Below are 57,671 nucleotides of genomic sequence, written 5' to 3'. Positions count from 1 at the left end.
AGTGCGGATTGTTCAGCAAGCAATCCTATTCCGCGGAATCCTACCATTCATAGCAGTTGTTAAACTCCGGCCGGTGAGCCATCGCGGCTGGATATTCCAGGTGAGATGGTCATGGAGATCGATGAAACCGGGCAGAATGATCCACGGCACCTTGACCGGAGAGTCGGCCGCGCCGACGCGCTGCGGCGAGCCTCGTCGCTCGGAACGACGCGCACCGCGCCTGGCAAGTCCGCGCCGAGCGCCGCCAAGAGATCGAAGTCGCTCCGTGGCCACCCCACCGCAAGAAAGCGACGAGTTCATTTGCATATCCATCGCGTGCCGGGACGCTGCCTCCATCAGACGAGCGATTCGGTCGTAAGGTCGCCGTTGGAGCGGATGTTCGAGTTCGGCATGAGAGGCCGCCATCGTCATTCAACATTCCGCGTTGTCGTGTTCAGCCGTGTCCGGCTGAAGACGTTAATGTCCGGGACCAGACACTGAGGCGCGAGTACTCCGTCGGTGGACGCGAAGCACATCGTGTTGCCCTCTTCAAGCGAGGCGGCTCGCAAATCTCTTTGGTGGCACGTGGATTGCTAGGACACCGTAAAGGATCCGCACGACCTTGACGGCCTCGCATTCGCCGGCCCAGGAGTTCAAATGAAACTTGCTCGATTGATCCAAATCGCCATGGACGCTGCGCTATTGAGTGCGGTCCTGCCTAAAGCTTTGCCGCGTCCCTCGCGGGTGCCGCTGTCGTTCTTCGCGTTGGATAACTCTCAAGACCACCAGACGCGACTAGCATTCAGCGCGCTTACTCCCGAGCAAATCCAAACCAGCGTGACACGTTTGGGCGGCTCTGTGGCGAATGCATGCAGCGGCATGCGAATGTCGGCGTCGGACCGGGAGGAAACCAAATCAAGCTCGGTCTCGAGCAATGGCCGCCTCCTTTCGAAGAGGGGAACGGACAGAAGTTGTTTAATGGCACGCTGGAGCAGATCGAGCTCGGCGCCCGACTCGGCGCTGGTCACACTCGGAGGTGGAGCACCATTTTCTCGAGCAGTATTCGCACTCCTCGGCGCCTGAAGTCTTCCTCGGTGCCGTTTCGCAACGCCCGAAGGACATTCGGCCTCGGCCACGGCATCTGTCTTCCTCGCCGAACCATAATCATCCTGCGTGTCCCCGAGCGGATGGCGACACTCGTTCTGGTCTACGGTGGTTGCCTCGAGTGGGAGCCGACAAATCCGCGCCTTTGATTGAAATGCACGACTTCGGTATCGAGCCCGAGCTGAAGAGCGCGATGTGACACGAGGAACGAAGCTGCCATCGCGCCTTGCCTTCACACGAAAGCTAGAGGAGTTTAAAAAATGCGCGCGCCGACCTATTCCGAGGCCTTGGAATTCGCGATCGACCGCTCGTACGACATTAACCTTGACATGTTGAGGTCACGGAATTTGCACCTTGACACGCACAACGATTATCTTGTCGGCACATATCCGCCTCTCAAGGCAATGGGAGACCTGAATGCCGAAAAGTTGTTGCTTCAGGTTACGTCGTCAATTGATCTCTATTTTCACATCCCCTTCTGTGATCAGTATTGTACCTTTTGCCACTTCGCCAAGGAAATCAATCCATCTTCCGGGCGAGTGGAGCGCTATCTGGCGGCTTTAGATAAAGAGATGAGTTGGTCGGACGCGGCGCTGGCCGGCAGAGCTGTTGAGACTGCTTTTTTTGGAGGCGGCACTCCCTCGTTCTTGACCAACCGTCAACTCGAAACGCTATTTGGTATGATTAGCCGGCGCTTTGATTTGTCTAAGTCGGAGGTGAGTTTCGAATTGCATCCCTCTCTTGCAAAGCAAGTGGACGCTGCAGATCGCATCTCCACACTGCTTAGAGCCGGCGTAAACCGCTTCGTATTGGGCGTTCAGAGTCTAGATCCGAGCATTTTACGCATATTGAACCGCGGGCACCACGTGGACGAGGTAGTACAACTCGTAAAGTTACTGAATGAGATGGGCGTTGAGAATCTGTCGCTTGACCTCATGTATGGGTTGCCGCAGCAAACGCTCCGGAGCTGGTACGACTCACTTATCGGCTTACTGGATATGGGAATAGAGAAGTTCAATGTATTCCCATTGATGTTTAAATCTACAGACCCCGTAGCCCGCCATTTGGCTCGAGGACGATATCAATTTGCCGGGGCTAAGGAGCGCATTATCATGCATTTTATGGCCGAGCACATTCTCACGAAACTCGGCTATCGCCATGGGCCGATTTTCTATTGGAGTAAGCAGTCGCAGCCACACTCGGTTCAACAGAGCCGCAAATACGATTCCTGGAACGACAATAATCTGGTCCCGTTTGGGGTTGCCGGATTTGGTTACATGAGCCAGTGCCAGTTCTATAACGAGGCAGATTTAGATCGCTACCTGTATAGGGTTGAGGCGGGCGAGAAGCCTGTGTGGAAGGGGGTTGTCCTGTCGCAAGATGATCTCATGCGCAGAACGGTAATGTTTGCCCTGCGAAGCAGTGGGGTGTTGCTCTCCCGCTTCGAGCGGGAGTTTGGGGTGTCCATCGAGAAATGCTTTGGCCGCGAGCTTGAACTCTTGAATGAGGCAGGACTCATCTGCATTTCAAACGGCCTGCTTTCGTTAACTGCCGCCGGCACTATCAATTCGGGCGCCGTATCGCTGCTATTTTTCTCGAACAATATACTCGAGCGGGTCGCGTACAACGACAGTAAGATAATAGACAAACGAACTGATCTGCTCGAAAAACACGATTACTCACCGGCCGCACGATACGGGTCAAGTGCCGAAATGCAAGTTGCGTTTCGATGAAGTCGCGGGCGCGCTCATTTATGGTCGCTCCTTTTTCCGTTTCCACCCCGCAAGGGTCGCCCTGCCAGGCGGAGGACATATTTTCGCATCTGACCGATAGCATTGATCGCCGGCAGCGAGAACGCCCGCTTGGGCTGGTCAGCAATTTTGTCGCCGATCAACTGCCGCACTGCATTGCGGAGATCAAATGCAGTGAACGACCAGATGAAGCGGTTAAGGCTCTTGGGCGTAGCATCAACGCGATGATTGCGGAGACGGACTATGAAGCGCAGTTGCTAAGTCTGCCGCAGTCGGACTTCGAGATCGCTAAGACAGACATCCAATATCTCGTAAATTGTGCTTATCAGATGTCTGCGTTTGCCGGCCTTCATCCCGTGGACGCCGAGCTGACGGTGGGAGAGGTACTGAGCCGCCTTGCGCGCTCAAGTTGTCAACGGCAGCCTGGCATTGAGGTCCTCTCCTATGAAGATATGATCCTTACGAATCCGTTGCAGAACGATCCACGCGTATACTGCCTCGGCGCGGCCGGGGTCGAGGAGCGAGATTTTTGCCTGGGCCATCAGATCATCGAGAGCGAATTGCAGTCAGCAATGGACGCTCTGCTTAAGTTGCGTGATGTGGCCGACGTGGATGCGGGGCAATGTCTTGCGCTATGCCTGGAGCGCCTTGAGTCAGCAAACAATGTTCTGACGCGCTTTTCTGAACATATGTCGCCGGACTTATTTGGCCAATTTCGTGTGTTTTACGGAAAGAATCCTTACAAGAATACGCTTGGTCCAAGCGGCCGCTTCTCGGCCCGTATCGTGGCGGTCTCGGTGCTACTGGTCGGTGAAGAACTCTTCCACCAGAAACCGCAATTTTATAGGGATCTGTATCGGCTGTCCGAATATTATCCGCAGAGATGCATTCGCGAGGTATTCCGCTGGCTGTCGTCAGGCAAAGGGAGTGCACCGCTCAAGCCAGGTTGGCTAAAGGGGAAAGCGGACTTTCCCAGGGTTGCGACCATTTCGCCAGTCGTGGAGCATCACGGCGGCGAAATCGGAACGCTGCGCACGTCCTGTGTTTGTGCACTGGATCGGTTTACCCGGATGCACCGTAGTACGGCCTTAAAATATACGGTTGAGCCGGGTCGTCCAGTTGTCGGAGTTGAGGTATCGGAAAGTGTTGAGGCTGTCCTTTCTCAGCGGCTGTTGACAGAGGCGCGCCGGTAAGCCGACGGTGGTCTCTGCGTGGCTAAAAGCAGACAACGATGCCAGAGGCGCAGGCGTCCGCCACCGGTCGAGAGGTAAGTCGATGTCTCAAGACGAACTGATCGTTCGTCGGTTCGAGTCCGGAGATAGCGATGATGTATGGCATCTGCACAGAAGCGCATCGCAGGATGTTGGTGTGTGTGGCCCGGAAGGGGCTTGGGAGGATGATTTACGCAATATCGGGGAAGTATACATCGCCTCGGGCGGAGACTTCGTAGTTGCGCATATTGGTCCCCGATTCGCTGCCATGGGTGGGCTGAAACCTTTTGATGATGATGTCGCAGAACTAAAACGTATGCGGGTCGACCCCGTCTTTCAGCGACGGGGGTTTGGAAGGAGGGTTCTTAGTGAATTGGAGTCTCGAGCTTTTGCTCTCGGTTTCAAGTGGATAATGCTCGACACAACAACGATCCAAGTAGGGGCCCAAAGACTTTATGAGAGCGCTGGCTATGTTCGCCGCGGGGAAGGGATGTTGCACGGATATGCAGTGATCTTTTACGAGAAGCGGCTCATTCGCCAGGATGACCCCGCATGAGCAAATGAGGTTGTGAGTAGTCCAGTGAAGCTCTACGGACGCGCAACGAGCACAGATTCAGTCACTTGCCCCTGACTAGCCCGAACGCCCAAACTCGCTCCTTGGGTGTCAATCTTGCAATACGGGGGGTCAATATTGCAGGCCGAATAACAGAGAATCGTCCCAATCCAATCATGAGACGCGCTGCATCCGCCTCTGTGATAGGCCTATCATTCTTCGCTCACCAAACCAGCGTCCGCTCCAGCTTCAGCTCACTGGCAAGCTGCGCAGCACTCCAGCCGAAGTTCTGCGATAACTCGCGCAAGCCCCTGGCTATGTCCCGATCTTGCCAGCCGGCATACAAATCCACCTCGATTCAACCGCAACATTCTGTTGCGTATGGAATCCAAAAGTCCGCTCTTGGCGCGATGCTGGGCGATGGATGCACGGGCGCGCCCAATCGCCCCCAACGGGTCAGCTTATGGTCGTCGCCCTTCCAGATCGTGATGCTACTCGGGCGTATCGACCGGTTGCGTGCCGTAGCGCTTGCAGGCTCGCAACGAAGGACCCAACTCGCACCCTCCTGGATCACGACCGAGTACCAAACCTGCATCGAGCAGTTGCGGATCGGGTCTCACCAGCTTCGTGGTGCTCACGCCCGCATTCGGATCAACTGCCATTCCGTAGTCTCGTTCAAGCAGCTCTCGCAGGCGCTCGATGCGAGCGAACCGGAATGGATGGACCGGTTTGATCATCGGGCCAGGCCCGTCGGGTCGAATGCGAACAATCGGATGATGAAAATGACGAGCGGGCGACGGGTGACGTTCATGAGTCGACCTGTCGGTTCTCCGCCGAATGCCAGTCCGCGCCGTGGAGGCGGATCATCTCCCGACGGGACCGCTCGATGAAGATGCGCTCAACGCAAAAGCCGGCGGTCACTGAAGCCGCCAGCGCAAGGCCGCAGACGAAATAGTCATTCATGAAATTCAAAAACATGTTACAGCCGGCAACTCCTATAAAAGTAAGAGCCATGACCGTATTGCGAAATGCCTTAACCATGTTGCCCCCCAGTCAATCGGCAAGGGACTTTTACCATCGCAACCATGGCGATTAGCAGCGTTTGACCCCTGTGATGCGCCGTCTTTCTGCTCGATCAGCTTGGGTCCGGCCGCGGTGTCGACGGCCGTGGGTTCCCCATTGCCCGGCGCAGCTCATCGATCGAGCCCGGCGTCGGCGCGATCCACACGATCTGGGCGTGTCGCTCGATGACCGCCTCTATCACTTCCAGCCTGGCCTATTCCGGGTGGCGACAGCACAAGCGAGAACCGGCGTTCCACACTGGCACAAAAGTTTACCAGGTTTCGGATCGCTCTTCCCCCTTATGGGGATCGATCAGAAACGCCGTCTGCGCTTGCGTGGCGGAGCCCGTTCGGCACCGTTGGCCATGCGAAACGCCTGAAGCTTGGCGCTCTGCCTCAGGCAACTTGTGCCGTCCCAGAAAGTGGCCTCCCACCCATTGGTCGATGTATCTCCGCAAATTTGGAGGCGCTTGATCCTTCACCAGCGCGAGCACCAATGCCCAATCGCTCTGACGAAAGCGCGTCAATTGTTCGAGCAGAATGCCTGTCGCCTTCAACTCGCGCAACTCGGGTGGCCGATTGCTCAACCAGATCCGATCCAAGAACGTGAGAGTGACTGAAAGATGTGACTTGAGATCGGCATTTTGACTGCCAATGTACGCGGTGACGGCGCGATAATTGGCCAGATCGTTCGATGTGTCGAGCCGCAGCACTGTGGACAGGATTTCGGCATCGACGGCGACATGGCTGTGACGGCGCCAAGCGAGCTTCACCGCGACGTCGGCAAGCCGCTCAGCCTCAACGAGTCGTTGCTCATAAGCGAAAGCGATAGCTGCCTGCAATCATACACTCGTGATCTTGGTCTCAAGGGCCGCGCCAGCCATCTAACGAAAATAGATGTCCTCTGATAGGAGAACGTAGCCCTCCGCCGCGATATGGGCCGGATCGAGAACGTCTGCACCGAACGCGTCCGCGAGCGTGGACGCGAGCTCGGATGGCGTGTCCGGAGCAACAACGGGCACAATCTCGCAGCTCTGTTCAATCTTCTTGATTTGAGCGGCAATGTAGCTCTGGCGGGCTTCGATATCCCCGCGCGTATGTTCCTGACGGATGAACGAGAGGAAATCCGGTTCTCTCCGCAACCGTATCCCGATCTGACCACTTCTGAGATGGTTTATCGCTTGCAGGTGTGGATGGATACCGTCGAGAACTAGGCACAAGCTAATCGATTTGGGTCGCCGACGATGGCGAACACGTTGGACATTGCCAAAGTGCCAGGAATTTCGGGCAACGGCTGCCGGCTCCGTTGCGATCGCGGACTGCGGCGGGTCCAAAAACACCGGCCCACCGCAGTCCACGATCGACTTCCGATCGGACGAATTAATCGTGATCGTCTCGCAGTTCTGATTGGAAGGAAGGGGACCGGCAAGACTCAGCTCTTGCTGAGCCTGATCCGATCGCAACGATCTCCCCAAGCCGGATCTGAGGCCTCTTCGAGCTCAACGACCTCCTTCAGAAACTCGGCAACGCCTTTCCGGGGCTCTTCTGAGTGACCGATCACCATATCGAGGTCCGCGGCTTCAGTCCAATCAAGTCGAAATAGCGCCGCTCGCCGGAGAACTTGGCTTAGGCCCGGGGCCGGATGCGGCCGTGTGGTCGCCTCCGCTGGTTGCGGTTTCGTAATACGCCTGCGCTTTGAGATGGTTCTGCAAGGCGACAGGCCTGTAGGGGGCGAAGCTCGTGAAGTTACGCACCGACTTCATCGCCAGCCGTTCATAGACGGTGGGGTGAAGTTGTGCCGTATCGGGCACCTCCCGAACCGCTTTTGCCCACTTGAAGGCCGTGCCGCCCATACCCACCATGCATTCATCATGCATCATCCCGCCAGCCGACGGATATAGTCTTAGTAGTTCCTTGTCGACCAAGGCGCGGCCAGCATTCGGAATCCTTTCGGTGATGAATTCCACCATCCAGGCCAGCGTGATATCCGAGAGACGAGATTCGTTCTCGGGATAGCTTCCGCCGATATCGGCGTGATTGCCGGCGAACCAGATCTGGTCGAATTGCTCCGGCTCACGCTGCCTGTCCGGCCACTTTACGGTACCGCTTCCTCCCCAGGGTACCCGCTTGAAGTCCCTTCGGCCTTCATCGATTGATTGCAGATGCCGCGCGTATTGGATGTCTGATGGGAAATGCCGATCGTAAGCCCAGTCGGGAAAGAAGCGTTGCCAGCCGATTGCGGCCACGGCGTCCCAAATACCGATGAAATAGGCGGAAGCCCCGCTCACGCGCCCGACCTCTGAACTGTAGACGTCGCGAAACTGGGCTGCTCTCTTTTCCGCCTTCGCGCCGTCCCTGGGCATTCCAAGCCAATAGATGGAGGACACCGCATCCGTGGCGACCCTCCTCAACGAAGTCGGATCGAGACTGATCGGCTGGCCGTTCCGCTCCTTCGTCGGAATACCGCACAACTCGAGCACGTGTGCGAGACACCTGGCCGTGTAGGCGCCGCGGCTAAAACCGAATAGGTAGATGCGGTCTTTCGGCTCCCAGACGCCCACGATTGCGACGTAACTATCGATTATCTTCTTCGTAATGCCGAATCCGAACATCTGCTGAACCGTCTCTTTCACCCCGTCCCAGCTGTTGTTATGCCCGGGCATCGGCGTGCCAATACCGGGAATGTAGAGGGCTAACTGCTTGTTCGGGTCGATGATCGATTCAGGTCCGGTGCGTGTTGCCCGATAGAGTTTGTAGACGTTCGTGCGGCTCTCGTCCGGCAGGAGACCGCCTTCGTTGCCCGTGCCATCCGCGAACACCAGGATGTTCTTAGCCATTTCGTTTCCCTTTATCACGTGACGAGAGGTTCGAGGGATGCATCCGCAACGATGATGCCGGTCGCATCGGTGAAGATGGCAGCGACGTCCCTGGCCTTCTGACGGTATGCATCGTAGGTGCTTTGGCCAACGAGCGGGATCGCCTCTGCCGGGCTCATCACCTGCCCCTGCTTGGCGGCCGCCGCGGCAGCCTTTAGCTTCTGCTCATCGGAACGGAGGCCGGAAATAGCGGTATTGAGATCGGAAATGTTGGTCGGCGTCACCAGCTTGCCGCCGATGTAGACGAGTTGGCTAAGTCCAACAATGCCCAGGATCGTGTCGGGAACAACGAACGTCGAAAGCTGATTTACGCCTGCCGCGATCAAGCCTCCGATCAAGACCAGCCCGAAAATGAAGCTCTGGTACCGATATACATCAAAGACGCCATCCGTGGAGAAGAAGTCACGCCAGGTCGCCTTTGACGGGTCGACAATCGTCTTGGCCATCGGAAGCCAATTGCGCCGCAGTAGCCACGCCCTGTTTTCCGCCGACAGTGTGTTACGTTGGCTATCAGTGCCCTTGGCTATAGTGGAGCCGATGCCGCTGATGCCCAGCAGCGTCAGGATCGATCCCGAGAGGTCGACCAACGTACCTGTCTGAAGCAATAGCAGCGAGATCAGAGCAGCAACCGCAAGGGAGAAGGCCAACGTCTGAAATGTCGACAGGCTTCCTTTGCCGTCCGACCCCGCCGAGACCTGTGCGGGATTCAAAGCGCGCAGGAAGGACCCCAACGTGTGATCCTTCTTGCGCAGCGCGAAGGCTATCCAGAGATAGAGAACCAGCACCTCGAAAAGGACGGCCCCAATGCTGAACCAATACGGACTGAGGCGGACGCTTACGGACGAGACGCGCCAAGGAGACTGACCGACCGGGTTGTTGCAGGTGTAAAGATAAAGATCGACCCTACTCCAAAACCAAGCCAGATCGTCTCCCATATTCAAGGTGACGATGGTTTGGTCGGGCTCGAGCAGATGCTTCTTGACCAACGTGTCCGATTCCGACGCGCGATGCGTGACCACGTCCTGCCGCTTGAATAAGATAAGTTTCGTTTCCGTAGTCGATACCCGCGAAATAACGTACGCCATCCACGAATGGCGCGCGCACGCCGACGTCAACGCGCTGATTTGTGGGAAAGAAGTTGGTGGTCAGCACGATTGGGGCGCCTACCGGATTGCGACCAGATCGAAGTTCTATCGCGAACTCTCCGGGCTTCACGCACTGCTTCTGAGGATCGCTTGGCATGATCTGAACGCTCGCAGGGGCGCCGGCGCCCGTCGACTGCGCTTGCTTTTGGATCGAAGCATCGGGTCGCGGTTCGCCAGATGTCGACTGCGGCACCGCAGTGTTCTGCCCGTCATCTTGCGCCGGTTGAGCCTGCTGCATTCTCGCGGGAGAAGGGAGAAGCACAGCTGTTAGCGCCACGGCGCAAACAGCTAGAATGCGGGATTGAGCCATTACGTTTTCCGGTGCTAAGCAAACCACCAGATCATTACCCATGGTTGCTTAGGCCCTGCAAGCCAACTTCCATGATTCATTCCGTTTCTCCCCGAGTAAAGCAGGCGATCAAACCAGCAATCGGTCAGTCAATATCTCGAGCTCGGCATCGCCATCCCCGAGGAGCTATGAGTATGAATTCGACGTCTGGTATCATCTCATCATAGTTATCGACGAGACCGGCGGGCGCCGCGACATTTGCGTAGGCCGTGGCTGACTTCGGAATGACAAGAGCTTCGGATCAAGGCCGCCCATCCTGTTCGATAACAATTGGCGGCGGCAAATGGGACGAATATGCCGGAAATCTGCGTCATGCCCGTGTTAGCGGATTTAGATCCGGACAGGCCGCGCCGCAAAGATTCGCGATGGAATGCAGCGTGCCCCTAGGGCGGGAGCGACATTGAATGATCTTTTACCTATGTGTTCTCGCCCGGGGCTGAGCGGTGGCCTTTGGAGAGATCTGCTTGCGAGATTATCGGCCCGACCTCGGTAGAAACGCCTTCGATGAAGAAGACCGAAGACCATCATGCGATCTCGGTATTGCAGACCTTCGGCTAGATGGCGATTGGCCGACAGTGCTTAACGCATCGGCAAGAGCCCAGCGCAAGGTAAACGCATTGTGCTTACTCCGGACCGTAGCGACATAGATCTTTGTCCGTCGGAAGAGCAGGATTCTCGCTCGCTCAACAATTAAATGGAAAGTAGAACGATGGCCACTTACCGCATTGATTGTGTTCACAAGCCGAAACGTATGAGTCGGCACGAGCACATCACGGATGTCGGTGGGCCCAAGCCCGAAGGAGGAAGATGGCGGGACAACGTGGAAAACGTCGTCCGGTTTATCGAGAACAAGCAGCACAGGTTCTACACGCAAGACGGTAATTCGACCGCCTGGGTTGCCGCGCGAAAAAGCCCGTCGGGACGCAAATTCATCCAGACCCACGCGGATGGAGTCTGGACCGACAATTTGCTCGCCCTCGACGAGTGCTCGACCTAGCTCAACCGCACCCGACATACGCCTACGATTTCTCGTCGATGAGCGCGGGACAACGCAATTCCCAAGCGCGGGCCACAAAGGTGATCCTGCGCAGACGACCAGAGTCGGCGCTGTGGCCGGATTCAGCAGCATGGCCGGACCGGATCATCAAGACAACCGTAATCCATATGCTTGTGTATCGCAGTTCGATCAGCAGCGCTTCGGTCGAAGGGCAGTAGTGCTTTCTGATCACATAGCCGCCGGCAAGGGGTTCATTGGAAGCTGTGCGGAAGCCCTGTCGCTCGAGCGAGGGCGGCTGTTGTTTGTTGACGCGACGTGCCTCGCAAGCCGCGGACTCCACAGCGGCGCCTTCATTCAGCCGTCCATTGAGCAGGCTTTCACGCTGCTTCTTCGAAGATGGCTAAGAAACAACCGACTGGCACCTCCGGGTCTACGGCTTCCTGCCTGAATTGGGGATTACAAGGATCGCGGCGATACACGATCGATACGTCGCCGACTTGAATCGATATCCGGAGGGCTGCTATTTGGTTCGTTCCAGGAAGCCGTGATTTCCGAGTCTCTGTTCGGCGAACACGGATCTATCAGGAGCGCCCGGACCCAAGGTCTTCTTTCCCAAGGATTGGTCGAATACCACGTATCGTATCACCAGGCGCTATCTGAGATCATTGGCCCACGAAAGTCATGCGGGCGGGGCCTGCTTCTTGATCTGCAGCGTTTTTCGGACCCATTGAAGACGATGATGCTAGCAACACGGGATGGACGTCCTGGCGCGGATTGCCCGATCCGATACAGCTCGTGGACAATGACCCCTACTCTCCGCATCTCCTCCGACGACCATAGTCATGGCATTGCTGCCTCACATCAAAATAACCGAGCATCGGCTCGGCGCTCGGCCGCCCAGGCGAACCGATTCGAGGATGAAAAGCGCCGAGGGCTCGACAGGGTCCGACTACGCCGCGATCCAGCGTGATTTCGGGTATATGCGCCGCATTCCTTTGCCGAAAGCGAGCTAAGAGCAGCGAATATGACCTCAAGTTGTATCACGCTAGGTGATCCACGTTGCGACCTTTAAGTGACCTTTTTTGGGGCTTCAATATGAAGAGACTTCTGGGACTCTTGCTGCTCGCCCATTCCTTCTTTCTTTCCGCCGAGGCCATTGCGCAGGGGCTTCCTGCTCCCTCATACTGGAAGAATGAACGAGGTTCTGAACTTTTTGTTTGGTCCGCCAATAGCGGGGCAATACAAGGGACTTTCACAAACCATGCTCAAGGGTTTGCGTGCCAGGGCATTCCTTATCCTGCATCGGGAGCCGTTCGCCCAACTGGCTTGTATTTTGTTGTTACCTTTGCCCAGTGCAATTCCTTCACCCGGTGGGTTGGAAAACTCAACGGGTCTCAAATGCCAACCTCATGGACGCTGTTCTACGTTGACAAGAACGGCAAGCCCGGCAAGTTGAAGGGCGCCGATACATTCACGCGCGTATGGTAGTTTTCAATCTTCTTGCTCTGTCGCAACCTTAGATTGGAAACTCACTCTCGCGAGTTTTTGGCTGCGTCTCTTCGGGAAATGTAGGCTCGCCTTCGTGGAGCACTGGGCTGTCCAGGATCAGCTTCGATGCTTGACAGTCGTGCCGAACGGCCCGGGAAAAACATCAAAGGGCATCTCCCGAAATCCGAAAGGACATTCTAAATTTGCGTCCGAATCGCGGGACGATCCGTGCACTAGCGTTACTTTTCAGACCCTTGTTTTGAAGCCGAGCGCGGGCTCCGGCAGATGCCGCTAACATGTGCGGCGGTCGCGTTGCCTGAGTTTGGTTGACGATGTGAATTTTCAGCTCTCGATAGCCAGAATTCTCGCGCAGCGCGATTCGCTGGCTTCGCCGCCGGAAGTAGCCGAGGGCGCGCTCACTCTCACCGTTCCGCGAAGCTGCTTGCTATTGCCGCTTCGTGTTGCGCGGCGACAAGATAACGAGTACGGACTTGATCCCACTCTGCCCATTAGGTAGATCGCCGTCATTTGGAATTGGAGATACTTTAGTGACGACTGGTATCGTAAAGTGGTTTAACGCGACCAAGGGCTACGGTTTTATCAAGCTGGATGATGGCGGAGCCGACGTTTTCGTGCACATAGGGCGGTCGAGAAGGCCCGGCTATACCGATCTTGCAGAGGGGGCCTTGATCAGGTTCGAGATCAAGTCTGGCAGCTCAGGCAAGGTATCCGCAGAAAATCTGCGTACAGGATGATTTGCGCTATCAGCTACATGACGTCAACAATGAGCCGATTAACGTAACCTGCGCCACGACGACGGATGATCCAGATCGGCATGAAGTCGCGCTCAAAGCGGCTCGTGACGCTGAACTCCACGCGTGCAGCGGACCAAGCTATTCTACGTCCTCGTTGGACAGCTCAAGCCGCGCCCCGCAAGTCGCGACTTTCTGCGCGTACAGTTGGCTATTAGATGAGCCCGAGAACCCGGAGTAACGCTCGAATTCTGCGTTTAAGAGCAGATGTTTGACCGATTCCATCACCGTGATCGTGTGAAGTTGATTTGTAGCCCTTGGCAGCTTCAGCACCGGACCTCCCTGCAAAGAAGGTTGGCACGGGAGCGAGTGGGGTGGGATTTCAGCTCATTGACCTGAGATTGGCAGGCGAACATTTATTCCCGCTTGTTGAACTCTGCTCGCCCGGAATCGTTTGAGGATGGAGCTCCTGAGATTTGATGCGCCGAGCTGCGAGCACCATCGTCGATGCCGCACAGCAGAGACGCAGCGGTTCGTGAACCGCGGATCTCTACAGACAATCAGGCTGCATTGAGAGCCATGGCAGTACGTGAACAAGCGTCCTAAATCGCGCATCCCCTGTCTCAGTACGTTTTTCTTGAGATTTTTTTATGACACCTATTCAAGCGATCAAAGATTGGTACGTGTCCCTGGACGACGAACTTCAATCGGACATCGCATACATGTTCGTATCTCTGCCCCTCGGTGATCGCCAGTTTGCCCCCGCTGCCGCTGTTCGAAGACTGCTGCAATGGTTTGACGTGCGTAGTGCAGGCACGGAACATGAGGATGCCTTAGCTGCCGTCATGTTTCGCGCCTCATTCGAATACATATTTGCCGGCCGCTTCACGGGCGCCGGGTGGATTTTTCCGGAGCAAATGTTCAAAGACGTGATCCGCGAGGCTGCTGAAGGTAAAGAGGCAAGCAAGATTGCAACGAGCGCATTCCAGTTACTGCGGAACTTTCCGGACCGGAAAACGAAATGGAACGAGGCACGTAAGAACTGGAATGCCCTAGTCAACTCGGCGCTCAACGATGATGCGCTGAGGCAGTGGACACAAGATCAGTTCCTGGCGAGCGACTTCGGGCCGACGCAAGACTGAAAAAGCCCTTGCCCCATCACCTCCGCGCAATCCTCGGGATGGAGCACTTGCCAGCCGGGTCCCGGGAAGTCGCAATAGGACCAGACTTTTCGAAAGATCATGCCGATCAGCATGCCGATAGTCTGAGACCAGCCAGCGCGATCATTAGAACGGCAACTTCCAAAGAGAGTCCCCAAAAGAACATCGCGGCGATGACGAAATAGGTGATCTAACCAATGGCTGACCTCCCCCGAAATAGGGGACGATGCAGCATCACAACCACAACGTTTAGCGGCGGTTGCGGGCGCTCAGGCGCCGCATGTCTGCTCAGAACTGGCGCCTAACGGCCGAGTGCACCCACACTCTGGTGGGCAATCAAAGCAGTGAGGCCGCCCTGCCTCAGCATCACACATGGCGGCCCCTTGCCAGTCTGCTTGCAGCCGCCGGCCCAAATCGACAGCCACAGCTGGTCCACCGGTGTTAAGCCGGATCGCCTGATATTTCCGGCCTCTTGGCGGCTGTCTTGATGAATCTCCGCTCAGCCACCACCGTTCGAACAGATCTCGTGGTCCTCATTTGTTTGTGGGCGGACAAGCGCAGGGCTTTGGGATATGCCGCGGGACCCAGCCTCCCTCCAGAAAAGCGGAATTCAGCGCAGAGCCAGGTGAGGTCGGACGAAGGGCAACAAGAGCCTCGAAGGCCAGATCTTGAGTCCGAAGCCGCCGCTTGGCTCATCTAGCAATTCTGATTCACATCAGCGCTGTTGTCTTCCTTGTCTCTCGAAAGCGTAGATCGGATTGATACCGCAATGGGCGTGTGTACCGGATGCAGTAGCCATGCACTGGCTATAGGTTGAGAACTGGCAATTGCCCGGATATCCCCAACTACGTCCCTGCAGGCAATAAACGTCTTGGCGAACCGATGGGGTGTACGAATGAACCCGCGAAGCAGCGGTCGAACGCGATCCAAAGCCGACGAGGATGGGAAGTGCTAACACTCCGATAAGGAGAAGGTAGCGCATGAGATCTCTTGCCTCCGTTAAGCTCGCTGAAGATAGAGCATCCGAATTGCGCCGTTTGATCTTAGTCAATGGAAGATAGCCGGTCCAGTCCGTCAGGACCTCGGAAACAGGCTTCAGTGTGATTGGTGCCCGCGAGCGCGACCAAACTTGAGCGGGACGCTGGATGCAAAACAAGGCGGAGCAACAAGAGGTCGGAATGGCACGGCACCTGGCCGCGGTCAGGCCATTTCCGGAAAATCGGCCGAGCTTTGGAGCAGCCTCCATGGCGGAACGCATCTTTTAAGCGCGACTGGGCACATCCGCGCGGCGGAACACTCGTGTAGTAAGTCGTCCTGGGAAGCCCGCGTGCTGCCGAGGACCTATCGCGCCGTGATAGCAGCTTTGGAAAGCGCTTCCCGACCGATCTGTTTGAGCCGCTCGGGCCTCGTCTCGCCTCTGCTGGCAGCTTCCAGAATTTTCGAGGCGACATCAACGCGAGCGCCTGTCTCGTACCGGGAAAGGCTTACGCAGACCTCATCGAGGACCGACCGTAGAAGCGCAGTTGTAGCGGCGTTCATTTGCGGATCCCAGAGTCTCAAGCAGGCGAGCCAGTATAGGTTTGGGGTAACTCCACAGCGATCGATCAGAACTCCGGGGACCTGGCCACCCTCGCCTATTGGGTTCGGTGAAGCCAACACCAATGCTCAAGCTCGGGTCGCAATGTGGGAGTAACAAAAAGTAGAGATCAGCGATAATGGAGGACGAAGCTAACAAATACGCTACAGCCAGATGTCTGTTTGAAGCTGTGGCATGCTTTACTTAAATTGAAGAGAACGCGATGGCGATGCCCCTGACGTGCGGCCAGCGCGACAACCGCTGTCGATCCCCGCCCCACCGCAATCGCGGCGATCGGGCTGGGTGCAGCCGGTATGGATTGATATTCGTGTGTATGCTTCTCTTCCAAACAGCCATTCGCTGAGATGATCAATCAAGAGCATAGAACGTCCGCCGCTTCTCTCACGACGATCGAGTATCTTGTTAGCGACCTCCTTTCTAAGCATTACGACAAGAGCTACGGATCTCGGCCGGTAGTGGGCGCGCTATCCGTAGACCCAATTTGAGCTAGCTTGAATATTCATGGATCAATTAAAAATGAATACAGCTCTGCGTGTATAGCCATTTCACTTCAAGGCTTCCGGAGCCGGGGCCGTCCCCCGCGCTTCTCTTGTGCGCGTAGGACCATAGATCCCGCCGCAATTCGCTCACTGAGCTCGGCATATCGAGCGAGTATGTCTATCAGGTCATGAAAGGCGGGGTGCGCACCTACAAACTGCTGTCTGATGGGCGGCGCCAGATTGGCGCATTTCATTTGCCGGGTGACATCTTTGGATTCGAGAACGGTGGAGTACACCGATTCACCGCGGAAGCGATCACGCAAAGCACCGTGCGCCTGATCAAGCGGCAAACTCTTGATGCGGTTCGTCCAGACTGACGCGGTTGTCTGGCGTACCTTGCTCAGTATGACTACGAATAACTTGCAGCACGCAGAAGACCACATGCTGCTGCTTGGACGTAAGACTGCTCTGGAGCGCGTTGCCGCGTTCTTGCATGAGATGGATGTGCGGCTCACAGCCGCTGACGTTGTGTCACTGCCAATGTCTCGACGAGACATCGCGGATTATCTTGGCTTGACCATCGAAACCGTTTCACGTGCGCAGTGTCGCAATTGCATAGTGATGGCGTGCTCGATTTCATCGGGAATACTCAACGCGAGATCATGATTCTGGACCGGCAGGGGCTCGCGAGTTTCGACCTGCAAAGCTAAACCGAGCTGATACGTGCAATCCCTCTCTCGCCGCGAGAGGCCGGCGCAGCAACCACGGGCCTACAGACAGGAATCGGAGCTCCAGAGATGTAAGCGTCATTGCCATCGTGTGGCGGCGACTGCCTGCGCGCCCGCTGGACCGACGCGAGAAGCTCACCTGGTCAGTCGGCCTGTTCTATTCAGCGAGAATGAGCTAAGGCATGACTCAATCGGCACTTCTCGGGAGGGAGGAGAGGAGGGAGGCTCTTTCAATGGGATTGCCAGAATGCCAGCCAACCTGTAAACGAGCCCCCGCGCCGGTCCGAGCGTCGTTCAGCGGTCGCCAGCAGCGGGGCCTGTAGCTCAATGGTTAGAGCCGGCCGCTCATAACGGTCTGGTTGCAGGTTCGAGTCCTGCCGGGCCCACCAGCGAGATCAATAATAATAATAGCATAGCAGCTTACTGTGGCGATCCATTTTTCGGCGGACCGTTTCGCGGACCGCACCTCAAGGCTCTCGCAATCGTCTACGCGACGGTGAGGGATAATACGGATGGGATCGCCTTCGGCCATAGGTGAGTTGCTGCCATTCCGCTGGGCCGTGACGCATGAATAACGACGGGCTGCGAAGCCGGACGGCAAGATAAGGCGACCTGTGAATAGTTGGGAAACTTCCCAGTCCTCGTATTGCTACCCTGCATTGTGCCATCGTGAGTGACACGCCGATTCGCGTGGAGCATTCGAACCTCCATCTCCTCTCAGCCAATGTAGGCTGGAGAACAGGACGCATCCGGCGATGACGCGGGTGATGAAGGCGCTCGGTTGACGCGCTGAGCGGGCAGCGTTTGTTGTTCGGAGAGACACATGGATTTAGATGAGGCAATTGCCATACTGCTCGATCTTCTGCGGAATGACCGGGCGCGAAATTACGGATATGACCTATACGCACGAAATGGAGCGGAGTTTGCGGCTCGACAGCGGTGTCCGCATGAGCACCACTTGGAGGGTCCACTTCGAGAACTGTCGCCGATATTCTACGACGCGGCTTGGGAGTTGTGCAGGCGCGGAATTGTTCGACCCGGGGTTCGAAGGTCGGGCGAGCAAGCGGTCGAAGAAGGCGGTTAGCCGCAGTAGCGGCGGCTCGGCGAAGAGACGCGGTAGTCTTCATAGGAAAGCTCACGAGCACGCGGCATAACGAAGAGAACTTGCTGCGCGGCGCATCACCATCCCATCCTTCATTTGGCCCGCAATATGTCATCCGCTAATTGGAAGTCACCCGGTTTTCCCTTGGCAATGGTCCTTACTCCTGCCTTGCTCAGCTCTTGCCGCTTGTTCTTGATCCGGCCGTCCTTCTCGTCCTGGCCGAAATCGTAGATCAAGAGATAAACGTGCGGGTGGATTGATAGCGCGAGTTTCGTCATCAACGGCGGAACGCAGGATAGTTCGGATCTTTATAGTCAGGTCCAGTCGCTGTAAGCAGACCAACGATAACAGCGTCAAGGCCGCGAACCTTCAGGAAGAAATAGCCTGGCTTCAAAAGCAGCCGGAAACGGTGGCGCGGGATCAGCAGATCGTTCAGCTATCCGAAAGCCTCAAGCAACTGAAGCAGTCGACCGACGCCAACACAGCGGCTACGCAGGCGACATTGAACCCGCTCTATAGCGGCCGAGGCGCGCTCGCGATCGGCTATTACAAGGTATTGCCCTGGACAATTCTATCTCCGTTCGATCAGGGCCCCTTCGATCAAGAACTCAAGAACATCGATCGACCAATCAGCCTCCGCAACAAAGCGTGCGGGAGGTCCCTCTATTTTTCACCCCAGCGAGCACCGTCCTTCATCGGCACGGGTTGCACGCCGCCGCCGGACGTCGGTTCTGACCTACGCGGTTTGCGCGGGGGGATCATAGCGACGACGACCAGGATGTTTAGGAACACCCAAATGGCAAGCAAGGTGAGAGGTGTAGGCACAATGGAAATCCTATGAAACCAGGCGTGGGGCAATTTACGGAGACGCTGAAATAGCACTAAGGCACAAAGGTGATGGTACGCCCCGCAGGACTACGGTGGTCATAGCTCGCGGTTCTTCAGCGCGGCCACGACGATCCAGGGATAGCGCTTGGTCCAGTCGTAGCCGCCCTTGGTGATGAGCCGCACGCGCTCGCCCTCGCGCTCGAGCCGCAGGCGATAGCCGTCATACTTTGATCTCGTGCAGCCAGTCGGGCCCGGCTGGGACGATCTTCCCAGAGGTTGGAATGCAGAACTCGAATGCCTTGTCCATGCTCCGGAGATAGGCATTCGAGAGGAAAACTGCGAATCCGCCTAGCCCTCGAGCTCGACGTATTTACGGAGCTTGAACACGATGTCCGGCAAGGCCTGGCGGAGGCGTGCAGCGTTCTGGGAATTGGTCGAGATCGGCGCGAACCTGATCATGGCGTTCCAATTCCGGTATCCGTAGACGGTGATCGATACTCCGGATCTCGGAAAGCCATCCGTCTTGCGAAGCTCACTAAGGACGAGGTCGCCGATCGCGACAGCGGGCAATCGTGCTCGTCTTTCGTCGGGACCGTTCACGGATGTGGGAACAGTTGGCTTGGTTGGGGGCGCTGCCGGGGCCATCGGCTCCTCCGCTGGCGGCATCTCCGGCGCCACGGGCGCCGTTGAGGGCGCGCTCATCGGCGCTGTCGGGGCGGCCTCAGCGAGCGGATGCGGTTCGGAAGCTTGCGCCTCCGCGCGCTTGCCGCTCAGAATGCCGCCAATCAGCGCCACAAGGTCTTGGTCTTTTGCCGCATCACCCATCGACGGCCTCCCGTCTTGATCGCCTGCCTAGGCCTCCATGTACGAAATAGCGAGGTTTTCGCAGATCGACGCGAAAGCCATTTTCGTCTCAGCGTCCTCGAAGCAAAAATGTGTCCCTTTATCACCTCGCTCCATCCACCAGTCCACCTTGTTGGCTCGTGAAACGCGGGATGCCTCTCCGCGCAACTGGTCTAGCAGCCTTCCGGAGGCATGTACTACGATCACGCGGTTTTCCATTTGAACGCTCATCGGGCCATTGAACGATCGGATACTGGAATACCAACTCGGCCGCCGTCTGTTCGCTTTCCAACCTTCCTAGATGGACCTGGCGTCCAGGCTTCGCAGGCGAGCCGATCGGCAGCCTTCCGGGCTTCTGCTGCACGCTCTGCCTTCGCCCGAACGGACGCTCCATAAGAACTCGTGCAGGGCAGGTTGCGTTTGCCCGCCTTCGACAACCGGCACAGAAACGGCCTCGGGCAGCCACCCGTCAGATGCCTGAACTTCCGGCCCCGATCTGGCAGGTTCTTGGAGGCGGCGCTCCAGCGCCCGGCATATGTCCGCTGCGCGCGAGGCTGACCGACGGGTGCCTTCCACTGATGTTGAGTTTTGGTGCCAAGGAAAGGTCAGGATCACCACGGCCGCGCGAGATTGATTTTGCTAGGCGGTCCGGTGATTTCTTGTACAACTTGATTTCATCAGAATGACTGAGCGCTAGGGATGCGTCACGACGCGGTCCTTTGGAAAAGAAAGGTCTATTGTCAGGCCCGCTGGGTTCCAATCCCACGCGATCACGCCCCCGAATTGGCTCTGCACCGTCGCACGGGCGAGTAGCGTACCAAAGCCCTCTACCTCTGCTTGACGATCGACCGGTGGTCCTCCGCGTTCCGTCCAGGTTACCGCAAATTGGTCAATGTTTTCGGAGCACGCGATATTGATGGAGCCACTTTGGGTCGAAAGTGCCCCGTACTTTGCGGCATTGGTTGCAAACTCGTGCAATAGCAACGCAAAACCGGTCACCCCATCGCCCGCGATTGGAATGTCGGGTCCACTGATCGCGACACGCGCCCCGTCTTTGTCGGTGCCGCCGTCATAAGGCGAGAGAATCGTCCTAATCAACGTATGAAGCAGCGTTGACTGTTGCGTTCGATGAGTGCCATCGGCTGTCAGCTTCAACGTCAGGTCGTTTGCTTTCGCGAGGGACGCCAAGCGGTCGCGCACCACAGAAGCGAGTTCTTCCGCTGTTTTCGCCGATCGGGCACTCATCGTGACCACGCCGCCAGCGACAGCAAAGAGGTTCTTGATGCGATGGTCCATCTCTCGGAAGATTAGCTGCTGCTGCTCCTCTGCTCGCTTTCGAAATGAAATGTCACGGGCTATTTTCGAAGCGCCGACGATCTTGCCGTCCTTATCTCTGATCGGGGAGATCGTCAGCGAAATGTCGATAGTGCTGCCATCCTTGCGTTGACGAACGCTTTCGTAGTGCTCGACGCGCTCGCCGCGCCGGATCCGGGCAAGAATGGCCGGCTCCTCATCCTGACGATCGGGAGGGATTAGCATCGTGACCGACTTCCCAATCGCCTCTTCAGCACTATAGCCGAACAGCCGCTCCGCGCCTTGATTCCAGCTTTTGATGATGCTGTTGAGGTCTTTCGAAACGATCGCGTCGTCGGACGATTCGACGATCGCAGCGATGGCTCGATAGCGCACCTCGCTTTCTCGAAGCCGTTGTTCAGTCTCCCGGCGCTCGGTGATGTCCACCAGCATGTTGACTGCGCCAACCAAAGCACCTGAAGCATCGAATAGGGGAGTTGGATACGGAATGAACGGCACGCGCGTGCCGTCCGGCCGTTCGGCGACCGCTTCCATGCCCCGGATCGGACGCCGCTCTTTCAGAGCCAGCGCCATCGGACATTCGGCGTGCGGCAAGGGAGTGCCGTCCGGCCAATAGAGCTTCCATGATCCGCAAAACGCGGCGGTCCCGAGCGTCGGCCGGCAGCCCCACAATTGCGCCGCCGCTTCATTGTAGAAAGTAATGCGGCCGGCGGCGTCCGTCATGTAGAGCGCTGCCGGCAGTACCTGCAAGAGTTCGTCGGATTCCCAGGCCCCTTGATGTACATTGGGCTTCTGCAGGGAAACCAGCAACGAATCAATGGCGTTTTGTTCGGCGTTACTCATCACACCCTCACGGCCGGAACACCTAAACTTGCGTAAGCTCGACCGCCGGCGTCACGTTAGCGTAGCACCTTGCGGAACCGGCGCAATTTCATTTATGGCTTCGCTGTCGACCCCAACGATCATCTCAAAAGACAATAGGCTTTGCGGTGGAACGTTCCAAACGCAGGATCGTGGGAGATCCGCATGAACTCTAGTACCTCTGGCTCGACATCGTCGTTTGGAGGCGCGCTACCCCAAAATCATCATCGACAGGAGGTGTTTCAGCCCTTCATCCTCGTAATCCGTTCAGACCACGAGTCCTATGCCTGCAACGTGGTCCTGTCGCCGCTACCGTCGGCGTCGTGTTCGCTTGAGCAATAACGCCAGCTGGAAAGCCAAACAGACTAGTCTGAGACCTTCGGAGCGCATAGGTGGGACTAAATGACTGCTATGGGTCCAGACTGTGTAAGAACGTTTTTCCTCCCCCAAAAACAGCACGCAACCGGGGACGATCCGCGTCGACACAACGGTCTGAGCATTTTTTGCTTGATCGAGTCCGGGGCCAACCCGGGCGCAAGCTCGGGCCACGCTGCGCGACCTGAACGGTCACACGATGCGCATAACAGCACGAACTCTTCACGCCTGGATTGCCAGCAGGAGCGGCTTGATCCCGACGATGTTCATTACGCGCGTGAGGTTGTAGGCGAGTACGTTCAGCGCCATTTCGGTCGCGACATTGGGCAACCGCTTCATTAGAAAGTGTGTTGCACCCATCCGCATCTTCAGTGTGGCGAACGGATGCTCGACAGTTTCGCGGCGCACACGCATGGCTTGCGGGTTCTGATCGAGCCGCGTCTGCGCGGCCTCGACGACATGTTCGTGTTCCCAGCGTCTGATGCGGCGCTCGTTGGACGTTGTGCACTGATCCTTGAGCGGGCATGTGCGGCACGCCTTCGTTAAGTAAATCCGCATTTTCTGGCCATCTTCATCAGCGGTGAAGTGGTGCGCCAGCTTCTCGCCGGCCGGGCAGCGATAGACATCGTCCTTGGCCAAATAGACAAAATCAGGTTTCCCAAAGCGGCCTGCCGACTTGGCTCCCGAGGTTTGCGGCTTGGGTAGCGTGACGGCGACCCCGGCCTGTTCGCATGCCAGGAGTTCCTCACCCTTAAAGTAGCCCCGATCCGCAACGACGTCCAAATGATCGCTGCACAGCGCGGCTTTCGCCGCCTGCGCCATCGTCGCCAGCTGCGATCGATCGGTGCCGACGTTGGTGACCTCGTGCGCGACAATCAGATGGTTCGTGGTGTCGACCGCACTTTGTACGTTGTAGGCGACCATGCCGGAGCCGCGCCCGCTCGTTGCGATCGAGCGGCAATCGGGATCGGTCAGCGATATCTGCTTGTCGGGCGAGGCGAGCAATGCCTTTTCAATCGCGGCCAGCCGTTTCACTTCTTCTTCGAGCTTCGCCAGCTTTTCCCTAAGTCGCGTCTTGGTCAGAAGCACCGTTTCCGACGGCTCTTCTCCTGCCGCAGTCTGGCGGTCGGCGTGTCCAGTTGACTCATGTAGCGCGCCACGCTCTCTTCGATCTGCTTCTGGCGGCGCTGGATCTTGCCTTGCGTGAAGTTGTTGTCCCGACTGTTCACGGCCTTAAACTTGCTGCCGTCGATGGCAACGCTGGCCTTCGTCAGCAGGCCCATCTTGCGGCACAACTCGACGAATTGCGCGCAAACCTTCTTGATCGCAGCGCCGTTATCCTTGCGGAAGTCGGCGATGGTTTTATGATCCGGCGCGAGCCGTCCGGTCAGCCACATCACCTCGAGATTGCGGCCAGCCTCGCGCTCCAGCCGCCGGCTCGACTGCACCCGGTTGAGATAGCCGTAAATGTAAAGCTTGAGCATCGGCGAAGGATGATACGCCGGCCGGCCGGTCGCCGCAGGATCAACGCCATCGAACCCGAGGCCGCGCAGACCCGCCAGCTTGAACCGGCGGGCCCACAGCGAAGTACGCACTATCCGATTTCGGCAACGCCGTTGACTATGTCGGTTACCAGCCGATCGTACTCGGTCATCTCGGCATATTCCGCTTCGCTCGTTTCCTCTCAACTGCCATGCGAGCCTTTGCCCGAACGTCGGCCGGTGTGCGGGCGGGAGTTTTGATCACAGCGCCCTGGAGTGGAACGATCTGGTTGAAGTAAATGTCATTCAGCCGATCCTCCACTTCATGAAAGCTGATCTGCTCTTTGATGGCGTCAACTTCCGCCGTATAGGCATCCAAGGCCGCCACCGCTTCGTTGAGGCGATGCTGCCTCCTCTCATCAGGGCTGCTTGTGAAGAGATGAAGATGCTCGGCCTGCCGCCCCTAAGGGTCAAGGATGGGTACCATTTCGTCGATATGTGCATCGATCCGCTCGAGAACCTGCCCAGGCACGACGTCGCGTTCTGGAAGAACTGACCACGTGTCGCGCACGGCCGCCGCGGTCTCAGCTACAGCGGTTACCACTGCCCCTTCTGGAAGACGGCTGCGGTTCGCGAAATTACGCCAGCGCTCTGGAGTCAGAGCCTTGAATGACTTTTCGCCCGTAAGGCTCAATGCTAGACCATCTTTCGGGATATAGGGAACTGTTGAGAGCACGTCGTAGATTGGCGCCAACGTAGGCGTCCGTCCGTCTCCAGGATACAGTAGCGACCAATTCTTCAGATGCATGTCGCCATTGCCCGTGATCGCGGTGAGCGCAAGACGACGGACAAATTCGATCGCGGAATCGAACGAGACGCCGCTGTTCAGCGCGGCCGCAATATTGTGATACGCCGCACCAGTATATTTCTCGGACGGATAGCGGCCGAAGACCTGTGCAAAGTCCTCCATATGCACGCGCGCTCCATCGGCACCGCGATCGAAGCGACGGACAAGAAGCACTTTGCCCGTGGACATGGTGTTAAACTCTTCCGGAATGCCGGCGAAATCCGTCTTTTCGACGAGCTCACGTGCAGGCACTTCCATCCCTAGCGCTTCCGCCAAGGCCAGGATCGCGAATTCGTTTTCCGAAAGTCCAATATGGGTGAGGGAGGGAAATTTCGCGATGTACTGCCCTTGCTCATCGTCGACGGCGAGCGTGATCCCCCCTTCTTTTCCGGTATTTTTCATGACGGAGAGCTTCATCTGGACACCGGCGAGCGAAAAGCGCGCCTTCTTCTTGCCTTCTGATTCTGGCCCGGCCGGAACGGGGACGCCGTCGCTCGGCAACGCTCGTACCGCTCCCGGTAGATTTGTCCCCAGTGCAGCCAAGAGATCGAAGTCGTTTCCAGGTCTTACTGACCCTGCGTGGTGCTTTTCCATTGCTTCGCGCAGTTTCTCTTCGGGCAGCAAGTTCGCGAAGAACGGCGGCAGCGCGCCGCGTATGGGTTTGGGATCCCGGCGGAGGCTGCCATCCGCCGAGCGAAGCGACAGGCTGAAGATCGGAGGGTCGTTCCGGCTCCGATACGCGGGCAAGAGATTGAATGCGTTGTAGTCGCCCGGCGTTCGGACGAGCGTGCCGACGGCAAGATCGTTTAATGAGATGTCGAGCGATTGGATACGTTCAGCCGCGAGGACAGGCTTATTCATGCTCCTCCTCCTCAACATCTGACGTGAACGCAGGACGGTCATCATCGCCCGTAGCTGGCTGCAGCATTGATTGAATAGCCGGTACCATCGCTTGCGGAATCAGCATCATTTCCATGCCAAGGGCGCGGGCAACGTTGACGAGTGTCGTTGCGCGGGCTGCAGCGGCACCCGTTTCAATGTCGCGATAGCGGGGCCTGCTAATGTTCGCCCGGAGGGCGATTTGCTCCTGGGATAGGCCAGCAGCCATTCGTGCTCTTCGAAAGTGCAGGCCAAGTTCCTTGAGCAGCGGGTTTGGAGCCGAAGCCATGGATATGTTCTCGGATCATTGACACCGAAATGATATGTAAACAGATCATAGATCGCGGTCAAGCGAAACGTGAACAGATCTTTCTCGTCGCCAATGATCCGTAAACATATCTTTATGGCGATGGTTCCGGCGACACTTGTCGTCTGAACTGTTGACTCTGCTGCCAGAATGCCCTTGGGGCTATGCACCTGACGCGATGAAGGAGGCAGATCTTATCGCCAAGGTTGACCGAGATTCCCATGGCGCTCGCGTGCATTGGGCACACAGGAATGGCCCGCCAGCGAACGAACCCAATCCTGGAACGCGGTGCGTCGCTTTTATGGAACGCCAATTGAAAACGGTCAGTAGATGGATCGTCGAAGTTCTTCCATGACGCGCCGTCCTAGTGGCGTCGTGCCGAGTCGTTTCCGTGAGGCGTCTTTGGCGCCGAGCAAGTACGTATCGCCAAGTCAATTCCGATGTCCGCCAACCCGCCTCTATGTCGCTGCGAAGCGTCGAACCACCTATCAGTTCGTTTTTCATTCTTCGGCATGCTTCCCATGACGGCCAATAGCCTGCGGGCGTGACCGGCCGCTGACGTGGCCACTCGCAGGGCCGCAATGCGAGCGGAGTGGTCTCGGCTACCTACCAGCACCTTTTCTTCTATTCGCGTTGATATCCAATCCTACGACGCGCAATTGACGTGTTCCTATGCAACATCAACCGGAGCATGATGGTCAAATCGGCGGCACTCGACAGGCAAAGTTCGACGACTGCGTTGATTCTCTTGACGTTCCGCCCAAGAAGCGACCAGGCGATTACACAAGAGCCTCGCTCGCTTCAATCGTGAGAGTTGACGATGGGCCACTCGAAGGAGACGCTCCGCATCATGAAGCGACCTCGGAAGAATCGTGGCATGCCGCCGCCCGCGACGTTCGATATCGATTCGCTGCCGGGCAGCTCAAATTTAACGGCATTAGAGACGGCCGCCGTGATCCGGCGGACGCCTGGAGCCCTGGAGCTATGGCGGCGCAATCCGAACCACCCGCTGAAATGGCGCTACGTCGATAGCCGCCCGCTTTACCGAGTCGATGCGGTGCGCGACTATCTGGCCGGACGCGATAAGACAACTAAGTCGTCGCAGCCGCATAATGCTCGCGAAGACGGCCAAGCAATTCGGCCTTGATGGGATCGAGCGGATTCGTCCGCTGCAGGCGCACGACCTTGCCCCCCCGTTTCGCGCCGACCAACTCCGCGATGTAGTCATGAGCAGCTTCGAACGCCATCTTGCGGATGATCCACTGTTCGTCGTGATTGTAGACCTGATCGATCCCGCGCGGTTTTTGCCCGACACACAACCGCTGGATTTCGTTGTCATAGCCGCAGCGTGACATGATAGTTCGCAAGCTGCGCCTTAAGTCATGCATTGTGAACTTGGCGACACCCGCTTCCTTGACCAGGCGGTCGACCATCTTTGTGAAGCCCGACATCTGGCCGCCGGTCTTCGGTGACGGGAAGACATAGTCCGACGTCGCACGCTGGAAATGTTCTGCGGCCGTAAGCACCTCGTCAACGAGGTGGGTACGCGGCACGTCGTGATAAAGGCCCATCTTGGTCCATGCTGCATCGAAAGTGATGCGGTCATCCATGACGTGATTTTGCCACTCGATCATGGCTGGCTCGCTGCGGCGCGGGCCACCAAGTAGGCACATTCGTGTCAATAGCCCAAACGTCCCAAGCTTGCCGGATGCGTGCCAGACTTTGATGATCTCCTCGTCGGTCAGCGCCCGGCCCTTCGTTCGGCGCCCGACCCGCTGCGCGCGCGTCTCCTTGGGCACGCGATAGCCGGCGAGCACGTTGTGCTCGACGTAACCTTCGCCGACGCACCATTCGAGGAACGTGTGCGTGTGCTTGCGCAAGTCCTTTGCTGCGCCGCGCTTGCCGGTCTTGCCGATCCTGTCCACCGCCGCCATGATTTGCCGTCGCGTGAGCTCGGCGATGGCAAGGTCGAAATGATCTTTCAGACCGCGTCGGAGTGCCGACATGGCCGGTTTCCAGTTGACGACCTGGCGCGCGGTCAGGGACATTTCGTAGGGGCCATCTTCAACGATCAGGGTCGCCAGTGTCGTGCACGGCCGTTCGGCCAGCGCTTGCCGCTTCGCCTCGCGCTTGACCTCATTGGGATCAATCCCAATGACCACCTCCCCAGCGACGACGGTGGCGGCCCTGCGCGCGGCCTTCTCATTGAATTTGGGCCATGCACCCAGCGTCTTGCGTTGGGTGCCTTTCGTCCCAGGCTTTGTGAACATGAAGACCCAGGTCCTGCCACCAGTCGCGCGCATCCTGATCGCGAGCCCCGGCTGCTCTGTGTCGTGCAGATAGTGCTGCGATTTGCCCGGCGGCAGCGTCGCCGCACGGATCGCCGCGTCAGTGAGTCTCAGGTAATTCGTCGTTCCTTCAGCTCTGAGAGATTCTTTACTCTTCTCCATCGTTTGTGCTCTCGCTCCTTGCGCCCTGAGACCGGGTCGAGGCGCGACCCTAGAATAAATGGACCACAAGCCATTGCCTCCACGTTCCTAGTTTGTGTGCCCTAAGGGAATTCCTTCGAAGGGCACAGCACGGACATACAAAATGCGGTAAGGCCAACTGAGGCCAAGGATGGTCCAATATGGCCACAAGTCTTTACCTTACAAGGACTTTTACAATAAGACTATGGCTGGATTAGGTTGGCTACAGTCCACCAATTGTGGTTCACACGGGAGAGGTCCAAGGTTCGATCCCTTGTGCGCCCACCATCCATCCTTCGGCCCCCTGTACTATCGAGAACAATTCCGGACAGTCGACGGCTGAGTTGGCGCTTGCCGGGAGCGTTCCATCAAAAAATTCGCAAAACAACCCCATGCACAGTAGACGGCACCAGCGGGATCAAGGGGTTACGATTTTTCCGAAATCGCGTTTGACCCGTCGGGCAAAACAGCGGCAGGATGCCATGGTCGGAAGAGGCGCACGGAGACTCATCGCCTGGAGCGGCCGGACGCATGGATGAGCAGGACGTCGGCTCACGGAGTGCGAACCGGCAATCCTTGTTCCGCAAGCACACGCACAGGCGGAAAAGCAACGCAATCGACGACGTCGAACAGCACGCTGATGCTGCCGTTGAATGACTGCGCGAAGGCGATCGCGTCATCACGCTTTGCGTCGGCGATTTGTGTGCCGAGCGTGCAATGAGGTCGCCAGTTTTCGGGCCGATAGTGCAGCCGACAAAAGGCTGGATCGATTGCAGCGCTGATCGAAGCGTGCCACCTGACGAGCGTCTCATCGAATTCCGGCTCCGCCCAGAGCACGAGCGGCGGACCTGCGAACCAACGAATTCGCTTGAACGCGACCAGCAATGGCCCTTCGTCCCCGACTGCGCGGAGCATGGCCTCCCACGCGGTCTTCGCGGCAATCTCGGGCGCATCATAGATCGCGAATGTAAAATGCGGCTGATAGCCGAGAGCCCTCATCGAAGGCTGGCTCTCAAACGCTGCAACTTCATCCCACAACGCTTCAATCCGCTTTGCCGAGGAATCGTCAGACCGAATGTTGATAGCCAAAGCCATGCGGTTGGTCGCTCAATGAGCCAATGGTTTTCCATCTCACCGGTGACGCCAAAACCATGCCTTTTGTGCGCTAGTGAGCCATAAGAACGGGGGTATCCGCGTGCTCCATGATATAGCTGGTCGCCCCACCGAATATCATCTGCCGTAGCCGCGTGCGGGTAAAGGCTCCTTTGATCAATAGATCGCAACCGTGTGCCCTGGCGGCATCGAGGACCGCCTCACCAGTTTCGCGCCCGTCCAGCTCAACGCTGATCAACCTGGCCGCAATGCCGTTGTATTGGAGTTGCCGAGCGATCTGACCGGCAGACGGTCCTGGCACCGCTTGGCCGCCGACAACAGTTAGGACCGATACTCTTTCGGCCAGACGAAGCAACGGCATGGCAAATGCGTTTGCTCGAGCTTGCTCGGTACTCCCATTCCAGTGGATCATGATGTTTGTGCCGACGCTTCTTCGTGCATTCGACGGCACCAGTAGAACGGGCCTGCCGCTCTCAAACAGCGCGGACTCAATCGCGCGGCGATGAGGGCCCGCAGCATCAATATCCGACCGCGCCATCACGATCAGATCGAAAGCGCGCCCATAACTTCCGACAAAGTCTTCGCCCTCAGGCGCGTTCTCCACCCAGCCGAAGCATGGCGGGTTCGATCCTGCGGTGGCTCGAGGAACATCATGCTTCAGCATGAATGCTTCGAAAAAGTTGCGCATGTCGTTCAGTTCGGCTTCGCTCTGCACTTGATACGTATCCAGGAGAATGCCGGTGGCCAATTCGGCGGCCGCATATTGAGGGATGCCGAACCGGAGTGGAAAACCTTCGATATAGGCGCCGGAACGTCGCGCGAGGTCTAAGGCCACAGCGAGCGTGGATGTCATCATCGGAATATTCTGAAGTGGGACCAAGAGCGTCTTCATTTGAATCTCCGATTTTTCTGACGATGATTGACGGAGGAAGCCTGCTTTCAAATTGGAGTAGCGCCTCCGATAGCTTTACCTTGCGAGCCGTTCCGTTTGCCACCGGCAATGGTTGCCATCATGCGGCCTGCTCAAGCCTCGTATCGATCTCCTGGCGTAGCGCCGCGAAGTCGATTGGTTTGGTCAACAGGTCGGCGGCGCCCTTCTCCAGCGCCTTGCGCTTGGTCTCGGCATCACCGTAGGCCGTGATCATGATAACAGGTACATCGGGGCGGGCCGAGCGCACGATAGGCAGCATCTCCAGTCCGCTCATTCCGGGCATGTTGATGTCGGACAGGATCAGAATCAGGGCGGCATCCCGAATCTCGGCCGCGCGCTGCAGCGCCAGCGGTGCCGAGGATACAAACTCCATCAGAAAACGACCGGCGCGCAGATCGCGCCGAAACTGCTGCCGGAACAGCGCCTCGACATCGGGCTCGTCGTCGACCACCATGATATAGACGCTCAACTTCTGCCTCCGCTCTGCAACGGTGCTGCCCGCGTACGCGGCAGCGTAATGATGAACTCGGTGTATTCGCCCGGCTCGGTATCGACCTCGATGCTGCCGCCGTGCTGTTTCACAATAATGTCGTGGCAGATTGAAAGGCCAAGGCCGGTTCCTTCGCCGGCCGGCTTGGTCGTGAAGAATGGATTGAATATCTTCTCTCTGACATCGGCCGGGATGCCGGTGCCATTGTCGCGGATGCGGATTTCGACGGCGCCGCCGAGGTCTGTGGTCGTCGCACGCAGCCTTGGCTCGAAGCCGTCGCCGACGGCGTCCCTTTGTTTGTTGGCCGCGTAGAAACCGTTTGAAACCAGATTGAGGAACACCCGCGTGATTTCCTGCGGATACAGCTCAAGCGCTCCCGCAGACGGGTCCAGTTTTCTTTCAAGCGTGATATTGAAGCCGGCTCTTTCAGCGCGGGCTCCGTGATAAGCGAGGTTGAGACTTTCTTCGAGGATAGCGTTGATGTCCGCCGCGCGGCGTTCGCCAGATCCTTCGCGGGAGTGCAGAAGCATATTCTTGACAATGGAATCGGCGCGCGTTCCGTGCTGCACGATCTTTTCCAGGTTACCTTGCAGCATGTGGATCAGCGCGCTGATGTCCTGCCTTGCCGGCTCGCCCAGGCTGGCTGAGCGCAGCGCTTCGCCGAGCTCGTCGGTGAGTTCGGAGGACAGCGCAGCAAAATTGTTGACGAAATTGAGCGGGTTCTTGATCTCGTGCGCAATGCCGGCGGTGAGTTGCCCGAGCGAGGCAAGTTTCTCGGTCTGGATCAGCCGATCCTGCGTATTTCGCAATTCTTCGAGCGATTGCGACAATTCCATGGTGCGCTCGCGCAGTTCATTCAGCAGGCGTGCATTCTCGATCGCGATCACGCCCTGGTGTGCGAAGTTGGACACGAGCTCGATCTGCTTGTCTGTGAAGGATTTCACTTCCTGGCGGAAGATCGTGATGGTGCCAATCAGCTCATCTTCCTTGAGCATGGGCACGATGACGAGGGTCCTTGCGCCGGCAAGGTCAGCGAGCGCGCGAACATTGGGGTCGCCTTCGATATAGGGCGGCTGCGTCCTGATGTCGTCGATATGAACCGTCTGGTGAGTCTTCTCGACGGTGCCGAGCCCGCTCGCGGGATGTGGGCGAATGTTCTGGTAGAGCCGGGTATCGACATAAGCTTGCGGCGCGTTGTGCAATGCGACCGTGCGAAAGCCGCCCTCCTCGTAGAGATTCATGGTGCCAAAACCGGCGCCGCAAATTCGCGTCGCATTCTCCAGCATCTTGTGGAAGACCGGAGTGAGCGCGCCCGATGAAGCGCTGATGATTTCCAGCACCTCCGACGTTGCCGTCTGCCGCTCCAGCGATTCATTCAATTGCTCGAACAGACGCACATTGCCGATCGCGATAACAGCCTGATCGGCAAAGGTCTGCAGCAAGGTGATCTGCTTGTCGTCGAATGGGCGCACCTCCATACGACGCAGCACGATCGCCCCCATGCTCTCGCCTTCGCGCAAGAGCGGCACACTCAAAACGGTCCGAACGTTGGAGCGAAGCGCATATTCGCGTCCTGTCGGGTATTGCTGCCCCTCGGGCCCGAGCAAGTCGTGCACATGAATGGTGCGACGATCGATAATCGCCCGGCCGCTAGGCGATTCGACACTGATCGATCGGCGGCTCCACACCACGGGAACCTGGCCATCGTGCGCCTGGATGACGAGATCGTCGCCATCCCTCAGAACGACCAAAGCATCATATGCCTCGCAAAGCCCACATGCGCTTTCCACGATCGCCTTGAGCACCGGTCCGACTTCGGTCGGAGAGGAGGCGATGACCCTCAAGATATTGGCGCTGCCGGTCTGGTACGTCAGCGCCTCGGATAGGTCTCGCGTCCTGGTCTGCAATTGTTCGAAGAGTCGGACATTCTCGATGGCGATCACCGCCTGATCGGCAAACGTCGCGACGAGCTCGATCTGCTTCTCGGTGAAGGGCTGCACGCGCTTGCGGGCGATCACGATCGCGCCGATCGGCTCATTCTCGCGCAGGAGGGGAACACCGAGCGCGGTGCGCTGACCAGCCATGGTGATCGACGCCTGCAGGCCGTATTCGGGATCGGCAGCGACGTCGAGGATCTGCACCGGACGGCGTTCGAGGACGGCCCGACCTGTGACCGTGCTCCGGTCGGAGGCGATCGGGTGAGCCTGCAGAAAGGCGATGTATTCCTCGGAGAACCCGACCGCTGCTCCGGCCTGATATTCATCGCCCTCGCGGCGCATGATGAATGCCATCTCCGCCTCGCACAGCCGAGCCGCCGAATCGACCAGCGTGTCGAGCACGGTTTGCAGATCGAAGGTCGAGCGGCTGATCACCTTCAGCACATCGGCGGTCGCGGTTTGCTGCTGGAGCGACTCGGCGAGATCGCGCGTCTTCGCCTGGACCTCATCGAACAGCCGCACATTCTCGATCGCGATCACGGCCTGATCAGCGAAAGTGGAGACCAGGTCGATCTGCTTGTCCGTGAACGAGTTCGCGGTCTTGCGGCCCAGGAATAGGACGCCGATCGCTTCTCCGGACCGAAGCAGGGGTACGCCCAAAAGAGTGCGGTAACCGCCGGCCCTCTGTTGCTCGGGATAGGCATAGTCGGGATCGACCAGGACATCCGGGATCTGAACAGCCTTGCCGCATAGCAGGACGCGCCCGACCAGGCTACCGCGTCCAGCACTGAGCCGAACGCCCGCCGAGACCTTGGCCCATTCGGGCGAAAAATTGTACCGAGTTGCATGATAGTACGAACCATCGGTGTCCTGCCGGACGATTGCCGCCATGTCGGCCCCGCACAGCGACGCCGCCGATTCCGTCAGCGTGTCGAGAACCGTTTGCAAATCGAACGCGGAGCGACTGATGACTTTCAACACATCGGCGGTCGCGGTCTGCTGCTGCAGCGATTCCCGCAAGTCGTCGGTACGCGCCTGCACCTCGTCGAACAGCCGCGCGTTTTCTATGGCGATGACAGCCTGGTCGGCGAAGGTCTGCAGAAGCTGCACATGATGCGGAGCGAAGGCGCCCGGCTCGGCCCGCGTGACGCTGATCATGCCGATCACCGTGCCGCCGGTCGCGAGCGGAACGAACAACATGCTGCGAAAACCGCGGGCACGCGCGATGAATTTGATGTCGTTCGTCAACGCTTCAGTATCGGGGGTCGGCACCACCTTGCCGGCCTGTGTCCTCGCCATACTCTCGAAATCGGCGATCGGACGCGGAAACATCTTCTTCAAAGCTTCATCGGCGGCAGAATTCGTCGGCGTGAACGCCGCCAAGTGGGCATTGCCGTCGATGAAGCGGAATACGGTCGTCGAAAAGCCGCCGAGCAAGGCATTTGCGCGCCTTGCGATAGCATCGAATACCGGTTTCACCTCCGATGGCGAACTGGCGATGATCTTGAGAATGTCCGCGGTGGCGGTCTCGCGATCCTGTGCGGCGCGCAATTCGGCCAGGAGCCGCGCGTTCTCCTGCTGCAAATCCGCCACAACGTCCTGAGGAAGCGCGGCCATGATGAAAATCCACGTCGCCAGCCGGTTCGCGGCCGACGTCAAAATCTAATCAAGAAAGCATCGGGAATTATTCCACCATCAGGTGCTTCCGGCCAGACATATCGTGAGTTGATTTTCAATCGACTACGCGTCAATTCGCGTTTCGCGATCGACCGAAGGGCGGTTTCACACGATGCCGCTGGAGGCCGATTTGCCCCGCGGATCCGCATGGTGCAGGCCCCCAAGGGGAATCGCGGGACCAAGTGCCGCGAGCGCCGTAGGTTGCGTCGCGAAACACCATTATCTCGAGCAGCAAGAGCCGGCCCGTGAGGCGACCGATCCGAGATTTCAGGACCAGCTCGTCGGCAAATTGACCGAACTGACGAGCGTCGAGCTGCCGGAGGCGTGACGCACGACAAGGTGAAGACGAAACGCTGCACGAGAAAGGTGCACTCCCTCTCCCGCTTGCGGGCAGGGCTATCGCATATGAATTGCACGGGGACTGTCTGCAGGCTTGCTCCGCCTCTCCCGCTTGCGGGAGAGGTGAACGAACCTCGCGGCGATCGAGCCTTCATTCGTCGTCATTGCAAGTGCGCCGAAGCAATGACGGGGCAGACTTCAGGCCGCCTTCGGCCGCCAGGCCGTGTAGAAACCGATCAGTGTCCCCATGGCGACCAGCGCGGCCGCCAGCAGCACCTGCAATTGGCCATCGTCGGTGGGACCGATGGACGACACCAGCCTGGTCACGATGACGAACAGAATGCCCACGGCGGCCGCGGCACCCACGCAGAGATAAGCGAGCTCGCGCGTCAAGCTGCGGCCGAGCAGTCCGAGCGCCGTGAAATACATCGAACAGGCGTTGGGATGAACGAACAAGGCAATGCGCGCATAGCGGCCATAGGCGTCGAACAGGGACTCGCATCGGCGCAGGGCCGCCTTCGAGGCCACCCGCTGCAGAAACGGCCTGAAGAAACGCGCCTGTCCATAGCTGAGAACGGCGCCCAGGATGATGGCGAGCCACGCCGCGACGAATACGGAGCCATCCACGGCCTTCGGACTGAGCGCCACGGACATCAGGATGAGGGCGGTGCCGGGAAAATAGCCGAAATACGGGAAGATGGCTTCCACCAGCACGCAGGCAAACATGAAGGCTGGAAACCATGCCGATCCGGTCGCGCCATGGACGATGGAGTTCAGGTCGAACAAGCTCGTCCTGTACAGAACGAGGTACATGCACATGGCCAGTCCAGCCAGCGCGTAGAACGGCAAGGCTCCCGACAAAAACCGTCTCATCCAATCATCAACTTCGTTTGGCGGAGACGACGGCCTCGCGCTGTTCCGGATCATACTTTAGGCCAATGGGATTGCTGCTGTCGATGGCGCTCTTTGCCACGCAATCCTCGCCTGGAATTGCGCGTGCTACGCGATCGACAGAATCTCGATCTCCTGCGCGCCTGATCCAACGACGTCTCCGACCGCCTTTCCCATCAGCGACCGCGCAACCGGCGCGACGAACGAGATCGACCCCGCTTTCGGATCGGCTTCGTCCTCGCCGACAATGCGGTAGGTCTGCACGCGGCCATCGTTGCGGCTGAACGTTACCGTGCTGCCGAAGGCGACGACGTCGGTCGCGGTCGGATTGGGCATGACCTGCGCCGTGCGCAGCCTTTCGGTGAGATAGCGGACGTCGCGCAAGGGCACGGCCGACTGCCGGCGCTTCTCGTTGACGTCATCGATGCGTTGCGCGGCTTCATAGGCCTCGCGCGCTTCGGCAAGCTGGGTCTGCAACGCCTTGTAGCCCGCTTCGGTCACGAGGTTCGGATGCGGCGAGATCGGGCGATCCGGCAACAGCGTCTCGGACGCGGTTTCGGCGCTCTCTTCCTTGGTAAAAGCGACGCTCAATTGAAGATCCTGTCGAGCTGTTTTGGATGGCGACGCCGCGCGCCGCCGAGTGCACTGAACTATATCTCAAGTTCGACGAAACGGCGCAGCTTGAAAACAAGGTCCGGCATGGCCTGGCGGAACCGCGTTGCATTCTGGAACGTGGTCGAGAACGGCGCGAAGGTGAGCATGGCGTTCCAGTTCCGGAAGCCATAGACCGTGACCGAAACGCCGGAGCTCGGGAAATCCTCCAGCTTGCGCAACTCGCCGAGCACGAGATCGGCGATCGCCTCCGCCGGCAGCAGGCGCTTGCCGTCCCGCGTGGTCGCGATTTGCGCGGGCGGCTCGACCGGTGTCGTGGCAGCCGGCGCGTCATCGGCCGCGTTCCCGGCCGTGGCCGGTGCCGGATCGGAGCTGGACGTCTCGCCCGGCTCGATTCCATCCGCCGGCACAGTCGGCGGACCATCGGCGAGCGGTGCAAAACTGTCTGCGCGCCTGTTGCCTCCTAGGATGCCGCTGATCATCGCCACAAGGCCCGCGTCCTTCACCTCGTCATTCATTACTCCCCCCGGGGCATCGGTCTACTCTAGCACCGCTCCCGCAGACCGCCACCGACGATGGCACCGGCGGCACGATGTTCGGTCGCGTCACGCCGCTTGCGATCCGCTACCGCTTGTCGAACGGAATATACTGCTGGTACCGCTTCGGCACTGAGCTGCGGTAGCGCGCCGGCACGGTGCCGGTGTCGATCGAATGATCGATCTCCTGCTGCCGGGTCATCTTCTTCTTCGCAGGCTTCTTCGACGCGCTCTTCCTGGCGTCGGTCGGCTGGCTGGAGCTGTCGGTGGTTGCGCTTGGCGCTGTCGTCGTCGCGGCAGGCGCAGCACTTGTCGCGGGAGGCGTAGCAGTTCCGCCGGCGGGCGGGGCACTTTGCGCCAGCGCAAGCGGCGTCTGCATCGTGAGCAGCAGCGCGGCCGTCGCAGCCAGCAAATATGAATTCTGCATCAGAACCTCCAAAATGCCTGATCCGAAGAAGGCAAGCCTAGTCCCGCGGGATCGAGGCGTGCAAGTTCGTCGAATAGCTCGGAACCCGCGCGCGAACTGTGGTGGAGATCACATTGCCCGCCACCGGCTGCGGTCACGATGATTTCACCTCGAACGCATCCGGCGTCGCGGACACCAATATAGGCATGACCGTGCATCAGACAGTCCAGCGGGAACGCCAAGCACGGCCGTTCCATCCTCGAAGGAGATTGAAATGCGCCGCACCATCCTCACCCTTGCATCGTTCGCGACCTTGATCGCCGCGTCGTTGTCGGCGGCTCCGGCCCAGGCCGCGAACGACAGGTATTGCCTGCAAGGCCGCCACTGGGGTTACCCCGGCAACTGCCAGTTCGCCAGCTACCAGCAATGTGCCGCCAGCGCCTCCGGCACATCGGCTTATTGCGGCATCAACCCGCGCTACGCCTACTCGCAACCCTATTATTATTGACGAGTTGGCGGCGCGCACACCACGCGCGCCGCGCTCGATCATACCGTTCTCGTGCTGACCGTCTGGGGCTGCTTAACCCGGCCGGCAGATCGGGCGAACTTCGGGTAAGGGGTCCAAGCGGGAACGGTCGGCCGCGGAGAGCTGTGCATCGCGCACTTCATTGCCGCAGCCAGGAACCTTTTCAGCGCGGCGCGGTTGGCGTCGCGATGGCGACCGAGTACGGCCGCCGCTCACGAAGACCGCGCGGACGAGTGCCCTGAGCGGCCGTCCTCTGCAGTGTCGTCCTGCGCCCTTGCAGCTGACATCGGTGCACGCTCAGCGGACGACGGGACAGGGACAGCAAATGAGGCCTGTAGCGCGACAGCCCTTCAAACCACGCACCACCGAAGAACTGATGGCGCTGCTCAGCGCCGTCGCGACCGCAATTCTGACCGTCATCATCATTTCGATGCTCTATTTCGGCCGGGATATCTTCGTGCCCGTTGCGCTGGCTGTTCTCCTCAGCTTCGTGCTGGCGCCGCTGGTCGGAATGTTGCAGCGCATCCGTGTCCCGCGGGGATTGGCGGTCGTCAGCGTGGTCGTCGTTGCGTTCATGCTGATCTTCGCGATGGGAAGCCTTCTCGCCGCTCAGCTGACGCAACTCGCGGGTGACCTGCCCCGATATCAATCGACGATCAGCGAGAAGATCCAGGCATTTCGGGATACCAAGGCCGGCAGGGGCACGCTGGAGCGTGCATCCGACATGCTGAAGGATCTCAGCAAGGAGCTCGATAAACCGAAAGACGCCCCATCCGCGCGCAGCCCCGGCATGATCGCGGGCTCGAATCCCTCCGCGCCACCGGTCCCGGTCGAAGTACGCCAGCCCGATCCCGGCGCGTTGGAAAGTCTACGAACCTTGATTTCTCCGCTCATTCATCCGCTCGCGACCACCGGCATCATCATCATCTTCGTCGTCTTCATTCTCATTCAACGCGAGGATCTGCGTAACCGTTTCATCCGGCTGGCGGGCTCGTCGGATCTGCAGCGTACGACCGCTGCGCTGGACGATGCAGCGAGCCGCCTCAGCAAGCTGTTTCTGACCCAGCTCATCCTGAACGGCGCATTCGGCGTGGTGATCGGCACCGGCCTCTGGTTCATCGGAATTCCAAGCGCGATTCTCTGGGGCATCCTTGCGGCTGCGCTTCGCTTCGTGCCCTATGTGGGCGCTGTCATCGCGGCCGCATTCCCGCTGGCGCTGGCGGTCGCCATCGATCCCGGCTGGTCGATGCTGCTTTGGACGCTCGCTCTATTTCTCGTCGTCGAACCGCTCGTGGGCCACGTCGTCGAGCCGATGGTCTACGGCCGCAGTACGGGGCTCTCCCCCGTCGCCGTGGTCGCGTCGGCAACGTTCTGGACAGCGCTTTGGGGACCGATCGGGCTCGTCCTCGCCACTCCCCTCACGATTTGCCTCGTGGTCCTCGGGCGGCATGTGGAGCGACTGGAATTTCTCGACGTCATGTTCGGAGACCGACCGGCGCTCTCTCCTCCGGAAATATTCTACCAGCGGATGCTGGCGGGGGATCCCACGGAAGCGGCCGAAAAGGCCGAGGAGTTCCTGAAGGAGCGTTCGCTGGCTTCGTACTATGATGAGGTCGCCCTGAAGGGTTTGCAGCTGGCGCAAGCCGACGCCGAGCGTAATACGCTCGACGAGGAACGTCTCACGAAGATCCGGGACGCCGTCAGCGAATTCGCCGCCGATCTAGCCGATCAGGACGACCGGCCGCCGGCGAAGAGCAGTTCAACCACCGATGCCGAGGCATCGTCCGCGGTGGAAGGCGTTGCGGAGAATACCGCCAATGAACACTTGCCTTACCTCCGCAGGGAAACTCTCCCGCCGGATTGGCAGGGTGAACACCCCGTCCTGTGCGTGGCCGGACGCACCCTGATCGATGAGGCGGCCGCGATCATGCTGGCTCAGCTCTCGACTGAGCACGGCCTCGCTGCGCGGGTCGAAGCGGCAGCATCGCTTTCCACGACGAACGTCTTTCGCCTGGATACGACGGGCGTTGCGATCGTCTGCCTGGTCTATCTCGATGCCCGCGCCGCGGCACACATGCGGTACTCCGTCCGGCGTCTGAGACGGAAATTGCCGAAGGCAACCATCATCCTGGGCTGCTGGGTCAAAGACATGGACCCGGCGGCCCTGGAATTGCTGCGCGAAGGCGCCAAGGCTGACCTCGTTGCGACGAGCATCGGCGAGGCCGTCAGACTGTGCATCGAAGCGACGGGGGCAAGGGAACACGGTCACGAGCCAGGGACGGATAAATCCACAACGGCTGCAGCGTGAGACTGCCATCGATGTCGGCTCCGGCCGACAAGGGGCGACGCTGCCAGACGGGGCGACCTCCGCCTCATCCTCGAAAGCTGACCTTGTGTGAGTACGCGTGCTACGGCGCGGCGCCGAGCCCGACCTCAGCGAGCCGCGCCGCGAACCAGCGCGACAGCGGCTGATCGACGATGCTGCTGACATACACTTCCGAGATCTTGACGCCTTGCATGTCCAGCACCAGCAGCAGACCGATCCAAAAGGGAAACCAGACATGCACGTCGGTCAGCGCCTGCAGCTTGTGCTCGTCGTGCTCCAGCGGCGTGTGATTGTTGGCCTTGCGGATCTCGATCGCGAGCAGATTATTCGGGATCTCGCGCTGATGCACGACGACATCGGGGTAGATCGACTTGCCGAGATGGTCGTCGGTCGAGATGATGGTGCCGTGCGGCAGATGCAGCGTGCGCTCGCCGAGCCGGTCGTAGTTGCAGTCGACTGACCAGCCCGGAAACTGCTTCTCCAGATGCACGGCGAAGCGGTGGGTGACCGCCCGCTCGCCGACGTCCTTCTCGAACAGGAAACCCTCGTGGGCGTAGAAGTCCTGGAGCGCCGCGATCACCTTGTTCAGCTCGGTCTGCATCGTGCCTCCGGGCTCGCGGCGCTCTGTCTGGTGCCGTCCTACATCTGGACTTCGATCAGCCGCGGTCCGGGCTCGGCGACCGCTTCGGCCAGCGCCTTGTTGAACTCGTCGGCATTGGTGACGGCGCGACCGGGAACGCCCATGCCCTTGGCCAGCGCCACGAAATCGAGCGTCGGACGGTCGAGCCTGAGCATGTCGTTGGCGCGCTGGCCGGGCTCGCCCGCGCCGACATTGTCGAACTCCCCGCGCAGGATCTGGTAGATGCGGTTCGCGAACACGATGGTGACGATGTCGAGGTTCTCGCGCGCCTGCGTCCACAGCGACTGGATCGTGTACATCGCGCTGCCGTCGCCGACCATGGTGATCACCTTGCGATCCGGACAGGCGATCGCAGCGCCGATCGACAGCGGCGTGGAGAAGCCGATCGAGCCGCCCATGTTCTGCAGCCAGTCGTGCGGGGCGGCGGCCGCCGTCGGCGGGAAGAAGCCGCGGCCGGTGGTCAGGGATTCGTCGACCATGATCGCGTTCTCGGGGATCGCACAGGCGATCGCCTGCGCGATCGTGGCGAAGGTGAGCGCGCCGGTCGGCTTGACCAGTTCGGCCAAAGCCTGCGGCTTGACGTCCCTGGCGCTGGCCTTCACCGCGCCGGCGAGCGCCTCCAGCGCCGCGACCGAGTTTTCGCCCCAGGAGGTCATGCGATGGACCTCGCAGCCTTGCGGCTTGAGCATGCTCGGCTTGTTCGGATAGGCGAAGAAGGCCACGGGATCGTCGGACTCGACCAGCACGATGTGACGGAACTTCGCCAGCATCGGCAGGGCCTGATCGATCACGTAGTGGATGCGATCGATCGAGAAACGGCCGCGGCCGCGCGCCATCTTGGGGCGGAAGGTCGGGCCCATCACGGTGCAGCCGGTCTTGCCGGCGATGCGCTCGGCCAGCGCCAGGCCCTGCTCGCTCAGGGCGCTTCCGGTCATCAGGAGCAGCGTGCCCTCGCCGTCGCCATGCAGGATTCTTGCGGCCTGCTCGACCGCCTGCGGCGAATAGCTCGCACGTTGCTGCTCGGCCGGAACCTCGGCGATGCCGTCGGCCTCGTTCCAGGCGGTGTCGGCGGGCAGGATCAGGGTCGCGATCTGCGGCGGCGCGCTTTTGGCGGCGGCAATCGCCGCGGCACCGTCGGCGGCGACCGATTTGGCGTCCGGCGAGGTGCGGACCCAGGACGACATCGGCCGGGCCAGACCCTCGATATCGGAGGTCAGCGGCGCGTTGTAGCCGATATGGTAGACGGCGTGCTGGCCGACGATGTTGACGATGCCGGAGTTCGCCTTCTTGGCATTGTGCAGATTGGCAAGCCCGTTGGCGAGGCCGGGGCCGAGATGCAGCAGCGTCGAGGCCGGCGTTCCCTTCATGCGGAAATAGCCGTCGGCAGCGCCCGTCACCACGCCCTCGAACAGGCCGAGCACGCAGCGCATGCCCGGCACGCGGTCGAGCGCTGCGACAAAATGCATCTCGGAGGTACCGGGGTTGGTGAAGCAGACGTCCACCCCACCCTTAACCATCGTCCGCACCAGGCTTTCCGCACCGTTCATCCCAAAGCTCCCGCAACCGGCCATGTCCAGATATCCGTCCGATCAATCATTGTTCGCGCGTCCCGTCAAAGCAATAGCCGGCATCGCCGCCCTGCCCCGCGCGACGATGCGCCGGTTTGGCTAATGGTTTTCGGCAAATTGTGGTTGCCGATTTGGTAACGCCAATGGTCAAGCATGGCATCCCTCACGGGCCCGTGGCTTGCGGAATGCCTGCAAATATGGCCTGTGGCATTCATTGAATCGATTTCTTTCTGGGGGAGACAATGATCCGGTTTTTTGCCGCGCCGATTGCCGCCATCGTACTGCTGTCGGCCACGGCGGGCGGCGCGTTCGCCGAAGAGTTCGACACGCGCGACATCATGGGTGGCGGCCCGAACTTCTTCCGTTCCGGCGCAAATCCCGTTCCCCGCACCACCGTCATGTACAACGGCAACTACGCCCCCGGCACGGTCGTGGTGAACACCAGCGAGCGCCGGCTCTACCTGGTTCTCCCCAACGGCCAGGCCCTGCGCTACGGCATCGGCGTCGGCCGCGACGGCTTCCGCTGGGGCGGGGTGCACAAGATCACCGCCAAGAGGGAATGGCCGGACTGGACGCCGCCGTCGCAGATGCTGGCCCGCCGGCCCGACCTGCCACGCCACATGAAGGGCGGCGTCGACAATCCGCTCGGCGCCCGCGCGATGTATCTGGGCTCGACGCTGTACCGCATCCATGGTTCCAACGAGCCGGAGACGATCGGCCAGGCCGTCTCCTCAGGCTGCTTCCGCATGACCAACGACGACGTCACTGACCTCTACAGCCGCGTCGCCGTCGGCACCACCGTGGTGGTGCTGAACAACTAGCCGAACGGCCGCAGCGGGAACCCGCAAGGCGCATGAATTTGCGGACTTGTGTGCGCGAGGCGAATGCGGCAGCGTCGGGCAACAATGAGCGCATTGACTCCGTCCTCGCCCGCCCTTCGCTTCGCCCTATTGGCGCTCGCCGCGTTCATATTGGTGCCTGACGCCGCCTCCATGGCTGCCGCGGGCGAATTGCCCGCGGTCTCCTCGCGCCAGCGCGCCGAGAAGAAAAGCTTCACCGACGGCGAGATCATCGAAGGCTTCCTGAAGACGGCCTTCGGCGCCGAATATCACCTCGCCGGCCGCGTCGACCGCATCCGCAAGTTCGACGGGCCGGTGCGCGTGTTCGCTGAGAGCGACCGCGCCGACCGCAAGACGCAGCTCGCAAGAGTCGTGGCCGACATCGCCCACCGGGTGCAGCATCTCGACATCGCCATGATCGACAGCAACGAAGCGGCGAATGTGCGGGTCAAGCTGGTGCGCGACCGCGACCTCTACCGCACCCTCACCAGCTTCTACGGCGCCGAGAAGGCGCGCGAGATCCGCACCTCGCTCGACCCGCAATGCCTGTCCGGCTTTCGCAAGAACGACGATTTCGAGATCGAGCATTCCGACGTCATTCTCACCGTCGACAACGGCGATTTCACCTTCCTCGACTGCGCCTATGAGGAGCTCCTGCAATCGCTCGGGCCCATCAACGACACCGCAAGCGTGCCGTGGACCATGTTCAACGACAACGTCTCGATGGGCTATTTCGACGTCTACGACCAGTACATCCTCAACCTGCTCTACGATCCCCGCATCAAGGCGGGCATGACCGTGGCGGAGGTCAAGGCGGTGCTGCCCGCCGTGCTCAAGGACGTGCGCGCCTGGGTGAAGCGGGTGAATGATCTGAAGGAGTGAGTCCGGTCGTCATTGAGAGCACGGCGACCCCGCACTCGTGCCCCGGACGCAGCGCAGCGCCTCTTCGGCGATGCGCTGCAGAGCCGGGGCCCATCTCGCTAAGCTCTCCCGTACCGCCTTCTGGGTCCCGGCTCGGCGTTGCAACGCCAAGGCGTTGCAACGCGTCCGGGACACCCGCCCAACGAACTACTGCACGAGATCGGCTACCGTCGTTGCGGCCTTCAGGCCCGTGCCGGTGAGGACCGCGACCGTGGTCTCGTTCGCCTTGATCGATCCAGCGGCTGCGAGCTTGTCCAGTGCGGCCGCCGCGCTGGCGCTGGTCGGCTCGGCGAACAGGCCCTGGCGCGCGAGACGCCGCAAAGCTGCGACGATCTCGTCCTCGGTGAGCGCAACGGTGCCGCCCCCGCTTTCGCGCAAGGCGGCGATGATCTCGCGCAGGCGCAACGGATTCTTGATCGCGGTGCCTTCGGCGATAGTCTTGTGCACCTCGCGCGCGACGGGCGTATCGACGCCGGCCTTGAAGCTCGCATCGATCGGCGAGCAATTCTGCGGCTGCGCCGCGAACAGGCGCGGCAGCTTCGATATCTGCCCGGCTTTCTTGAGCTCGCGGAAACCGAAGGCGCAGCCCAGGAGGCTGCTGCCGGCGCCGACGGGGACGATGACGTTGTCGGGTGCGCGAAAGCCGAGATCCTCCCAGATCTCATAGGCGAGCGATTTGGTGCCTTCGAGGAAGAACGGCTGCCAATTGTGGCTGGCGTAGAAGGTCTGGCTCGACTGGCGGATGGCCTCGGCTTCCGACTCCTCGCGTGGCCCTTCGACGAGTTGCACCTCGGCGCCATAGGCCCTCACCTGCGCGATCTTGGCCGGCGACGTAGACGCGGGCGCGAGGATCTTCACGCGCATGCCGCCGGCGGCGCCAAGCCCTGCCATCGACGAGCCGCCATTGCCCGACGAGTCCTCCAGAATGGCATCGACACCGATCTGCCGCAGGAAGGACAGCATCACGGAAGAGCCGCGGTCCTTGAAGCTGCCGGTCGGGTTGAACCATTCGAGCTTGAAGAAGGGCCGCAGGTCACCCCAACCTTGCTGGATCAGCGGCGTACAGCCCTCTCCGAGCGAGATCGGATTTGCGATCTCGACCGGCAATGCCGCCCGGTAGCGCCAAAGCGACCGCGTCCGGCCATCGATGTCCTTGCGCGAGATGCCGGCACCCGGCGTCACCAGCAGCGGCGTGCGCTCGTCCGTGCACCAGCGCGGCTGGTCGAGCGGATAGAGCTGTCCGTTGCGGGGGTCGATGTAGCTGGCGGCGGGCATTGGGGTCTCCAAGACAAGGACGATCTGCGATCGGACGGATGACACGTTTAGTCCGGGATTCGACGCTGGCCGAGCGAAAGGATACACACCCCCTTGAAAACATGAAAAATATAAATACTTCAAGTCCTTAAGCAGATCCCGCCGGCAGGGCGGCGGGCTTGGCCCGCGCGAGGACCCGGCGCTGAAGGCGCCCCCTGCAAGCCCGCCAATGACGGGAATGTGGTCGCAAACGGCCCTGCCCGCCCGGCACGATTAACTTGTCTGTCGTCGCCGGCCGCTACAATATGTTGGATTGAGCTTGCGCCACCGCTGTTCTTCGGCAGGCAACGCAAGCGAGCCAGGCCCGTCCGAGCGGCGGGCCGTTGGCTTTTTGGGAGCCTGGACATGAGCCGTGCCAACCGTACCGACCACATCCGCCTGACCTCCCATCCGGAGCCGGGCAGGAAGGCCGCCTTTCCGATCCACTGGGGCGCTGCCGATGCGCGCGCCCGCGGGCCGGTCATCGGCACGGTGTCGCGCGCCGGGGATCGCAACGTGATCGGCAGCCATGGCGGGTCCTACGCGATGTACCGTGCGCTCGCGGTGTCTGCCGGCGCACTCGATCCGATTCGCAGGCCCGATCTCACCAACACCTTTCCCGCCGCGACCATCGGGCCGTTCCCGCAATGGAGCGATCCCACCAAGATCGTCGCGCTCGATCCCTGGGGGCATCTCGTCGCCGAGAACTTCCGCCAGGAGATCGCCGAAGGCGCCGATATCCGCCCGAGCATCGCGGTGACGCGGGCGCGGCTCGACCTGCCGGAGATCCGCGAGGCGCTGGCCGCAAAGCGGCTGCGCGCCGACGGCGAGGTCGTGCATGCCAATGGCAGCGTGTCCGTGGTGAAGATCGCGATCGATCCGGTGTGGTATCTGCCGGGCCTTGCCGCGCGCTTCGGCACCGGCGAGACCGAATTGCGGCGCACGCTGTTCGAGCAGACCGCCGGCATGTTCCCGGAACTGGTGACGCGGCCGGACATGAAAGTGTTCCTGCCGCCGATCGGCGGCACCACGGTCTATCTGTTCGGCGACGTCACCAAGCTGCCGGACCATCGCACGAAAATCACCTGCCGCGTCCATGACGAGTGCAACGGCTCCGACGTGTTCGGCTCCGACATCTGCACCTGCCGGCCCTATCTGATCCACGGCATCGAGGAATCCGCGCGCGGCGCTCAGGAGGGCGGGCTCGGGCTCGTCGTCTATAACCGGAAGGAGGGCCGCGCACTCGGCGAGGTCACGAAATTCCTGGTCTACAATGCGCGCAAGCGCCAGGAGGACGGCGATGCGGCCGCCGCCTACTTCGAGCGCACCGAATGCGTCGCCGGCGTCCAGGATGCACGCTTCCAGCAATTGATGCCGGATACGATCCACTGGCTCGGCCTCAAGCGCATCGACCGCTTCCTGTCGATGAGCGACATGAAACACGACGCGCTGACCTCGCAAGGCATCGACATCGTCGAGCGCGTGCCGATCCCGCCGGAGCTGATCCCGGCTGACGCCTATGTCGAGATCGCCGCGAAGAAGGCCGCCGGTTATTACTCGACCGACATCGCGCCGGAGCAGGACGTGAACGGCGTGGTCGGGCGCTCGCTGGAAAAATACTGATCGCGTGATGGCGGACGCATTGGAAATGCAGGCACGCTCGCTGCTCATCGCAAAGGCGGTGCGCGCGCGGGCGGGGCAGATGCTCGAGCTCGGCCTTGCCGGCAGGCTCTCACATTTCACGATCGATCTCGACCGCATGGATGGCGTCGCGGAGGCAGTGCTTGCGGTCACGCGCAAAGCCTATCCGACGCTGGATATCCCCTTCCACGCGCGGTGGCGGCATTTTGTGCTTGGCGGCGTCGACCGTTGGGCGCGGCTCGCCGATCCTGCGTCCTGGCCGGATCGCGCTGCGCGGGCGCGCGCGGAATTCGACCTCGCCATCGTCAGCGTGCTGCTCGATGCCGGCGCGGGCGCTGCGTGGCGATACCGCGATGCCGTGACCGGCGAAGCCATCGGCCGCTCCGAGGGGCTTGCGATCGCAAGCCTCGACATGTTCGCGGGCGGCCTCTTCTCGCGCGATCCGCGTGCGCCATTCAGCGCCGATGCGGATGTGCTCGCAATGCTGCCGCCCGCCGCACTCACATCCGCCTTTCAGGCGAACGACGCCAATCCGCTGCTCGGCCTCGAAGGGCGCACCGATCTGCTGCGGCGTCTGGGAAAGCTGGTGGCGGAGCGCGCAGACGTGTTCGGCCTGCACGACACGCCGCGGCCGGGCGGCCTGTTCGATCACATCGCGGCGCAGGCGGATGGCGGTGCCATCGCCGCGCCCGCAATCCTGTCGGCGGTGCTGAACCAGCTCGGACCGATCTGGCCGTCACGGCTCGAACTCGCCGGCATCCCGCTCGGCGATTGCTGGCGTCATCCCGCCATAACGGCGGTTGACGCAACTGCGGGCCTCGTACCCTTGCACAAGCTGTCGCAATGGCTGAGCTATTCGCTGATCGAGCCGCTCCAGCGCGCCGGCATCAAAGTGACCGACATCGACGGCCTGACTGGGCTGGCCGAATATCGCAATGGCGGGCTGTTCGTCGATCACGAGGTGCTGCGTCTGTGCGACGCCGCCGACGCCGGACGCGCGCATGCGGTGGATTCGCTGCTCGTCGTGGAGTGGCGCGCGCTGACGGTCGCGCTGCTCGATCGGCTGGCCGACCTGGTTCGCACCAAGCTCGGCCGCACGGCCGAGACATTGCCGCTCGCCAGCATCCTCGAAGGCGGCACCTGGGCCGCAGGCCGCACGATTGCCTTTTCGCGCCGTCCCGATGGTTCACCGCCGCTCAAGGTGATCAGCGACGGTACGGTTTTCTAGACTCTCTCCCCCTGTGGGAGAGGGTGGCTTCGCGAAAGCGAAGCCGGGTGAGGGGTTCTCTCCGCGGGAGCATCTCTCACTGGAGTTCGCGGAGAGTACCCCTCATCCGGCGCTTCGCGCCACCTTCTCCCACAAGGGGAGAAGGAAGAAAGGCATCCCATCATGGAAGGCGTCACGATCGTCGATCATCCCCTGGTGCAGCACAAGCTGACGCTGGTGCGGGACAAATCCATCTCGACCAAATCGTTTCGGGAGCTGATCAAGGAGATCGGCATGCTCCTGTGCTACGAGGTGACGCGCGACCTGCCGCTCACTGATACCGTCATCGAGACGCCGCTGGCGACGATGCACTCGGCCAAGATCGCCGGCAAGAAGCTCGTGTTCGTGCCGATGCTGCGCGCCGGCACCACCTTCGTCGACGGCATGATGGACCTGGTGCCGACCGCACGCGTTGCCCATATCGGGATCTACCGCGAGCCGCACAGCTTTGCCGCGGTGGAGTATTTCTTCAAATCGCCGTCCGATCTCAGCGAGCGTCTGGCGATCGTGGTGACGCCGGTGGTCGCCACCGCCAACACCGCGGTCGCCGCCATCGACCGGCTGAAGGAGCGCGGCGCCAGGGACATCCGCCTCGCCTGCCTGATCGCCGCGCCGGAAGGCCTCGAACGACTGCGCGGATTCCACCCAGACGTGCCGATCTGGACCGCGGCGGTGGACGAAGGTCTCGACGAGAACGGGTTCATCGTGCCGGGCCTCGGCGATGCCGGCGACCGCGCCTACGGGACGCGGTAAGAGCTGCACGCACCTATATTGTTCGAGAAGATCTTTTCGGAAAGCCGCTGCACACCTTCCAGGATGATGCTTTAGGAACAGCTTGCATCGCGCGATGTTCTCCTGCTTTGCGATGGAGAGCACGAATGACCTATCAGGATGACGACCGCAGGGCCGACAGTGCACGCCGCAACAGCCCGGTCGGCTGGGCGGTCGGCGCGATCTTCGTGATCGCCGTGGTCGCGGCCGTCTTCTTCTACAATGGGCGCGAGGTGGGGCCGCAGACCACGACCTCCAATCCGAATACGGCGCCGAGCGTCACCACTGGATCGAATCCACCTGCTGCGCCCGCGAAGTGATGCGCTGAGCGAGGGCCGTCACACCTTCCCGCTGCCGCAAATACCCTTCAGCGCCTGCCACTCCTTGTCGGTCAGCAGCGGCGGACCGCTGGCGGGACGATCCTCCTTCGTCATGCGCGCGAGGCGGTCCTCGGTCAGCGGGTGGCTGGCGAGGATCGTGGTGAGACCGGAACCGCCCTCCTTGCCGGTGATGCGGAACATCAATTCGGCCGCGGGTTTTGGCGAGCGGCCGAGCTTGTGCATGATCTCGATGGCGAAGGTGTCGGCGCCGGTCTCGGCCTCGCGCGAATAGGAGGCCTCGACCAGGCTGCGCGAAGCGAAGATCACGGCCGAGGAGCCGGTGACGTCGCCGAACAAGAGGCCGATCAGGAACGAGGTGCCGCCGTTGTAGATCAGGCCGCGCATGTTGTCGTAATGCTTGAGATGGCCGAGCTCGTGGGCGAGGATGCCGGCGAGCTCGTCGGGACTTTCGGCCTTGTCGAGCAGGCCCTTCAGCACGAACACCTTGCCGCCGGGCAGCGCGAAGGCGTTCGGCACCGAGGTCGGCAGCACGCCCGCCGTCATGGTGTCGTCGAGGCCGGCCGCATCGCGCAAGCGGTTGACGAGCTTCGTGAAGGCGGCCTTGCCCCCGGGGTCTTCGCAGACGCTGCGGCCGAAGATGGTTTTCATCTGCACTTCGGCGGCATCGCCGATGCGCCGTTCGACCGGCTTCGGCACCAGCGGCGCGAGACGATCGGCGGCAAGCGGCACGCCGAACAAGACGACGCAGACGATGGAGACGGCGGCGGCCACCGACCAGCCCACGATCTTTGCGGTGCCGCGGCGCGTGGTCTGGTGCTCGTCGAGGTGCAGGCAGCGCGCGGTCACATCTCCCGCCACTGCCGCGTCGCGGATCTCGAGCCGCGCCAGGGGCGGGGCCGACGTGCAGGCCAGACGCAAAACGCCGGCCGGGCCGTCAGCGCGGCGGATATCGGCATAGGCCCAGCGGACGGGTGCTTCGCCGTCCTCGGCGATTTCGAGCGCATCACCGAGCCTCAGCATCACCTGACGCCTGCGGCTCGAGACGCCGTCGAAGAAGATGGTCGGCTTTGAGGACCCGGCCGGGACCCCGCTGGACACGTCACTCACGGTTCAGAATCCTGCAACATCCAGTCCATCGGCAAACCCTTCGCCGAGCGCGCCGGCGAGTTCGCCGCGCCCCTGCACATTCGCCGCGGCCGCGATGTCGTGCACCTCGACCGTCTCCAGCACCTTCGCCCAGAGATCGCGCTGGAGATAGACGCGCATGACGATGTTGATGGCCAGCGCTACGGCGAAATAGCCGATCACCATCATTGCCACCACCGGGATGCTGTTCGCGCCGTCGCCAGACTCGAATACCTGATCGACCGGCACGCCGGTGAGCTGGACGACGAGCAAGGTACCGCCGACCATGTAAGCACCGAACGCGGCCGAGAGCAGCGTCCACCAGCCGACCACCTTCCAATACAGGCCGTAGAAGGCGTCGTGCGGCAGATCCGAGGACAGGCTGACGCCGCCGATGCGGATGCCGTCGAGCCACCAGCGCCATTCGCGGGCCTTGAATTCGGCGTAGAGGAACGGCGCCAGCGGGAAGATCACGAGCGCGACCGGGCTGAGCAGCCACAGCCACCAGCCGCGCTTGAAGAACGTCCAGCCGTCGCCCTCGAAGTCGCCGGAGAGCTCGCCATAATGGGTGTGCTGCATCTTGTAGCGCTCGAGCGCAGCTGCGCGCCACGGCAGCGCCAGGCCGAGCGTCAGAAACACGAGCAAGCCCCACAGCATGGCGCGGAGCGAATAGGCCCAGCCCGAGCCGTCCATCCAGAACCGCACGCCGCGCCAGACCGTGCGCGTCAGCCGGTAGCGCCGCGCGCGAAAGATCGCGAACTGACCGAAGGCGTAGAAGCCGATGAACAGCGGCAACGAGGCGAATCCCTGCCAGCGTTCGAACTCGATGCCGATCAGAAAGTAGGCGAGATAGATCGGCACCAGGATCGCGAGCGCGACCAGGAAGCCGATCAAAAGCTCCTTGGCCCGCCCGGTATATTCGGCCGCATCGCCGTCGATCGCCGTGTTGGCCCACAGATGGCGGCGAATGTCGGTGACCAGCCAGAACCGGTAGAAACCGAAGGTGACGAGCTCCAGCATGGCACCCCTGGTGACCATTCTGCGGAACTCGGAGCGGTTGCCGGAGAAATCGTCCCGCGTGGGCGGCAGCGGCGGCGGTAAGGGTTCGGACCCAACGGGGGTCCATTGCATGTCGTTCACGGCAGCAACCTCGGGATGCGGATCTGTTGCGGTCAAACTATAGATCAGAGGTTAGTCAATCCCCAAGCTGGACCGGTTCGATTTACCTCGATTCCGATAGGGTTCTTGCATGATTCTCCACCGCGCGGCGTGCGGGAGGTCACGTTCGCGTGGCGGCGTGACGGCCATCCGACGCTCTCGTGAAGGTTGGATGTGGCAAAACTCTCCCTTGCCCCGACGCAGACAACCGGCTGTAATTGCAAATCAAATACCGCAGCGCAGAATTCAACGAGAACGCGCGGTTCAGGTTAGGGAGAATGGTCATGCACGGGACCATCGAGAGCGCGACCAAGCTCGACGCACTTCGCGCGCGCGCCACGTCACTGCCGCTGGAGCGGTTCGATCCGGGCGACCCGGAGTTGTTCAGGACGGATACGTTCTGGCCCTATTTCGATCGCCTGCGCCGGGACGATCCGGTGCATTACTGCAAGGACTCGATGTTCGGGCCGTATTGGTCGGTAACGCGCTACAACGACATCATGGAGATCGAGACCAACCATGCCGTGTTCTCCTCGGCCTCCGCGCTCGGCGGCATCACCATCCGCGACATCGATCCGGATTTGCGCCGCGAGAGCTTCATCTCGATGGACCCGCCGCGCCATGCGGCCCAGCGCAAGACCGTGGCGCCGATGTTCACGCCGACGCATCTGGACAATCTCGCGATCAACATCCGCAAGCGCTCGGCCGAGTGCCTGGACAACCTGCCCCGCGGCGAGGTGTTCGACTGGGTCGACCGCGTCTCGATCGAGCTGACGACGCAGATGCTGGCGGTGCTGTTCGACTTCCCCTGGGAGGACCGCCGCAAGCTGACGCGCTGGTCGGACATCGCCACCACCATTCCCGGCCCCGACGGCCTCGTCGCCACCGAGGACGAACGGATGGCCGAGCTGACGGAATGCGCGGCCTATTTCTCCCGCCTCTGGAAGGAGCGCATCGAGCAGCCGCCGAAGAGCGACCTGTTGTCGATGATGGCGCACAGTGCCGCCACGCGCGACATGGACGCCAGGAACTTCCTCGGCAATCTCATCCTTTTGATCGTCGGCGGCAACGACACCACCCGCAACACCATGTCGGGCTCGATCTACGCGCTGAGCCAGCATCCGGAGCAGTATCGCAAGCTGCGCGAGAACCCCGATCTGCTCGACAGCTTCGTGCCCGAGGTGATCCGCTGGCAGACGCCGCTCGCGCATATGCGGCGCACGGCGCTCTCCGACTTCGAATTCCGCGGCAAGCAGATCAAGAAGGGTGACAAGGTCGTAATGTGGTACGTTTCGGGCAACCGCGACGAGGAGGTGATCGAAAAGCCCTACGATTTCATCATCGACCGCGCCCGCCCGCGCACGCACCTCTCCTTCGGCTTCGGCATCCACCGTTGCGTCGGCCTGTGGCTTGCCGAGCTTCAACTCAAGATTATTTGGGAGGAAATCCTTAGGCGATTCGACCATATTGATGTGGTCGGCGAGCCCAGGCGGGTCTATTCGAGCTTCGTGAAGGGGCTTGAGACGTTGCCGGTGAAGATTGCGGCGTGAACGAAGAACTCCCCCTCTCCCCGCTTGCGGGGAGAGGGTTGGGGTGAGGGGGAGTCTCCACGGAGACGGAGAGAATTGGACTCGCGGAGAGTCCCCCTCACCCGGATTGCATCTTCGATGCAATCCGGCCTCTCCCCGCAAGCGGGGAGAGGCGAAAAAAGAGAACCAACTGGAGCTAACACCATGAACATCCAAGCGCCGGTTAAAGTGGACAAGGCCGAACGCATGCGCAGGGCGCGCGAGGAGGCCTATGCGACGCCGCTTTCGCAATTCCATCCCGGCGCGCCCCGGCTGTTCCAGGACGACACGCTGTGGCCGTGGTTCGAGCGGCTGCGCAAGGAAGAGCCGGTGCATTACTGCACCAACGCGCCGATCGAGCCGTACTGGTCGGTGGTGAAGTACGACGACATCATGCATGTCGACACCAATCACGGCATCTTCTCTTCGGATTCGAAGCTCGGCGGCATCTCGATCCGCGACGTGCCGGAAGGCTACGACTATCCAAGCTTCATCGCGATGGACCAGCCGAAGCATTCGGCGCAGCGCAAGACGGTCTCGCCGATGTTCACCCCTCAGCATCTGGACGAGCTGGCGAGATTGATCCGGCAGCGCTCGCAGACCGTGCTGGACAATCTGCCGCGCAACGAGACCTTCAATTTCGTCGAGCGCGTCTCGATCGAGCTGACGACGCAGATGCTGGCGACGCTGTTCGACTTCCCCTGGGAAGAGCGGCGCAAGCTGACGCGCTGGTCCGACGTCTCGACCGCGCTGCCCAAGAGCGGCATCGTCGCCTCCGCCGAGGAGCGCCGCCGCGAGATGGACGAGTGCTACGCCTACATGTCGAAGCTGTGGAACGAGCGCGTCAACTCCGCGCCGCGCAACGACCTGCTGTCGCTGATGGCGCACAACGAGGCCACGCGCCACATGGACCCCGACAACCTCATGGGCAACATCATCCTGCTCATCGTCGGCGGCAACGACACCACGCGCAACACCATGACCGGCTCGGTGCTGGCACTGAACGAGAACCCGGAGCAGTATGACAAGCTCCGCGCCAATCCGGAGCTGATCGATTCCATGGTGCCGGAAGTGATCCGCTGGCAGACGCCGCTGGCGCATATGCGGCGCACCGCATTGCAGGACACCGAGATCGGCGGCAAGCCGATCCGCAAGGGCGACCGCGTCGTGATGTGGTACGTCTCGGGCAACCGCGACGAGGAGATGTTCGAGAAGCCGAACGAGTTCATCATCGACCGCCCGCGCCCGCGCACCCACCTCTCCTTCGGCTTCGGCATCCACCGCTGCGTCGGCATGCGCCTCGCCGAATTGCAGCTGCGGATCGTCTGGGAGGAGATGCTGAAGCGGTTCGAGCGCATTGAGGTGGTCGGCGAGCCGAAGCGGATCTATTCCAGCTTCATCAAGGGATACGAGACGCTGCCGGTAAGGATTCCGGGATAGGCTCGCTCTATCCTCCGTCATTGCGAGCGCAGCGAAGCAATCCAGACTGCCGCCGCGGAGGGTTTCCTGGATTGCTTCGCTGCGCTCGCAATGACGAGGCCACATCTGCGTGTCACAAGGGCCGCGGCAAGCGCTGCGACCGGTCCAGCTATAAAATTCCGGCATGACAGCTCGCGCCAGATGCGAAGGCAAAGCTGGGCCCTGGTGTCCTAAACCACAGCCGAGACATCGGTGTGCTCCCTCGCCCCGCTTGCGGGGAGAGGGTTGGGGGTGAGGGGGAGTCTCCACGGGGGCGGTGACAGTTGGACTCGCGGAGACTCCCCCTCACCCGGAATTTGCTGCGCAAATTCCGGCCTCTCCCCGCAAGCGGGGAGAGGCGAAGAAAGCACCGGCGCTCAACTCAACTTGATGTCCCACACGCCTTCCTTGCGGCAGGCGGCGACCTCCTCGCGCAGGAGGGCGGTGATGGCGAGCGAGGCCGTCGAGGCCGGGCGGTCGATCGGAGAAGCAAAGATGAGCTCGCGCGTCATCGGCCTGGAGACAGGCGCGGTTTCAAGCCGCCCGTCCGCGACCTCGCCATGGACCGACGAGGGCGGCAGCAGCGCGAAGCCGAGGCCCTCCTCGACCAGGCTCGTCAGCACGCGGAAGGAATCCGCCTCGAGCTGGACGTCGAGCTTGATCTTGCGCTGGGCCGCCGCATGCTCGATCAGCGCGCGGAGACCGTGGGAATGAGAGGGCAGCACCAGGCGCTGGCGCAGCAGCCAGCCGACGTCGACGCTCTTCCTGCGGGCCAGCCCACAGCCGCGCGGGCCGACCGCGACGATGTTGTCGCGTCCCAGGCTCTGGACATTGAGATGCAGATCGGCCGAGCGGCCGTAGAGGATGGCGAGGTCCATCTCGCCGCGATGCAGCCATTCGACCAGATGGCCGCTGTAGCTCTCGACGATGCGCAGCGAGATGCCGGGAAATTTTTCGACGCAGCGCCGTGCAAAGCGCGCCGACAGCACGCAGCTCACGGTGGGAACGAGACCAAGCACCACCTGGCCCGAGGGCGGCCCCTTGGCCGACTGGAGGTCGTCCCGGATCTGGTCGATCTGCCGCACGATGCCGGAGGTGCGAGCGAGCAGAAGCCGCCCGGCCTCGGTCAGCACCATGCCGCGGCCGTTGCGGGTGAACAGATCGGTGCGCAGCTCGTGTTCCAGCAGCTTGATCTGCCTGGAGAGCGCCGGCTGCGCCACGCGCAGCGTATCGGACGCCTTGGAGAGGCTGCCGAGCTCCGCCACGCAACTGAAGGTCCTGAGCTGCCGGAAATCCATGCTTGCCAATCCTGGAAGGCTACTCCATACGCTATAGCAAATGAGCATAGGGGGCTGGCGTTGTTTTCACAACGCCAGGGGATTGGCCGGCGTTATCTTAACTGCCGCTACCGAATGGAAACGCCATGAGTCAAGAACACCACACCGAAGATCACGCCGACATTCGCGAGGCCGTTGCCAAGCTCTGCGCCCAGTTCCCCGGCGAATATTGGCGCAAGCTCGATCGCGAGATGGCTTACCCCAAGGCTTTCGTGGATGCGCTGACCGAGGCCGGCTATCTCTCGGTGCTGATCCCCGAGGAATATGGCGGCGCGGGCCTGAAGCTGTCGGCCGCCGCGGCGATCCTGGAAGAGATCCAGCGCGCCGGCTGCAACGGCGGCGGCTGCCATGCCCAGATGTACACGATGGGCACGGTGCTCCGGCACGGCAATGCCGAGCAGAAGGCAAAATACCTGCCGAAGATCGCGAGCGGCGAGTTGCGCCTGCAGGCGTTCGGCGTCACCGAGCCGACCAGCGGCACCGACACCTCCTCGCTGAAGACGTTCGCGCGCAAGGACGGCAACGACAGCTACATCGTCAACGGCCAGAAGATCTGGACCAGCCGCGCCGAGCATTCCGATCTGATGGTGCTGCTGGCGCGCACCACGCCGAAGGACCAGGTCAAGAAGCGCACCGACGGCCTGTCGGTGTTCATCGTCGACATGCGCGAGGCCAAGAACAACGGCCTCGAGATCCGCCCGATCCGCACCATGATGAACCACGCCACCACCGAAGTGTTCTTCACCGACATGAGGGTGCCGGCGGAGAATCTGATCGGCGAGGAAGGCAAGGGCTTTCGCTACATCCTCTCCGGCATGAATGCCGAGCGCATCCTGATCGCGGCCGAATGCGTCGGCGACGCAAAGTGGTTCATCGCGAAGGCAACGAACTACGCCAAGGAGCGCGCCGTGTTCGGCCGGCCGATCGGCCAGAACCAGGGCATCCAGTTCCCGATCGCCAAGGCCTACGCCTCGATGCGGGCGGCCGAGCTGATGGTGAAGGAAGCCACGCGCAAATACGAGGCCGGGCTCGACTGCGGCGCCGAGGCCAACATGGCCAAGATGCTGGCGGCGGATGCGTCATGGGAAGCGGCGAATGCCTGCATCCAGACCCATGGCGGCTTCGGCTTCGCCGAGGAATACGACGTGGAGCGCAAGTTCCGCGAGACGCGGCTTTACCAGGTGGCGCCGATCTCGACCAACCTCGTGCTGTCCTTCGTCGCCGAGCATGTGCTCGGCATGCCGCGCTCGTACTGAGGTCCGGCCATGGGAGCACTTGACGGGATCAGGGTGATCGCGGTCGAGCAGGCGGTCGCGGCGCCGTTCTGCTCCTCGCGCCTGGCCGATGCCGGCGCGGAGGTGATCAAGATCGAGCGGCCCGAAGGCGATTTCGCCCGCGGCTATGACGCGGCGGCCAAGGGCCAGA

50 protein-coding genes, 1 tRNA gene and 2 pseudogenes (1 of these 53 only partly in view) are annotated in these 57,671 nt (G+C 60.6%); 21 read left to right on the top strand and 32 right to left on the bottom strand.

Features of this window, described 5'->3' with window-relative positions; all coding sequences use genetic code 11:
- Positions 1–1,343: 1,343 nt before the first annotated feature.
- The 3 genes from IVB23_RS27270 (at position 1,344) to IVB23_RS27260 (ending at position 4,601) form a co-directional block, all read left to right on the top strand.
- Positions 1,344–2,816: a coproporphyrinogen-III oxidase family protein gene (locus tag IVB23_RS27270; RefSeq protein WP_247326094.1), complete on the top strand. Its 1,473-nt coding sequence runs from the start codon at positions 1,344–1,346 to the stop codon at positions 2,814–2,816.
- Positions 2,813–4,027, top strand: coding sequence for a hypothetical protein (locus tag IVB23_RS27265; RefSeq protein ID WP_247800657.1), 1,215 nt, complete (start codon positions 2,813–2,815; stop codon positions 4,025–4,027). The genes IVB23_RS27270 and IVB23_RS27265 overlap by 4 nt, the downstream gene beginning before the upstream one ends.
- Before the next feature lie 82 nt (positions 4,028–4,109).
- Positions 4,110–4,601: a GNAT family N-acetyltransferase gene (locus tag IVB23_RS27260; protein WP_247800656.1), complete on the top strand. Its 492-nt coding sequence runs from the start codon at positions 4,110–4,112 to the stop codon at positions 4,599–4,601.
- Between the two features lie 488 nt (positions 4,602–5,089).
- Here IVB23_RS27260 and IVB23_RS27255 read toward each other — a convergent pair whose 3' ends face one another.
- The 6 genes from IVB23_RS27255 to IVB23_RS27230 all read right to left on the bottom strand — a co-directional run bounded on the left by IVB23_RS27255 (position 5,090) and on the right by IVB23_RS27230 (position 9,521).
- The gene (locus IVB23_RS27255; protein ID WP_247800655.1) at positions 5,090–5,335 is read right to left on the bottom strand and encodes a hypothetical protein; all 246 of its coding nucleotides are present in this window, start codon (positions 5,333–5,335) and stop codon (positions 5,090–5,092) included.
- Between the two features lie 70 nt (positions 5,336–5,405).
- Positions 5,406–5,639: a hypothetical protein gene (locus IVB23_RS27250; protein ID WP_247800654.1), complete on the bottom strand. Its 234-nt coding sequence runs from the start codon at positions 5,637–5,639 to the stop codon at positions 5,406–5,408.
- Between the two features lie 292 nt (positions 5,640–5,931).
- Entirely contained in the window at positions 5,932–6,501 is a 570-nt protein-coding gene (locus IVB23_RS27245) for a hypothetical protein (protein WP_247800653.1), read from the bottom strand.
- Positions 6,502–6,543: 42 nt separating this feature from the next.
- Positions 6,544–7,122 (bottom strand): hypothetical protein, encoded by a 579-nt coding sequence (locus IVB23_RS27240; RefSeq protein WP_247800652.1) that lies wholly within the window; start codon positions 7,120–7,122, stop codon positions 6,544–6,546.
- 126 nt (positions 7,123–7,248) lie between these two features.
- Positions 7,249–8,496, bottom strand: a complete 1,248-nt coding sequence (locus IVB23_RS27235; RefSeq protein WP_247800651.1) for a DUF2235 domain-containing protein — start codon at positions 8,494–8,496, stop codon at positions 7,249–7,251.
- Between the two features lie 14 nt (positions 8,497–8,510).
- Positions 8,511–9,521, bottom strand: a complete 1,011-nt coding sequence (locus tag IVB23_RS27230) for a hypothetical protein (protein WP_247800650.1) — start codon at positions 9,519–9,521, stop codon at positions 8,511–8,513.
- 1,202 nt (positions 9,522–10,723) lie between these two features.
- Between IVB23_RS27230 and IVB23_RS27225 the strand changes: the two genes are divergently transcribed.
- Positions 10,724–11,026 (top strand): DUF3892 domain-containing protein, encoded by a 303-nt coding sequence (locus IVB23_RS27225; protein WP_346659116.1) that lies wholly within the window; start codon positions 10,724–10,726, stop codon positions 11,024–11,026.
- A 22-nt stretch (positions 11,027–11,048) separates the two neighbouring features.
- Here IVB23_RS27225 and IVB23_RS27220 read toward each other — a convergent pair whose 3' ends face one another.
- Positions 11,049–11,366 (bottom strand): N-formylglutamate amidohydrolase, encoded by a 318-nt coding sequence (locus tag IVB23_RS27220; RefSeq protein WP_247800649.1) that lies wholly within the window; start codon positions 11,364–11,366, stop codon positions 11,049–11,051.
- A 755-nt stretch (positions 11,367–12,121) separates the two neighbouring features.
- Between IVB23_RS27220 and IVB23_RS27215 the strand changes: the two genes are divergently transcribed.
- The 3 genes from IVB23_RS27215 (at position 12,122) to IVB23_RS27205 (ending at position 14,408) form a co-directional block, all read left to right on the top strand.
- A complete protein-coding gene (locus tag IVB23_RS27215) occupies positions 12,122–12,514 on the top strand; it encodes an avidin/streptavidin family protein (RefSeq protein WP_247800648.1) in 393 nt (130 codons plus the stop codon).
- 548 nt (positions 12,515–13,062) lie between these two features.
- Complete coding sequence (locus tag IVB23_RS27210) at positions 13,063–13,269, top strand: cold-shock protein (protein WP_247800647.1); 207 nt, start codon at positions 13,063–13,065, stop codon at positions 13,267–13,269.
- A 647-nt stretch (positions 13,270–13,916) separates the two neighbouring features.
- Positions 13,917–14,408 carry a hypothetical protein gene (locus IVB23_RS27205; protein ID WP_247800646.1) on the top strand — a complete coding sequence of 164 codons (492 nt, stop codon included), beginning with the start codon at positions 13,917–13,919 and terminating at the stop codon, positions 14,406–14,408.
- A 733-nt stretch (positions 14,409–15,141) separates the two neighbouring features.
- On the opposite strand, the gene IVB23_RS27200 is transcribed toward IVB23_RS27205, so the two are convergent.
- Positions 15,142–15,408 (bottom strand): DUF3551 domain-containing protein, encoded by a 267-nt coding sequence (locus tag IVB23_RS27200; RefSeq protein WP_247800645.1) that lies wholly within the window; start codon positions 15,406–15,408, stop codon positions 15,142–15,144.
- A 359-nt stretch (positions 15,409–15,767) separates the two neighbouring features.
- Positions 15,768–15,965: a hypothetical protein gene (locus tag IVB23_RS27195; RefSeq protein ID WP_247800644.1), complete on the bottom strand. Its 198-nt coding sequence runs from the start codon at positions 15,963–15,965 to the stop codon at positions 15,768–15,770.
- A gap of 704 nt (positions 15,966–16,669) precedes the next feature.
- Between IVB23_RS27195 and IVB23_RS27190 the strand changes: the two are divergent.
- A pseudogene (locus IVB23_RS27190) lies at positions 16,670–17,212 on the top strand (helix-turn-helix domain-containing protein); the annotation flags it as partial.
- 331 nt (positions 17,213–17,543) lie between these two features.
- Positions 17,544–17,619 (top strand) — tRNA-Ile (locus IVB23_RS27185).
- 805 nt (positions 17,620–18,424) lie between these two features.
- Here the strand turns inward: IVB23_RS27185 and IVB23_RS27180 are convergent.
- The 17 genes and pseudogenes from IVB23_RS27180 to IVB23_RS27100 form a co-directional block, all read right to left on the bottom strand.
- Positions 18,425–18,610, bottom strand: coding sequence for a hypothetical protein (locus tag IVB23_RS27180; protein WP_247800643.1), 186 nt, complete (start codon positions 18,608–18,610; stop codon positions 18,425–18,427).
- Between the two features lie 646 nt (positions 18,611–19,256).
- Positions 19,257–19,484 (bottom strand): hypothetical protein, encoded by a 228-nt coding sequence (locus IVB23_RS27175; protein WP_346659115.1) that lies wholly within the window; start codon positions 19,482–19,484, stop codon positions 19,257–19,259.
- Between the two features lie 24 nt (positions 19,485–19,508).
- Complete coding sequence (locus tag IVB23_RS27170; protein ID WP_247800642.1) at positions 19,509–19,985, bottom strand: hypothetical protein; 477 nt, start codon at positions 19,983–19,985, stop codon at positions 19,509–19,511.
- A 711-nt stretch (positions 19,986–20,696) separates the two neighbouring features.
- Positions 20,697–22,160 (bottom strand): PAS domain S-box protein, encoded by a 1,464-nt coding sequence (locus IVB23_RS27165; protein WP_247800641.1) that lies wholly within the window; start codon positions 22,158–22,160, stop codon positions 20,697–20,699.
- A 615-nt stretch (positions 22,161–22,775) separates the two neighbouring features.
- Positions 22,776–24,097: pseudogene (locus IVB23_RS27160) on the bottom strand (IS1182 family transposase); the annotation flags it as partial.
- A gap of 106 nt (positions 24,098–24,203) precedes the next feature.
- Positions 24,204–24,413 (bottom strand): hypothetical protein, encoded by a 210-nt coding sequence (locus tag IVB23_RS27155; protein ID WP_247800640.1) that lies wholly within the window; start codon positions 24,411–24,413, stop codon positions 24,204–24,206.
- A gap of 84 nt (positions 24,414–24,497) precedes the next feature.
- Entirely contained in the window at positions 24,498–25,742 is a 1,245-nt protein-coding gene (locus IVB23_RS27150; RefSeq protein WP_247800639.1) for a type II toxin-antitoxin system HipA family toxin, read from the bottom strand.
- Positions 25,735–26,049, bottom strand: a complete 315-nt coding sequence (locus IVB23_RS27145; RefSeq protein WP_247800638.1) for a helix-turn-helix transcriptional regulator — start codon at positions 26,047–26,049, stop codon at positions 25,735–25,737. Before IVB23_RS27145 ends, IVB23_RS27150 begins: the two co-directional genes overlap by 8 nt.
- Positions 26,050–27,158: 1,109 nt before the next feature.
- A complete protein-coding gene (locus IVB23_RS27140) occupies positions 27,159–28,517 on the bottom strand; it encodes an integrase arm-type DNA-binding domain-containing protein (protein WP_247800637.1) in 1,359 nt (452 codons plus the stop codon).
- 570 nt (positions 28,518–29,087) lie between these two features.
- Positions 29,088–29,630, bottom strand: coding sequence for a 2'-5' RNA ligase family protein (locus IVB23_RS27135; protein ID WP_247800636.1), 543 nt, complete (start codon positions 29,628–29,630; stop codon positions 29,088–29,090).
- Between the two features lie 70 nt (positions 29,631–29,700).
- Complete coding sequence (locus IVB23_RS27130) at positions 29,701–30,540, bottom strand: universal stress protein (RefSeq protein WP_247800635.1); 840 nt, start codon at positions 30,538–30,540, stop codon at positions 29,701–29,703.
- A 118-nt stretch (positions 30,541–30,658) separates the two neighbouring features.
- A complete protein-coding gene (locus IVB23_RS27125; RefSeq protein WP_197967201.1) occupies positions 30,659–31,048 on the bottom strand; it encodes a response regulator in 390 nt (129 codons plus the stop codon).
- Positions 31,045–34,623, bottom strand: coding sequence for a GAF domain-containing protein (locus IVB23_RS27120; RefSeq protein WP_346659114.1), 3,579 nt, complete (start codon positions 34,621–34,623; stop codon positions 31,045–31,047). Before IVB23_RS27120 ends, IVB23_RS27125 begins: the two co-directional genes overlap by 4 nt.
- Positions 34,624–35,220: 597 nt before the next feature.
- Positions 35,221–35,895: a hypothetical protein gene (locus IVB23_RS27115; protein ID WP_247800633.1), complete on the bottom strand. Its 675-nt coding sequence runs from the start codon at positions 35,893–35,895 to the stop codon at positions 35,221–35,223.
- A 126-nt stretch (positions 35,896–36,021) separates the two neighbouring features.
- Positions 36,022–36,504 carry a transcription elongation factor GreA gene (gene greA, locus IVB23_RS27110; protein WP_061878984.1) on the bottom strand — a complete coding sequence of 161 codons (483 nt, stop codon included), beginning with the start codon at positions 36,502–36,504 and terminating at the stop codon, positions 36,022–36,024.
- 59 nt (positions 36,505–36,563) lie between these two features.
- Positions 36,564–37,043, bottom strand: a complete 480-nt coding sequence (locus IVB23_RS27105) for a hypothetical protein (RefSeq protein ID WP_197967198.1) — start codon at positions 37,041–37,043, stop codon at positions 36,564–36,566.
- 106 nt (positions 37,044–37,149) lie between these two features.
- Positions 37,150–37,488, bottom strand: a complete 339-nt coding sequence (locus IVB23_RS27100; protein ID WP_247800632.1) for a hypothetical protein — start codon at positions 37,486–37,488, stop codon at positions 37,150–37,152.
- A gap of 253 nt (positions 37,489–37,741) precedes the next feature.
- Between IVB23_RS27100 and IVB23_RS27095 the strand changes: the two genes are divergently transcribed.
- Positions 37,742–37,975, top strand: a complete 234-nt coding sequence (locus IVB23_RS27095; RefSeq protein WP_061878981.1) for a DUF3551 domain-containing protein — start codon at positions 37,742–37,744, stop codon at positions 37,973–37,975.
- A 394-nt stretch (positions 37,976–38,369) separates the two neighbouring features.
- Positions 38,370–40,301, top strand: coding sequence for an AI-2E family transporter (locus tag IVB23_RS27090; RefSeq protein ID WP_247800631.1), 1,932 nt, complete (start codon positions 38,370–38,372; stop codon positions 40,299–40,301).
- 100 nt (positions 40,302–40,401) lie between these two features.
- Here IVB23_RS27090 and IVB23_RS27085 read toward each other — a convergent pair whose 3' ends face one another.
- On the bottom strand, positions 40,402–40,920 hold the full coding sequence (locus IVB23_RS27085; protein ID WP_061878979.1) for a hypothetical protein: 519 nt from the start codon (positions 40,918–40,920) through the stop codon (positions 40,402–40,404).
- A gap of 38 nt (positions 40,921–40,958) precedes the next feature.
- A complete protein-coding gene (locus IVB23_RS27080) occupies positions 40,959–42,506 on the bottom strand; it encodes an acetolactate synthase large subunit (protein ID WP_061878978.1) in 1,548 nt (515 codons plus the stop codon).
- 263 nt (positions 42,507–42,769) lie between these two features.
- Between IVB23_RS27080 and IVB23_RS27075 the strand changes: the two genes are divergently transcribed.
- Positions 42,770–43,348 carry a L,D-transpeptidase gene (locus IVB23_RS27075; protein ID WP_197967196.1) on the top strand — a complete coding sequence of 193 codons (579 nt, stop codon included), beginning with the start codon at positions 42,770–42,772 and terminating at the stop codon, positions 43,346–43,348.
- Positions 43,349–43,432: 84 nt separating this feature from the next.
- Positions 43,433–44,248 carry a DUF2927 domain-containing protein gene (locus IVB23_RS27070; protein WP_197967195.1) on the top strand — a complete coding sequence of 272 codons (816 nt, stop codon included), beginning with the start codon at positions 43,433–43,435 and terminating at the stop codon, positions 44,246–44,248.
- 186 nt (positions 44,249–44,434) lie between these two features.
- Here IVB23_RS27070 and IVB23_RS27065 read toward each other — a convergent pair whose 3' ends face one another.
- Positions 44,435–45,562, bottom strand: a complete 1,128-nt coding sequence (locus IVB23_RS27065) for a threonine synthase (protein ID WP_247800630.1) — start codon at positions 45,560–45,562, stop codon at positions 44,435–44,437.
- Between the two features lie 384 nt (positions 45,563–45,946).
- Here IVB23_RS27065 and IVB23_RS27060 point away from each other — a divergent pair, with 384 nt between their 5' ends.
- From IVB23_RS27060 to IVB23_RS27045, 4 genes are all read left to right on the top strand, one after another.
- Positions 45,947–47,203, top strand: a complete 1,257-nt coding sequence (locus IVB23_RS27060; protein ID WP_247800629.1) for a GTP cyclohydrolase II — start codon at positions 45,947–45,949, stop codon at positions 47,201–47,203.
- A gap of 7 nt (positions 47,204–47,210) precedes the next feature.
- Positions 47,211–48,449: a URC4/urg3 family protein gene (locus IVB23_RS27055; RefSeq protein WP_061878973.1), complete on the top strand. Its 1,239-nt coding sequence runs from the start codon at positions 47,211–47,213 to the stop codon at positions 48,447–48,449.
- Positions 48,450–48,611: 162 nt separating this feature from the next.
- Positions 48,612–49,241 (top strand): uracil phosphoribosyltransferase, encoded by a 630-nt coding sequence (gene upp, locus IVB23_RS27050; protein WP_061878972.1) that lies wholly within the window; start codon positions 48,612–48,614, stop codon positions 49,239–49,241.
- 125 nt (positions 49,242–49,366) lie between these two features.
- Positions 49,367–49,579, top strand: a complete 213-nt coding sequence (locus tag IVB23_RS27045) for a hypothetical protein (protein ID WP_061878971.1) — start codon at positions 49,367–49,369, stop codon at positions 49,577–49,579.
- Between the two features lie 18 nt (positions 49,580–49,597).
- On the opposite strand, the gene IVB23_RS27040 is transcribed toward IVB23_RS27045, so the two are convergent.
- Positions 49,598–50,707 carry a M48 family metallopeptidase gene (locus IVB23_RS27040; protein ID WP_061878970.1) on the bottom strand — a complete coding sequence of 370 codons (1,110 nt, stop codon included), beginning with the start codon at positions 50,705–50,707 and terminating at the stop codon, positions 49,598–49,600.
- A 3-nt stretch (positions 50,708–50,710) separates the two neighbouring features.
- On the bottom strand, positions 50,711–51,856 hold the full coding sequence (locus IVB23_RS27035) for a YjgN family protein (RefSeq protein ID WP_247804971.1): 1,146 nt from the start codon (positions 51,854–51,856) through the stop codon (positions 50,711–50,713).
- 311 nt (positions 51,857–52,167) lie between these two features.
- Here IVB23_RS27035 and IVB23_RS27030 point away from each other — a divergent pair, with 311 nt between their 5' ends.
- Both IVB23_RS27030 and IVB23_RS27025 read left to right on the top strand, forming a co-directional pair.
- Entirely contained in the window at positions 52,168–53,433 is a 1,266-nt protein-coding gene (locus IVB23_RS27030; protein WP_247800628.1) for a cytochrome P450, read from the top strand.
- Between the two features lie 183 nt (positions 53,434–53,616).
- Entirely contained in the window at positions 53,617–54,891 is a 1,275-nt protein-coding gene (locus tag IVB23_RS27025; protein WP_197967190.1) for a cytochrome P450, read from the top strand.
- Positions 54,892–55,286: 395 nt separating this feature from the next.
- Here the strand turns inward: IVB23_RS27025 and IVB23_RS27020 are convergent, their stop codons facing one another.
- The gene (locus tag IVB23_RS27020; protein ID WP_247800627.1) at positions 55,287–56,207 is read right to left on the bottom strand and encodes a LysR substrate-binding domain-containing protein; all 921 of its coding nucleotides are present in this window, start codon (positions 56,205–56,207) and stop codon (positions 55,287–55,289) included.
- Positions 56,208–56,332: 125 nt separating this feature from the next.
- Between IVB23_RS27020 and IVB23_RS27015 the strand changes: the two genes are divergently transcribed.
- Entirely contained in the window at positions 56,333–57,502 is a 1,170-nt protein-coding gene (locus IVB23_RS27015; protein WP_247800626.1) for an acyl-CoA dehydrogenase family protein, read from the top strand.
- Positions 57,503–57,511: 9 nt separating this feature from the next.
- On the top strand, positions 57,512–57,671 hold the 5' portion of the coding sequence (locus IVB23_RS27010; RefSeq protein ID WP_247800625.1) for a CaiB/BaiF CoA-transferase family protein. It continues 959 nt past the right edge of the window; only the first 160 of its 1,119 coding nucleotides appear in the window; the start codon lies at positions 57,512–57,514; its stop codon lies beyond the right edge, outside the window.

This window comes from Bradyrhizobium sp. 191, from assembly GCF_023100985.1.
GTDB classification, from domain to species: domain Bacteria; phylum Pseudomonadota; class Alphaproteobacteria; order Rhizobiales; family Xanthobacteraceae; genus Bradyrhizobium; species Bradyrhizobium diversitatis.
This window is presented reverse-complemented; position numbering and strand designations above follow the sequence as displayed.

Excerpts from the sequence above, each read along its gene's own strand:
- IVB23_RS27175 (WP_346659115.1), bottom strand. The coding sequence starts at position 19,484 with ATGCCTATCTCCGGAGCATGGACAAGGCATTCGAGTTCTGCATTCCAA.
- IVB23_RS27085 (WP_061878979.1), bottom strand. The coding sequence starts at position 40,920 with ATGCAGACCGAGCTGAACAAGGTGATCGCGGCGCTCCAGGACTTCTAC.
- IVB23_RS27060 (WP_247800629.1), top strand. The coding sequence starts at position 45,947 with ATGAGCCGTGCCAACCGTACCGACCACATCCGCCTGACCTCCCATCCG.
- IVB23_RS27270 (WP_247326094.1), top strand. The coding sequence starts at position 1,344 with ATGCGCGCGCCGACCTATTCCGAGGCCTTGGAATTCGCGATCGACCGC.
- IVB23_RS27015 (WP_247800626.1), top strand. The coding sequence starts at position 56,333 with ATGAGTCAAGAACACCACACCGAAGATCACGCCGACATTCGCGAGGCC.
- IVB23_RS27150 (WP_247800639.1), bottom strand. The coding sequence starts at position 25,742 with ATGAATAAGCCTGTCCTCGCGGCTGAACGTATCCAATCGCTCGACATC.
- IVB23_RS27070 (WP_197967195.1), top strand. The coding sequence starts at position 43,433 with ATGAGCGCATTGACTCCGTCCTCGCCCGCCCTTCGCTTCGCCCTATTG.
- IVB23_RS27195 (WP_247800644.1), bottom strand. The coding sequence starts at position 15,965 with ATGAACGCCGCTACAACTGCGCTTCTACGGTCGGTCCTCGATGAGGTC.
- IVB23_RS27165 (WP_247800641.1), bottom strand. The coding sequence starts at position 22,160 with ATGAGTAACGCCGAACAAAACGCCATTGATTCGTTGCTGGTTTCCCTG.
- IVB23_RS27120 (WP_346659114.1), bottom strand. The coding sequence starts at position 34,623 with ATGGCCGCGCTTCCTCAGGACGTTGTGGCGGATTTGCAGCAGGAGAAC.
- IVB23_RS27255 (WP_247800655.1), bottom strand. The coding sequence starts at position 5,335 with ATGATCAAACCGGTCCATCCATTCCGGTTCGCTCGCATCGAGCGCCTG.
- IVB23_RS27130 (WP_247800635.1), bottom strand. The coding sequence starts at position 30,540 with ATGAAGACGCTCTTGGTCCCACTTCAGAATATTCCGATGATGACATCC.
- IVB23_RS27180 (WP_247800643.1), bottom strand. The coding sequence starts at position 18,610 with ATGACGAAACTCGCGCTATCAATCCACCCGCACGTTTATCTCTTGATC.
- IVB23_RS27215 (WP_247800648.1), top strand. The coding sequence starts at position 12,122 with ATGAAGAGACTTCTGGGACTCTTGCTGCTCGCCCATTCCTTCTTTCTT.
- IVB23_RS27035 (WP_247804971.1), bottom strand. The coding sequence starts at position 51,856 with ATGCAATGGACCCCCGTTGGGTCCGAACCCTTACCGCCGCCGCTGCCG.
- IVB23_RS27030 (WP_247800628.1), top strand. The coding sequence starts at position 52,168 with ATGCACGGGACCATCGAGAGCGCGACCAAGCTCGACGCACTTCGCGCG.
- IVB23_RS27075 (WP_197967196.1), top strand. The coding sequence starts at position 42,770 with ATGATCCGGTTTTTTGCCGCGCCGATTGCCGCCATCGTACTGCTGTCG.
- IVB23_RS27045 (WP_061878971.1), top strand. The coding sequence starts at position 49,367 with ATGACCTATCAGGATGACGACCGCAGGGCCGACAGTGCACGCCGCAAC.
- IVB23_RS27090 (WP_247800631.1), top strand. The coding sequence starts at position 38,370 with ATGGCGCTGCTCAGCGCCGTCGCGACCGCAATTCTGACCGTCATCATC.
- IVB23_RS27250 (WP_247800654.1), bottom strand. The coding sequence starts at position 5,639 with ATGGTTAAGGCATTTCGCAATACGGTCATGGCTCTTACTTTTATAGGA.
- IVB23_RS27145 (WP_247800638.1), bottom strand. The coding sequence starts at position 26,049 with ATGGCTTCGGCTCCAAACCCGCTGCTCAAGGAACTTGGCCTGCACTTT.
- IVB23_RS27095 (WP_061878981.1), top strand. The coding sequence starts at position 37,742 with ATGCGCCGCACCATCCTCACCCTTGCATCGTTCGCGACCTTGATCGCC.
- IVB23_RS27025 (WP_197967190.1), top strand. The coding sequence starts at position 53,617 with ATGAACATCCAAGCGCCGGTTAAAGTGGACAAGGCCGAACGCATGCGC.
- IVB23_RS27105 (WP_197967198.1), bottom strand. The coding sequence starts at position 37,043 with ATGAATGACGAGGTGAAGGACGCGGGCCTTGTGGCGATGATCAGCGGC.
- IVB23_RS27260 (WP_247800656.1), top strand. The coding sequence starts at position 4,110 with ATGTCTCAAGACGAACTGATCGTTCGTCGGTTCGAGTCCGGAGATAGC.
- IVB23_RS27020 (WP_247800627.1), bottom strand. The coding sequence starts at position 56,207 with ATGGATTTCCGGCAGCTCAGGACCTTCAGTTGCGTGGCGGAGCTCGGC.
- IVB23_RS27225 (WP_346659116.1), top strand. The coding sequence starts at position 10,724 with ATGGAAAGTAGAACGATGGCCACTTACCGCATTGATTGTGTTCACAAG.
- IVB23_RS27135 (WP_247800636.1), bottom strand. The coding sequence starts at position 29,630 with ATGGCTTTGGCTATCAACATTCGGTCTGACGATTCCTCGGCAAAGCGG.
- IVB23_RS27055 (WP_061878973.1), top strand. The coding sequence starts at position 47,211 with ATGGCGGACGCATTGGAAATGCAGGCACGCTCGCTGCTCATCGCAAAG.
- IVB23_RS27170 (WP_247800642.1), bottom strand. The coding sequence starts at position 19,985 with ATGGGTGATGCGGCAAAAGACCAAGACCTTGTGGCGCTGATTGGCGGC.
- IVB23_RS27235 (WP_247800651.1), bottom strand. The coding sequence starts at position 8,496 with ATGGCTAAGAACATCCTGGTGTTCGCGGATGGCACGGGCAACGAAGGC.
- IVB23_RS27140 (WP_247800637.1), bottom strand. The coding sequence starts at position 28,517 with ATGGAGAAGAGTAAAGAATCTCTCAGAGCTGAAGGAACGACGAATTAC.
- IVB23_RS27115 (WP_247800633.1), bottom strand. The coding sequence starts at position 35,895 with ATGAGACGGTTTTTGTCGGGAGCCTTGCCGTTCTACGCGCTGGCTGGA.
- IVB23_RS27080 (WP_061878978.1), bottom strand. The coding sequence starts at position 42,506 with ATGAACGGTGCGGAAAGCCTGGTGCGGACGATGGTTAAGGGTGGGGTG.
- IVB23_RS27205 (WP_247800646.1), top strand. The coding sequence starts at position 13,917 with ATGACACCTATTCAAGCGATCAAAGATTGGTACGTGTCCCTGGACGAC.
- IVB23_RS27200 (WP_247800645.1), bottom strand. The coding sequence starts at position 15,408 with ATGCGCTACCTTCTCCTTATCGGAGTGTTAGCACTTCCCATCCTCGTC.
- IVB23_RS27265 (WP_247800657.1), top strand. The coding sequence starts at position 2,813 with ATGAAGTCGCGGGCGCGCTCATTTATGGTCGCTCCTTTTTCCGTTTCC.
- IVB23_RS27065 (WP_247800630.1), bottom strand. The coding sequence starts at position 45,562 with ATGCCCGCCGCCAGCTACATCGACCCCCGCAACGGACAGCTCTATCCG.
- IVB23_RS27100 (WP_247800632.1), bottom strand. The coding sequence starts at position 37,488 with ATGCAGAATTCATATTTGCTGGCTGCGACGGCCGCGCTGCTGCTCACG.
- upp (WP_061878972.1), top strand. The coding sequence starts at position 48,612 with ATGGAAGGCGTCACGATCGTCGATCATCCCCTGGTGCAGCACAAGCTG.